We start from the raw sequence: 53,239 nt of genomic DNA, 5'->3' as shown, positions 1-53,239 counted from the left end.
CGCGGGGTCAGCTGCTTGGAGAGATACATCGCCACCTGACGCGGCCGGGCGATGGTGCGCAGCCGCTTCGGGCCGATCATGTCGGAGAGGCGGATGTTGTAATGCTCGGCCACCTTGCGCTGGATCTCCTCGATGGTGACCTTGCGGTCGGAGGCGCGGAGGATGTCGGCGAGGCAGTCCTGCGTCAGGTCGAGGTTGATCTCGCGCCCGACGAGGCTGGCGAAGGCGAAGAGCCGGGTCAGCGCGCCTTCCAGCACGCGGACGTTGGTGGTGATGCGATGGGCGAGGAATTCCAGCACGCCATCGGCCAGCATCAGGCCCTTGTACTGCTGGTGATAATATTCCGCCTTCTGCTGCAGGATGCCCAGACGCAGTTCGTAATCCGTGGGATGCAGGTCGACGACCAGACCGCATTGCAGCCGGCTCTTGATCCGCTCTTCCAGATCCTTGATCTCGCCCGGCGCGCGGTCGGCGGAGATGACGATCTGCTTGTTCTGGTCCACCAGCGCGTTGAAGGTGTGGAAGAACTCTTCCTGTGTCGAATCCTTGCCGGCGATGAACTGCACGTCATCGACCATCAGCACATCGACCGAGCGGAACAGCTCCTTGAAGCCCATGATCTCGCGCTCGCGCAGGGCCTGGACGAAGCGGTACATGAACTGCTCGGCCGAGAGGTAGAGCACCCGCAGGTCGGGCTGGCGCATCTGCAGCTCGTGGGCGATGGCATGCATCAGGTGGGTCTTGCCGAGCCCGACGCCGCCGTAGAGGAACAGCGGGTTGAAGGTCACGGGGCCACCCTCGGCCACGCGGCGGGCGGCGGCATGGGCCAGCTCGTTCGGCTTGCCGACCACGAAGCTGTCGAAGGTGAAACGCGCGTCCAGCGGGGCCCCGCGCAGGTCCTCCTCGATGACCGGCTTGGGCTTGCTGGCCTTCACCGGCGCGGGGGCCGGGGCTGCCGTTGCGGCCGGCGTGGCGGGCTGGTTGGCGGCGGGGCGCGGCGTGGCGCAGACGGCGAATTCCAGACGCTCCACTGCGGCGCCGCCCTCGGCGAGGTGCAGGCGGATGTGGTCGCCGAAGTTGCGCGACACCCAATCGCCGAAGAAGACGGTCGGCACCTCGAAGCGCGCCACGCCCTCGCCCACGCCGGCGAGCTTCAGCGGTTCGATCCAGGTGACAAAGTTGTTGCGGCCCACCCGTTGCTGCAGACCGTCACGCATTTGCACCCAAGTGTCATTCGTCATTCTTCAGCCCGTCCGTCGCTCTTTGCCTTGGCTTTGCCCGGGGCGTCATGCTCCGGGCTGCCATATTTTCGTTCGCGACTGCACCGCGCCCCCGTGCCGGATCGACACGCGGAAACGGGCCGGTCCCGCAGACAGCAGGAGCCGGTGAACAGGGTCAAAGCAGGCCGGAGCCACCGAACCGAGTCGGAGGACCTGAACCTGCAGACTGAGTGCTTAAGGCAGCACAGACTTCATAACCCATGACCGTACGTCACTCGTCATCCGGTCGCGGCAGCGCGACAACAGGCAGCGATGGTGAACGACGCACGATCAGCCATGTCCCCCCAAGGACGTAGTGAATCGCCTCCAGAAGCTAGCAACTGGGGTGGAGCCTCTGCAACCGAACTTCACTGTTGACGCACAGATTGCCAAAGCGAATCCCGGGCGGCGGGCAAAACGGCAACGCCTGTGCAAAACGCGCCTCCAGACATGCAAAAAGCGCGCCTGAAAGGCGCGCTTCTGCAATGCGGTCTTGCGGTAGGGATCAGGCTGCGGCTGCAGCGCCGAGGGTCTTCACCCGCGAGGAGAGGCGCGACATCTTGCGCGCAACGGTGTTCTTGTGCAGCACGCCCTTGGTGACGCCGCGCGCCATTTCGGGCTGGGCGGTTTTCAGAGCGGCAGCGGCAGCAGCCTGGTCGCCGGAGGCAAGAGCCTCCTCAACCTTGCGAAGGAAGGTGCGGATCCGCGAACGGCGCGCCTTGTTCACGGCATAGCGAGCCTCGGACTGGCGGGCGCGCTTCTTGGACTGGGGCGAATTGGCCATGTATCGAGTTTCCGGTTCTTCGGTTCGTGTCTATCTTGAAGCCGCGTCTTTACGGGCGACTCGGGCTCGAGTCAACCGGGTAAGGGCGGTTTTTCACCTATCTGTCACGAAACTGGGCGGTGCGCTTCTCGAGGAAGGCGGCCATCCCCTCCTTCTGGTCCTCGGTGGCGAACATCGCGTGGAACAGCCGGCGCTCGAACAGGATGCCTTCGCGCAGCGTGGTCTCGTAGCTGCGGTTCACCGCCTCCTTCACCGCCATGGCGGTGAGCGCCGATTTCTCGGCGATGCGGGCGGCGGCCTTCATCGCCTCCTCCATCAGCGTCTTCACCGGCACCACCCGGCTGACGAGGCCCGAACGCTCGGCCTCGGCGGCATCCATGAAGCGGCCGGTCAGATGCATCTCCATCGCCTTGGACTTGCCGACGAAGCGGGTCAGCCGTTGGGTGCCGCCCAGACCGGCGACGACGCCGAGGTTGATCTCGGGCTGGCCGAACTTGGCGTTGTCGGCGCAGATGATGAAGTCGCACATCATCGCCAGTTCGCAGCCGCCGCCCAGGGCATAGCCCGCCACGGCGGCGATCACCGGCTTGCGGGTCCGCATTATCGCCTCGGAATCCTTCGTGAAGAAATCGCCGCCGAACATGTCGACGAAGCTCTGCTCGGCCATTTCCTTGATGTCGGCCCCGGCGGCGAAGGCCTTCTCCGACCCGGTCAGCACGATGCAGCGCACCTTGTCGTTGCGGTCGGCCTCGCCCAGGGCCTGCGCCAGTTCCGACATCAGCTGGCTGTTCAGCGCGTTCATCGCGTCGGGCCGGTTGAGCCGGATCACCGCGACATAATCCTCGATCTCGACGATCAGCGTCTCGTAGGCCATGGCTGTTCCTTTGCACTCGCAGCGTTGGGCGAAGGTCTAGCAGCCCGGAGCAGGGGATCAAGTCATCTCTGGCAGATCGGGCAATGGAAGGTGGAGCGGCCGGATTGCACGATCCGCCCGACGATGCCGGGGCAGCCGGGGGTGACGCAGGGCTGGCCCTCGCGGTCATACACGCGGAAGGTGTGCTGGAAATAGCCGAGCTCGCCATCCGCCTGCCGGTAGTCGCGCAGCGAGGACCCGCCGGCCTCGATCGCCTCGCCCAGCACCTGCCGGATGATCGGCACCAGCGAGGCGACGGTTTCGGCGGAAAGCGCACCCGCCTTGCGGGTCGGGTCGATGCCCGCGCGGAACAGCGCCTCGCAGACATAGATGTTGCCAAGCCCCGCCACCACGCGCTGATCCAGGAGCGCCGCCTTGATCGGCGTGTTGCGGCCCTTCAGCCGCCCGATCAGGTAGGCCTCGTGGAAGGCGTTGCCCAAGGGCTCCGGCCCGAGCCCCGCCAACAGCGGGTGTTCCGCCGCGTGATCGGTCGGCATCAGATCCATCGAGCCGAAGCGCCGGGCGTCGTTGAAGGTGACCCGCGCGCCGCTGTCCATGGTCAGCACCACATGGTCGTGCTTGGCCGGGGCCGGGTGGTCGTGGTGGAACTCGCCCAGCATCGCGCCGGAAACCAGCATCCGCCCCGACATGCCGAGATGGATCAGCAGGCTTTCGCCGCTGTCGAGATCGGCGAGGATGTATTTCGACCGCCGCCGCAGCGCGAGGATCCGCTGGCCGGTCAGCCGCTCGGCCATGCGTTCCGGGAAGGGCCAGCGCAGGTTGGGGCGGTTCACCAGAGCCTCGGTGATGACATGGCCGGTGAGCACGGGCTCCAGCCCGCGGCGCACGGTTTCGACCTCGGGCAGTTCGGGCATTCTCACTCCGCGACAGATGGCAGCACGGCGGCGCATTGCACGCCCCCGTCTGGCGGCCTATAAAGAGGGGTCAAAGCGAAGGACGGCAAGACCCGATGACCGATGATCAGTCCAACACCACCCATTTCGGCTTCCAGACGGTGCCCGAAGGCGACAAGGCCGGAATGGTTCATGGGGTCTTCACCCGCGTGGCCTCGAAATACGACATCATGAACGACCTCATGTCGATGGGCATCCATCGGCTGTGGAAGGATGCGATGATGGACTGGCTCGCCCCGCGCGCCGGTCAGCGCCTGCTCGACGTGGCTGGCGGCACCGGCGACATCGCCTTCCGCTTCCTCGGCCGCGCGCCGGGGGCGACGGCGGTGGTCTGCGACATGACCGAGAGCATGCTGGTGGCGGGCCGCCAGCGCGCCGAGGCCGACAGCATGTCGGAACGGCTGGATTGGGTGACGGGCGATGCGATGGCCTTGCCCTTCAAGGACAACAGCTTCGACGTCTACACCATCAGCTTCGGCATCCGGAACGTGACCCGGGTGCAGGATGCGCTGAACGAGGCCTTCCGGGTGCTGCGCCCCGGCGGGCGGCTCATGGTGCTGGAGTTCAGCCAGTTGCCCAATGCGGCGATGCAATGGGCCTATGACCGCTATTCCTTCAACGTGATCCCGGTGATGGGCCAGATCGTGGCGAATGACCGCGACAGCTATCAATATCTGGTGGAATCGATCCGCAAATTCCCCGATCAGGAGACCTTCCTGAAGATGATCCAGAAGGCCGGCTTCGGTCAGGCCAAGTATCGCAACCTGTCGATGGGTATCGCTGCGCTGCATTCCGGCTGGAAGCTGTAAGTGCGCGGACCCCACAACATCTGGCGGTTGATCCGCACGCTTGCCACAATGGAGCGGACGGGGGCGATCGGGGTCGTGCTGGCGGCGCTGGACGCGCCGCCGCGGATCCGGCTGGTGGCGCGCGTGCTCGGCTGGCCTTTCGCCTGGGTCGGGCTGAAGGGCGACGAGACGCTGCCGCCGGCGACCCGCGCGCTGACCGCGCTCGGCCCGGCCTATATCAAGTTCGGCCAGATCCTTTCGACCCGGCCCGACGTGGTCGGCCCGGAGATGGCGCTGCAACTGCAATATCTGCAGGACAAGCTGCCGCCCTTCCCGGTGGACGTGGCGAAAGCCATGGTCGAGGCCGAGCTGAACCGGCCGGTGAGCGAGATCTTCTCGGAGTTCTCCGAACCCGTCGCCGCCGCCTCCATCGCCCAGGTGCATCGGGCGCGGCTGGCCGACACCGGGGTGCAGGTGGCGGTGAAGGTGCTGCGCCCGGGGATCGAGCGGTCGTTCCGCACCGATATCGACGCCTTCTACCTTGCGGCGCGGATCATCGAGATGCTGTCGCCGGCCTCGCGCCGGCTGCGGCCGACCGATGTGATCACGCATTTCGAGGGCGTGGTGAACGGCGAGCTGGACCTGCGGCTGGAATCGGCGGCGGCGGGCGAATTCGCCGCCAACACCGAGAATGACGTCGGTTTCCAGGTGCCGAAGCCGATCTGGAACCTCTCCGGGCGCCAGGTGATGACGCTGGGCTGGGCCGAGGGGCTGAGCCTCGCCGACAATGCGGCGCTGGATGCGGCCGGGCACAACCGCGAGGTGCTGGGCACGCGGGTGCTGCAGCTGTTCCTCAGCCACGCGCTGCGCGACGGGTTCTTCCACGCCGACATGCATCAGGGCAACCTGAAGGTGGCGGCGAACGGCGACATCATCGCCTATGATTTCGGCATCATGGGGCGGCTCGACGAATATACCCGCCGGGTCTATGCCGAGATCCTGTTCGGCTTCATCCGCCGCGACTACCGCCGGGTGGCCGAGGTGCATTTCGAGGCCGGCTACGTGCCCGCCGACCGCGACATCGACGAATTCGCCCGGGCGCTGCGGGTGGTGGGCGAGCCGATCTTCGGCATGGACGCCACCTATATCTCGATGGCGAAGCTCTTGGCCTATCTCTTCGAGGTGACCGAACGCTTCGGCATGGAGACGCGGACCGAGCTGATCCTCTTGCAGCGCACCATGGTGGTGGTCGAGGGCGTGGCGCGAAGCCTCGATCCGCGGATCAACATCTGGCAGGTGGCCCGGCCGATCGTCGAGGATTACATCAAGGAAAACGTCGGTCCCAAGGCGATCCTGCGCGACCTGACGCGGACGGCCAGGGTGGTCGGCCGCTTCGGCCCCCGCCTGCCGCGGCTGGTCGAGGACCTGCTGATCCGGCAGGGCCAGACGGTGATCGTGGTGCCGCCGCGGCGCAGGCTGCACCCGGCGCTGTGGATGCTGGCCGGTTCAGGCATGACCGCGCTGGGAGTCTGGCTGGGCGCGCTGCTGTGATCACGGGGCGGCGCGCAGGCCGGTGACCCGGCTGGCCGCCACCTCCACCCCGCCGCGCAGCACCAGGAGCGTGCCGGCGTCGCTGCCGCGCGCCTCGATCACCGTGCCATAGGCCTCGACATCGGCGGTCTCCAGCAGCTTCTCGCCGAAGTAGCTTTCCAGCGACAGGCTGTAGACCCCCTCCGGCAGCGCCGCCCCGCTGGCGTCGCGCCCCTCCCATTGCATCATCCCGCCGGCGATCGACACATCCTCGCGCAGGACCAGCTCGCCGTCGGCATCCTTCACCACCAGCACCGCGCGATCCGCCCGAAGGCCGGCTCGGGCGAGATCGTCACCGGCGTGCCATCCACCCAGACCGGCGCGGCCACCCGCGCCTCGTTGCCGATCCAGCCGGCCAGCTGCGCCATGCTGACCATGCCGAAGGCTGTGTTCAGCGACGCCAGCAGTTGGTTGGTCTTCGTCTGCTGCTCCACGCCCGAGAAAGTGGCGAGCTGGACGGCGAAATCCGAGGCCTCCATCGGGTTCAGCGGATCCTGATGGCGCAGCTGGGTGGTCAGCATGTTCAGGAAGGTCTGGTAATCCGAGGCGGGCGCGGCGCTGCTGGCGGTGCGCCGCGTGGTGGCGGTGGTTTCGGTCGCGGAAACGATGGTCATGCGGGCCTCCTACATCCTGAGGTCGAGCCCGCCGCCCTGCGGCGGCAGGCTCGGCGTGGTCCGGGAAAACGGGGCTGCGAACAGGCGCTCCCTCTCCGGCGGCGGAGCCGCCGGTTGCCGCTGCGCGCCCGGGTCCGCGGAGCCGCCGCGGTCGGTGAAGCTGAAGCTGGAGCCGGCGAAACCGGCGGTCTTCAATTCCTGCTGCAACTGGTCGGCGTTGCGCCGCAGCAGATCGAGCGTGTCCGGCCGGTCGGCGCTGACGGTGACCCGCAGCCCGGCCCCCTCCTGCTCCATCCGCAGGGTGACGCTGCCGAGCTCCGCCGGCGACAGGGCCACCTCCACCCCGCCGCCGCTGCCCTTGGCCAGATCGACCAGCGCCGGCGCCACTTCCGGGGGCAGCGGACGCGGTGGGGCAGATTGATCCGCCGGCCCCGATCTTGTGGGGCCGGTCATGTCGCGAGGGACCGGCAGAGGCATCTCCCGCTCCGTCGCGCCCGGCAGGACGGGAGCGGGCCGGGTCGCGGCCTCGGCGGAAGGTTCCACTGCCGGAGCCAGCGGATCCTCCGCTTCGCCGTCCGACAGGTCCGCGCCCTGCGCCGCCGCGGGGGGGAGGACGGTGGCGGTTGGGACAGTCGCCGGTTCCGGCGCCCTTCCGGCAGATGGTTCCGCCCTGACGTCCGGCGAGAGCCGGAGGTCGAAGCGAGGCCGCGTTGGAGCGGCGGGGGCCGGAGCCAAGCCGGTCGGCGACTGTCGTGCAACCTCGGCCTGCGCCGGGGGCGGCGCCTGTAAGGGCGCGTCCCGTGGCTGATGCTGCGGCGCCTGCCGAAGGGAGGGTCCAAAGGCTGCGGTTGGATCCCCCAGCTCCTGGCCTCCGATGGCCTGGCTCGCCGGCGCCGGCTCTCCCGGCGCCTCGGCAGTGATGGCCCGGGCGACGCTCTCCCGGCGATCCGGATTCGGCTGGGTTTGCCCAGAGATTGCAGCGTCCGGGGCGATATGCCTGAACGGCCTGCCTGCCGTCTCGGCCCGCGGCGAGACCCCGAAACTGGATCGAAAACCTGCATCCGACCGTTGATCGGGCGCCTGTGGACCATCTTGCGCCTCCCCGACAGACAGCGGAACGACCGCGGCCGGTGCTTCGGAGGTGTGTTTCGGTGGCGTCCAAGTGATGGTGACAGTTGCGGGCCGCTGTGGCTCTGGACCCACCGTGCCGACCAGCGGGGGGGCTTTCGGCGCAATGAGGGCTGCGGCTGCGGCCGGGATGGCGGCAGGGAGGGCGGAGGACTCACGGACTTGTTGAGACGCCATGCCCGTTTCAGGCGGTCGTCCACCGCCGGTCCCGCCGCGGATCCTGGCGGACGCATGTTGCGGGGCCATGCCAGCGGCGGAAGTATCATCGCTTTTCGGTGCCCTATCCACCGGTTCCGGCAGGAGTGAGCCTTTGTTCAGGGAGAAGTGGAGGGTATCAATCGGAGCCGAGGATGCCGGCGAGCCTCCCGGTGCGATGGGTGCTGCGAAGGCCGCGGGCTTCTGGAGCTGTTGGCCTACAGGGAGGCCGGGATTCGGGGCGCCTGCAGCCTGCGAAGCGGCCGCCCCCTGTGATAGATGGGCTGCATCCGGCGCTCCGCCGGCCGCCAATGCGATACCCGGCTGCTCTGTATTCTGCGCCGAAGGGCGCATCAGCGGGTCAACCGCCGCGGGGGTGGAGAGCAATGTCTCGTCCGTTCCGGAAGGCGATACTGTCGACGGGGCTTCCTGCTGCGGCAAAACATCGGAGGGCGAGGTCAGACTTTTCGCGTGCGAAATGGTCGCCGGATGATTCGCATCATCCCCACCCGACGAGTGCAAGGCAACACGCGCAGCTGCCGGCTCTGCCGACACCATCATGTGTTGGAAGGTGGCGGAGACAAGCACAACCTCATGCACCTCATTTGCTTGTGCCGGCTGGGGCCTTTCCTCAGCCCGAGCCAGTGCTGGCGGCCTTGGCTGGGCGTCCAGGAAGAGGGGCGTTTGATCGGGCTCCACCCTGTCGGCCTCGGCGCTGTGGAGCTCCCCCTGTCGAGGCGAGCTCGATATTTCTTGCCTTCCTCCAGTCCCGGCGGGCTCGGGCGAAGAAAGTGAAGGCGCTGGGCTGTCAGGCGTTGGCGATTCGCTTTCGGGAAACCCATCGACAATCGGAAGCAAGGCGGAGACCGGCTCAGTTAACCCGGCAGCCGCCAGAGCGGTCATGGCCACCTCCTGCAGGTCAGAGCGCCCTTCCGGCGGCGGCTCGGGACTCTCCTCGGCAGGGCATTCATCCGGCTCCCCGGCATCTTCCGGAGACGGCGCTTCTGCCGCCGGTTCGGTATCGACCCGCCGTGCAGCGCCGAAGGGGAAAGCCGCGGGCTGCAGGGCCGCGCGTTCTGCCGGAGCAGTGGCGGTAGCCTCGAAGATAGCCTCGAACGCAGCCATGGGCTCTGCCGCCGGTAGGAGAGTGGCAGCAGTTGGGCCTGAGGCCGGTGGGGAAAGAAGGAGCGGTGCGATCATCTTTGACCTGCGACGTTCTGCCGAATGCGCCTTTATTCCGTGGAAGCGATTACCAGCTGTTTACCCGCGGCGCGCATAATCCCGAAAATCCGAAGAAATGGAGGTCGGCATGATGGCTCTGGTTCAGGCGGCGTCGCCCGCGGCGCGACAGGATCTGCTGCACAGGAGGGCGGCCGAGCTCGAGGCGGCTTTCCTGTCGGAAATGCTCGCCCACGCCGGTTTTGATGTTGCGGCGGGCAGTTTCGGCGGAGGCATCGGTGAGCAGCAGCTTGCCTCGCTGCTGCGCGGCGAGCAGGCGGCGGCAATGGTACGGGCGGGCGGCCTCGGCCTGGCTGAAAGCCTGTTTCGCGCGATGGACAGGGGGGCGGCGCATGACTTCTGACGAGGCGACGCGGCTGGCCGAGCTGCTGGACAAGATGCGGGCGGCGATTCTCGCCGGCAACCTCGGGGCGCTGACCCCGCTGGGCCAAGCTGCGGAGCAGTTGCTTGCCGAGCCGGTGCCGATGACCCAGGCGGAGGCCATGGCGCTGCGCGAGAAGGCGGCGCAGAACCTTGCCTGCCTCGTCGCCGCTGGCCGCGGCGTCCGGGCGGCGCAGCGACGCCTGGTCGAGGTCCGAGAGGCGGTGATGGGCGTGATGTCGGTCTATGACGCCCATGGGCAACGCGCCGCCTGCGCTGCCGCCAACTCGCTGATCCAGCGAATGTGAGATGCGGAGGATTTGGATCAAATGCGCGCCAGCAACAGGGGCGGCATCAAGGGGCCGTTAAGACTTCCGCGGCATCAATCGACCTGCGTCCCGGGGTGGGATGGCGCGACGGGGAGACCTGGCGCATGGGCTAGAATGCCTGTTTCGCCATTCGCAGCGATGGCTTTCCGGCTGCGCAAAGCGCAAGCCTTCAAAAGGAAACGCAATGTCTTCCATCCTCACGAATACCGGCGCCATGGTGGCGCTGCAGACCCTGAAGGGCATCAACACCAACCTTGCGAAAACGCAGGACCAGATTTCGACGGGCAAATCCGTCAACGCCGCAAAGGACAACGCGGCGGTCTGGGCGATCTCTAAGGTGATGGAGTCGGATGTCACCGGCTTCAAGGCGATCAGCGACAGCCTCGCGCTGGGCAAATCGACGGTCTCGCTGTCGTCGAAGGCAGCCGAGTCGGTCGCCAGCCTGCTGACCGAGATGAAGGGCAAGATCGTCGCCGCGCAGGAGGCGAGCGCCGACAAGACCAAGATCCAGACCGATATCGCAGCCCTGACCAAGCAGATCGACTCGGTGGTCAGCGCCGCCCAGTTCAACGGCCTCAGCCTGCTGAGCAACCGCGACTCGGCGACCACCTATGCTCTGATCAAGACCACAGTCACCGGCACTGGCAGCGTCAACGTGCTGTCCTCGCTGGATCGCTCTGCCACCGGCGTGGCCTCTGCTTCCATCGCCGTCGCCAAGCAGGATCTCGGTACCCAGGCGGCTGCCGCCGGTGGCCTGACCCTTGCCGCGGCGGCCTTCACCGCGGCCGGCACGGCCACTGCCAACGGGGCGGCGCTGGCCACCTATACGGTCGCCGGCGAAACCGCGACTGCGGGCCGCAACGCCGCGGTTATGGCGGGTGACGGCTATTCCTTCGATCTCACGAAGTTCGTCGGCACCAACGCGACGGCGACGGGCACCGCCCTCTACGTGGCGCGCGATGGCGACACCACCACCGACATCGCGAAAAACCTCGCCGATACAATCAACTTCGAGCTGAAGAAGCAGGGGCTGAGCACCGACTTCACCATCACCGCCAGCGGAGCCACCTTCACGGTGCAGAACAACACCGCAACCGCGCTGGCGGCGGCTGCGGCGGGCGACGCGACCCTGACTGCAGGAGGCAAAGCGGGGGGAGGGCTCGCTCTCGTGGCAAAGATCGACGTGTCGACCACCAACGGGGCCAAGGCGGCGCTGTCGGCGATCGAAGGGTTGATCCAGACCTCGATCAAGGCCTCCTCGTCCTTCGGTTCGGCGGAGGGGCGGATCATGATCCAGACGAAATTCGTCGGTGACCTGATGGATTCGATGAAGGCAGGTATCGGCTCGATGGTCGACGCCGATATGGAAGAAGCCTCGGCCCGGCTGCAGGCTTTGCAGGTGCAGCAGCAGTTGGGCATTCAGGCGCTTTCGATCGCCAACCAGGCCCCGCAGAACATCCTTTCGCTCTTCAGGTGATGGTTGACGAGCCGGGCAGCGGCTCGCCCGGCTCGCTCCGCAGCTTGTGAACCCTTGGAAAGGATGATCCATGTCCACCGCCCAGATGGCCCGCCTCGCCTACTCCCGGCCCGAGGCCCCCGCCCGCACCGCGCGTGGCGTGGAATACGACTTGCTCGCCCGAATCACGCAGAAGCTCTCGCAGTCCGACCAGCAGCGATCCGAGGATTACGTCGTCTTCGCCGCTGCGCTTCAGGACAATCTAAGGCTTTGGGCGACCTTTGCCGCAGATGTGGCCGATAATGACAACGGCCTGCCGAGGAAGCTTCGCGCGCAGTTGTTCAATCTGTACCGTTTCATCGACCAGCACAGCCTGAAGGTGCTGGAGGAGGGCGGTTCCATCGCCGTGCTGATCGACATCAACACGGCGGTGATGCGGGGCCTGCGCGGCGATGGGGGGCGGGGATGACCGGCCTCGTGCTGAAGCTCGGTCCGCATGAGCGGGTGCTCATCAATGGCGCGGTGATCGAGAATGGCGAACGGCGCTCCAAGCTGGCGGTCATGACGCCGAACGCCAACATCCTGAGGTTGCGCGACGCGATTCATCCGGGCGAGGTGACGACCCCGGTGCGGCGCGTCTGCTATATCGCCCAGCTGGTGCTGTCGGGGGATGTCGATGCGGCGAAGGCGCGGTTGCAACTGCTGCGCGGGATAGAACAGCTCAGTCAGGTGCTGACCGATCAGGACAGTCGGGTGCAGCTTGCGCTGGCGACGACGGCGGTGATGGAGGATCAGTATTATCAGGCGCTGAAGGCCCTGCGCAGCCTGCTGCCCCGGGAGGAGCGGCTGCTTGCCGCGCGGCCGGAATGAGCTTCGCCCCCGTCGTCCCTTCCGGCGGCATTACAGGCTGGATCTTCCTGAAGCGGACGATGCCAGCGCAACAGGCAGCGCAAAACGCGCTGCCTTCGTCCCGGCGCGACGAGGCTTATTTCCGGGAGAAGATCGGCAAGGTCACTTCGGCGGAAGACCTGATCGCCGACCGACGGTTGCTGTCGGTGTCGCTCGGCGCCTTCGGGCTCGAGGCGGATATCAACAACAAGTACTTCATCCGTAAAGTGCTGGAGGGAGGGACGCTGGATGCGGCCTCGCTCGCCAACAAGCTTGCGGACAAGCAGTATCTGAAACTTGCGGCGGCCTTCGGCTTTGACCTCGGGGTGCCCAACACCCAGCTCTCGGGGTTCGCCGACAGTATCCTGTCGCAATACGCGACACGTCGGTTCGAGACGGCGGTCGGCGCGCAACGCGACGACATGCGCCTGGCGCTGAATGCCGAGCGGGAGCTGAAGACGCTCGCCGGCTCGACCTCCAGTGACAGGACGAAGTGGTATGGTGTGCTGGGGTCTGCCCCGCTGCGCAAGGTGTTCGAGACGGCTCTTGGGCTGCCTGCCGCCTTCGCTTCCATCAATCTGGATCAGCAGGTGACCGTGATGAAGGCCAAGACTGATGCGCTTTTCGGCGAGGAGAGCTTGGCGCAGTTTGCCGATCCGGCGAAGACGGAGCTGCTGATCCGCCGGTTCCTGATGCGCTCCGACGCTGCGGGCCCGGCGACCTCGCCGGCGCTGCAACTGCTGCAGGCCTCGGGCAGGGGCTCCGGCCTGCTGTCGCTGCTGCGCTGATCAGGCATTGCCAAGACAGGCCGCAAGACGGCGGAAGCTGCCGACGATGCCGTCCGGCGCATCCTCGGCGAGGAAGGCATCCAGCGCGGGCCAGACCCGGATCGCCGCATCGACCTGCGGATCACTCCCCTTGGCGTAGAGCCCCGCCTGGATCATCAGCTCGGCCCGGTCATAGGCGCCAAGCAGACGCCGGGCAGCCACAATCTGCAGGTTCTCGGCGGGGGAGGCCGCTTCCGGCAAGCTGCGGGAGACCGAGCGCAGCAGATCGATGGCGGGAAACCGGCCGCGCTCCGCGATCTTGCGGTCCATCACCACATGCCCGTCCAGCACGCCGCGCAGGATATCGGCTACCGGCTCCTCCATATCCGAGCCCGCCACCAGAACGGTGAAGACCGCCGTGATGTCGCCCGACCCTTCAGGACCGGGCCCGGCGCGCTCGGCCAGCGACATGATCGTGTGGGCGGTCGAGGGCGGGAAGCCGCGCATGTTGCCCTGCTCGCCTCCAGCCAAGGCAACCTCGCGATGCGCCTCGGCAAAGCGGGTGATCGAATCGATCAGCAGCAGCACATGCAGACCCTGATCGCGAAAATGCTCGGCAACCGCCATCGCCGCCCAAGCGCAGCGCCGCCGGATCAAGGGTGACTGGTCCGAGGTCGCGGTGACGACGCAGGCCCGAGACATCCCATCAGGACCGAGAATCTTCTCGGTGAAGTCGCGCAGCTCGCGGCCGCGTTCGCCGACCAAGCCGATCACCACCACATCGGCGCTCACGCCGCGGGCGAACTTCGCAAGCAGAGAGGATTTCCCGACTCCGGAGCCGGCGAAAAGCCCGATCCGCTGGCCTTGGACCAGCGGCAGCAAGGTGTTGAACACGGCGACGCCGGTTTCGAGACGCGGCCCGAGACTGCGGCGACTTGCGGCCGCAGGCGCGGAGCGGCGCAGCGGTTGCGCCGCCGGGCCGCGAAACAGTGGCCTGCCGTCGAGTGGATGGCCGAACGGGTCGACGATCCGGCCGATCCAGCTGGAGTCCGGCGCGATTCCGGCGCAGCCCAGCAGCCGTACAGCGTCGCCGATCGCCAGCCCTTCCGACAGCCCGTCCGGCAGCACGGTAAGCCCGTCCCGCGCCAGCCGCAGGACCTCGCCGCCAAGCGCCTGGCCCTGCCTGAGAATTTCTACCCGATCACCAAGGCCCGCTCGGTCTGAGAGGCCGGTGACCCGAACGGCGCCCTGCGCCACCTCGGCTACACGGCCGATGCGGTGCAGCCAGGGGATGCCGGCGATTTCCGAACGAAGCGTGACAAATACTTCCGACATTCGATTCCCCCTTCGTTCTCCGATCACCGTTTCTAAAGGAATCGCCCTTAAGTCTTGGTGAAGCAGCTCGAGGGAGAAGCCCCGGTGTTTCAGAAGCCAGATATCCTGAAGATGGCCGATGCCATGGCCGCCCATGCGGGGGCGCGGATGGGGGTTATCGCCGCCAATGTCGCCAATGCCGATACGCCCGGCTACAGGGCGCAGGACCTGCCGGAGTTCGCCTCCGCCTATGACGAGGCAGGTCGCTTGCGCGTGACGCGCCCGGGTCACCGGACGTCCGCGCAGGACCCGTCGCTGCCCATGGCTGTCACATCGGGCGGCGCCGAAGCGCCCAACGGCAATTCCGTCTCGCTCGAGGCGGAGATGGTCAGGGCGGTGGATGTGAGGCAGCAGCACGACATGGCGCTGGCGATCTACCAGAGCGCGTCGCGCCTGCTGCGCACCAGCCTGGGACGGGGCAGCTGATGGGCGACCTGTTCACCTCCCTCTCGCTGGCCGCCTCCGGCATGCGCTCGCAGGCGATCCGGCTGCGCCATGTTTCGGAGAACATCGCCAATGCCGATACCCCCGGCTACCACCGCAAGACGGTGGCCTTCACGCCGGATCCGGACAGCGGCGTGGTCTCCGCCGGACCGGTACAGCTGGATCGGAGCGAGCTGACCAGGATCTACGATCCCGGCCATCCGATGGCCGACGAGACCGGCCATTACGACGGTTCGAATGTCGATCTGGTGATCGAAATCGCCGACGCGCGCGAGGCGCAGCGCAGCTACGAGGCGAATCTCAGGATGTTCGACCAGGCGAGGCAGATGACGACCGGCCTGTTCGAGCTTTTGCGCAGATAGGGGAGTTCCAGAATGGACATCAGAACTTCGATTGCCGCCGAGACCTATGCAAGGGCCCGCACGGCCGCGGCGCCCGAGCCGCAGCCAGCTGGGCCAGGCCTGGCACAGATTGCGGCGAGCTTTGCCGATGCCCTGGCGCAGGGCGAACAGACCGCGATCGCCGCGATGAGCGGCCGGGCCGACCCGCATGCGCTGGTGCAGGCGCTCGCCGCCTCGCAGATGGCGATCGAAACCGCCGTGACGGTGCGCGACAAGGTGGTGGAGGCCTATCAGGAGATCCTGAGGATGCCGGTATGATGACCGAGGCGCAGCTTTACGACACTCTGCGGCAGGCGCTCTGGACCGCGGTGCTGCTCTCGACCCCGCTGTTGACGGTGGCGCTGGTGGCGGGCGTCAGCATCGGCCTGTTCCAGGCCCTGACCTCGGTGCAGGAGATGACGCTGACCTTCGTGCCGAAGGTGGCGGCGATGCTGATCGTGTTCTGGGTGTCGATGAGCTTCATGACCTCGACTTTGGTCGCCTTCTTCACCGAGCGGATCGTGCCGCTGATTTCGGGGGGCTGAGATGGACGCTGCAAGCTATGCCACCCTTACCCGCCAATCCGGCCTGATGCGCGAGATGCAGGTGGTGGCCAACAACATCGCAAATCTCTCCACCAGCGGCTTCCGCCGGGAAGGGGTGGTGTTCAGCGAATTTGTGAAGCGGCTGGAGAGCGACCCGTCGCTCTCCATGGCCAGCGCCAGCGCGCGCGAGATCGACTTGAGGCAGGCCGGAATCAGCCGGACCGGCGCGGCCTTCGACTTCGCGATCCAGGGGCAGGGGTTCTTCCGGATCGAGACGCCGGGCGGCCAGCGGCTCACCCGGTCGGGCAGCTTCACCCCCTCCGCCGAGGGGGAGCTGGTCGATGCCTCCGGCAACCGCCTGCTCGACCAGGGCGGCGCGCCGATCTTCGTGCCGCCCGATGCCGGAGACCTCTCGATGGCCGAGGATGGCACGCTTTCGGCGGCAGGTGCGCCGCTCGGTCGGGTGGGGCTCTGGCAGCCCGCCGACCCGCTCGACCTGCGGCACGAGGGCGGCACGCTGTTCCGCGCCGAGGGCGGGCTGGAGCCGGTGGAGGGCGCGGTGCTGCTGCAGGGCGCGCTGGAGGACTCGAATGTGGAGCCTGTCGTCGAAGTCGCCCGGATGATCGAGGTGCAGCGCGCCTATGAGGCGGGGCAGGCCTTTCTTGATCGCGAAGACGAGCGGATGCGCGCGGTGGTGCGCATCCTTGGCCAGTAGGAGGCAGCGATGAAAGCCCTGCAGATCGCGGCAAGCGGGATGAGCGCGCAGCAGACGCGCGTCGACGTGATCGCGAACAACCTCGCCAACATGTCGACCACCGGCTATAATGCCCGCCGCGCCGACTTCGCCGACCTGCATTATCAACAACTTGCCCGTCCAGGCACGGTGACCGCCGAGGATGGCCGCATGCTGCCGACCGGCATCCAGCTCGGGCTGGGGGTGCGGCCCTCCTCGGTTTCGGTGGTGCTGGCGCAGGGGTCGCTGGCGCAGACCAACGGCGATCTCGACGTCGCGATCGAGGGGCGCGGCTATCTCGAGGCGACGCTGCCCTCCGGCGCCGCCGCCTTCACCCGCGACGGCGCGCTGAAGCGCAGCGCAGAAGGGCTGATCGTCACCTCCGACGGGCATGAGGTGGCCCCGGGCATCACCATTCCCGGCGATGCCAGCAGCCTGGCGATCAACGCCGCCGGCGAGGTATACGCTTATTTCGGCGATCAGCTGCAGCCGCAGCTGTTGGGCCAACTCTCGCTCAGTTCCTTCGCCAATGAGAAGGGGCTGGAGGCGATCGGGTCCAACCTGTTCATCGAGTCGCCGGCTTCCGGCCCGCCCGTCGCCGGAACCGCCGGGCTGGACGGGCTGGGTACCTTCCGGCAGGGCTACCTCGAGGAAAGCTCGGTGGATTCGGTCCGCGAAGTGACCGAGCTGATCAAGGCGCAGCGCGGCTACGAGCTGAACGCCAAGGTGATCACCGCGGTCGACCAGATGCTGGCCGCCACCACGCAGGTGAAATGATGCGACTGCTCCTGCTGTTCCTGCTGCTGCCCTGTGTCGCCGGCGCCGACAGCCTGGTCGCCACCCGGACGCTCCGGCCGCAGAGCATCCTCGGCCCCACCGATATCGCGGTGACGAAGGACAGCCTGCCCGGCGTGCTGGCCGATCCGGCGGAGGCGCTGGGGCGCGAGGTCCGGGTGGCGCTCTATGCCGGTCGGCCGATCCGGGCCGCCGACCTTGGACCGCCGGCCATCATCGACCGCAATCAGCGCGTCGCCTTGTCCTATGTCGAAGGCGGCCTCGCCATCACCGCCGAGGGCCGGGCGCTGGGCCGGGGCGGTGTCGGCGATGTCATCCGCGTGATGAATCTCTCCTCGCGCGCCACCGTCTCCGGCCGCATCGACCCGGACGGGGTGGTGCGCGTCGGCCCCTCCCGCTGAAGGACGCGAGCATGCGCCGCCTCATCCTGACCCTGCTGCTGCTGCCTGCCTGCACCCGGCTGGAGGAGGTCGGCAAGGCTCCCGGCTTCTCGCCGCTGGAGGGCAGCTACCAGCACCATGCCATGTACTCCCGGCCGCTGCCCCAAAGCACCATTCTCTCCGGGCCGACCGACGCCTCCTCGCTCTGGACGGGAGGCACGACCTCGCTGCTCGGCGACCGGCGGGCCGGGCAGCGAGGGGATATTCTCACCGTGGTGATCGAGATCGACGACAAGGCGGAGATTTCCAATTCCAGCGGCCGCAGCCGCTCGGGGACCGAGACGATGGGCATTCCCTCGCTGCTCGGCATTCCGCAGCGGCTCGACCGGCGGCTGCCGGAGGGGGCGACCATGGCCGAGGCGGTGGATACCAGCTCCAGCTCGGACTTTTCCGGCGACGGTTCGGTGAAGCGCAAGGAGAAGCTGACGCTGCGGGTGGCGGCGACGGTGGTCGAGGAACTTCCGAACGGCGTGCTGCGGATCGAAGGGCAACAGGAGGTGCGGGTGAATTTCGAGCTGCGCGAGCTGATCGTGACCGGCTATGTCCGCCCCACCGACATCTCGCGGCAGAACGAGATCACCTATGACAAGATCGCCGGGGCGCGGGTCTCCTATGGCGGGCGCGGCCAGATCACCGATATGCAGCAACCCCGGCTCGGCCAGCAGGTCGCCGACATCCTGCTGCCGTTCTGACCATGGGCAAGATCCTTCCCCTCCTGCTGGTGCTTCTTGGGCTTGGCGCCGGCGCCGGGGCCGGCCTGATGCTGCGCCCGGCCCCCGACCCCGCCGAAGCCCATGCCGAGGGCGAGGCTCCTCCGGAAAAGGTCGAGCTGCCGCCGGAGCAGCAGCCGGATTACGTCAAGCTGAACAACCAGTTCATCGTGCCGGTGGTGGAGGAGGGCCGCGTCGCCTCGATGGTGATCCTGTCGCTCAGCCTTGAGGTGACGACGGGTGGCTCGGAAAAGGTCTACGCGGTCGAGCCGAAACTGCGCGATTCGATGCTGCAGGTGCTGTTCGACCATGCCAACAACGGCGGCTTCCGCGGCTCCTTCACCGATGGATCCAACCTCGTGCTGCTGCGCAAGGCCTTGCTGGAGGTGGGGCAGTCGGTTCTGGGCGAGATGGTCTCGGACGTGCTGATCGTCGACATCATGCGGCAGGACAGCTGAGGCTCAGCGCAGCCGGTTGCGCAGCAACCGCAAGGCCTCGGTCTTGCCGAAGGCCTGCCGCGCCGCGGCCTGCGCCTTCATCCAGTCCACGGTCTGCCGGGCGAGCAGCAGGTCGATCTCGGCGCGCCGCGCCTCGGCCCAGCGTTGATAGCGCAGCTCGGTCTGCGCTGCCGTCACCGGATCGAGGTCTTCCGCCGGGCGCATCGCCAAGGCTTCGAGCTGTTCCAGGCTGCGCCGCCGCGCCTCGGCGGCGCGGTGCAGCTCGGCGAGCTTCACCTCCAGCAGCAGCTTCCCGATCTCTTCCAGCCGGGCGATCCGGGCGCGAGAGGTCATCGGTCGCGCCGGCGCTTGCGCCGCATCGCCTCGGCGAAGCGGATCGCCGCGGCGACGGCGCGGTAATGCTCGGGCAGGATCTCCTGGCCGAGCTTCACCGAGGCATGGAGCGCCCGGGCCGTCGCCGGATCATGGTGCAGCGGCACCCCCGCCTCGGCCGCGGCTTCGCGGATGCGCAGCGCGATCTCGTCGACGCCCTTGGCGAGGCAGACCGGCGCCCGCCGCTGGCCTCGCGTCCATTTCAGCGCCACGGCGTAATGGGTCGGGTTCACCACGACCACATCGGCCTGGGCGACCTGGGTCAGCATCCGGTTGGTGGCGATGTCGTAGCCGCGACGGCGGCACTGCGCCTTCATCTGCGGGTCGCCCTCGGCGCCCTTCATTTCCTCCATCAGGTCCTGGCGCGACATGCGGTTGCGGCGCAGATGCTCCAGCGCCTGCCAGAGGTAATCGATCCCGCCGATCACCGCCGAGAGGATCACGATGACCAGCATGAATTGCAGCAGCATCCGCATCAGCGCGGCCATGGCGAGACCGGGGTCGAGATAGAGCGTGCCGAGGATCTCGTCGCCATGCCGGGCCAGGTGGAGGCCGAGCAGGCCCGAGATCAGCAGGAGCTTCACGAAGGTCTTGCCGAACTCGAACAACCCCTGCCGCCCGAACCGCCCCTTCAGCCCCTCGACCGGCGAGAGCCGGGACAGCTTCGGCAGGAGGTTCTCGCCGGTGAAAAGCAGCGCATTCTGCGCGAAAAGCGCCGCGAACGCGGCCAGCGCCGGCAGCAGGAACAGCGGCGCCACGGCCGCGGCATAAGTCAGCAGCACCCCGGAGAGCGCCGCTGCCCCGCCCGCTCCGAAGTTCGGGGCCAGCCGGTCGGCTTGGGAAAGCAGGGTCATGCCTGCCTCGCCCGCCTGCCGCAGGGAACTGGCGCCGAAGGCCGAGGCGGCGAGCAGCAGCCCGGCATAACCGGCTGCAGCCGCGAGATCGGGCGAGCGGGCAATCTGGCCCTTGTTGCGCGCATCTTCCAGCCGCTTCTGCGAGGGATCGTGCTGCTTCTCGCCCGCCGCCTCCTCGGTCATTGGAACGGCGCGGCGAGGAAGGCGTTCAACGCCTCGATCCAGATCGCGAGGCCGAGCGGGGTGACCACCGCCAGCAGGGCGAGCCCGCCGAGGGTCAGGGCGGGGGCCCCGACGAAGGCGACCATCAGCTGCGGCATGGCGCGGTTGATCACGCCGAGTGCGATGTTGAAGATCAGCGAGGCCGCCACGAAGGGTGCAGCGAGGCTGAAGGCGAGCGAGAAGGCCCGGGTCACCTGATGCAGGCCCCAATCAGCGAGGTCGGCCGTGCCCGGCAGCACGCCCAGCGGCAGCATGTCATAGGAGAGGATGAGAAGTTCCGCGACGCGGACATGCAACCCGGCGATCACGGCGAGGGCGAGACCGGCGGAGATCAGCAGGTTGCCGATGGCCGGCTGCGGCTCCGGCGCGGCTCCGGCGAAGAGTTGCGACAGCGAGCTCGCCTGCGCCGCCACGGCGCCGGCCATCTGCAGGGCGATCACGAAAAGCCGCAGCCCGATGCCGAGCGAGAGGCCGATCACGACTTCGGCGGCGAGCGGCAGCAGGCCCTGTGCCGGCGGCGGGGCAGCGACGGCGGGGGCGACGATCAGGGTGAAGCCGAGCGCCAGCACGAGGCGGATCCGCTGCGGCACGGACTGCTCGCCGAAGGCCGGCAGCAGGCTCATCACTGCCCCTATCCGCAGGAAGACCAGCAGGCTGGCCCAGAACAGCTGCTCGGTCAGGCCGGTCAGCGGGGCAAGGACCGCCGGAGTCATGCCGGGACCAGCCCGACCATCGAGGGCCGCGCCTCGGTGCCGATCTCCTCGTAGGACAGCACCGGGGCGGGCAGGTTGCGCGCTGTCATCACGGTGCGCAGGAAGCGGCGGCGCAGGGTCGAGGTGACCAGCGCCGGATAGGCGCCGGCTTCGGCGGCGCGGTTCAGCCGTTCGGCGATGGCATTGGCGAGACGACTGAAGGCCTCGGGCGGCAGCGCGACATCGCGCAGCCCGCGGTCGCCATCGATCTGATGCGCCGCGAAGGTCTTCTCCCATTCCGGCGCCAGCTGGATCAGCGGGATGGTGCCATCCTCTCGCTTCAACTCGGCGACGAGTTGGAAGCCGAGCCGCTGGCGCACATGCTCGCAGACCAGTTCCGCAGCGCCGAGCCCGCGCGATTCTGCGATCGCCTCGAGGATCAGTGGCAGGTTGCGGATCGAGACCCGCTCATCGAGCAGCAGGCGCAGCACGGTCAGCAGCAGGTCGATCGGCACCTTGTCGGGCACCAGCTCGTCCAGCAGGCGGCGGTTGCTTTCCGCCCGGGCGCGGTCGGTTAGGTTGGTGAATTCATCCAGCAGCCGCCGCAGCCCTTTCAGCGTCAGCAGCCGCGCCAGATTGGATTTCATCACTTCGAGAAGATGCGTGGCGAGCACCTCGGCGGGCGACACCACTGTGAGCCCGGCCAGCGCGGCATCCTCCTGATGGTCGGGCAGGATCCAGCGGGCCGGCGCGCCATAGACCGGCTCGCGCACGTCGATGCCGGGCGGGGCAGCGACTCCCTCGGTCAGCAGCACCAGCACCCGTTCCGGCATCAACCGGTCCCGCACCCGCTCCACCCCCTGCAGGCGGATCCGATAGGTGCCGGGCGGCAGCATCACCTCGTCGGTCAACCGGATCTCCGGCAGGATCAGGCCGTAGGCGCTGGCGACATGGGTACGCATGTTGGAAATGCGCGAATCGAGCCCGGTGGCGGGATCGAGCACCATGGCGACGAGGTTCGGCGCGAATTCGATATGGATGTCATCGAAATCCAGCACGTCGCCCAAGGGGCGCTGGCGCGGCAGCTCCGGCGTCGCCGGTTGCGCCGGCGAGGGTGCGGGGGTGCGGTAGCCGGCAATCGCGAGGCCGCCGAGCGTGACCGCGGCGAGGATAAAGGGCAGGAAGGGCATGCCCGGCACCAGGGCAAAGGCCGACATCAGCGCGGCGACGGTGGCGAGCGCGCCGGGGTAGGCGCCGAGTTGGTGGAAGAAGGAGATGTCCGCCGCCCCGGTCGCCCCGCCCCGCGCCAGCAGGAGGGCGGCGGCGATGGAAATGATCACCGCGGGAATTTGGCTGACCAGGCCGTCACCCACGGTGAGGATGGCGTAGGTCTCGAAGGCGGCGCCGACCGGCATGCCGTGCAGCGTCACCCCGACGATCAGGCCGACGAGGATGTTCAGCCCGGTGATGAGCAGGCCGGCGATCGCGTCGCCCTTCACGAATTTCGACACCCCGTCGAGCGAGCCGAAGAAATTGGTCTCCGCCAGTTCGCGCTCGCGTCGTCGCTTGGCCTCGGCATGGTCGATCGCCCCGGCCGCCATGTCGCTGTCGATCGCCAGCTGCTTGCCCGGCATGCCGTCCAGCGCGAAGCGGGCCCCGACCTCCGCCATCCGGCCCGCACCCTTGGTGATCACCAGGAAGTTCACGATCAGCAGGACGCAGAAGATCACCACGCCCAGGAGCACGCTGCCATTCATGATGAAGCTGGCGAACCCCTCGATCACATGGCCGGCTGCCTGGGTGCCGGTGTGCCCCTGACCGATGATCAGCTTGGTGGAGGAGATGTTCAACGACAGCCGCAGCATCAGCGAGGCCAGCAGGATCATCGGGAAGGCCGAAAAATCCAGCGGGCGCTCGATGAACAGCGTGACGGTGAAGACCAGGATCGCCAAGGCGAAGGATAGCGCCAGGCCCAGGTCGAGCACCCAAGCCGGAACCGGCAGCACCATCATCACGATGATCGCCATCAGGGCGAGGGCGAGGAGCACCGTCGGCTGGAACAGCCCGTCGCGGCTGAAGGGGCTTCCCGCCATATCAATACCCGATCAAAGGCAGCGACGCACCGTGAGCCACCGGCACCACCGACCCGCCGGAGCCCGTTGCGCCGGGCTGGAGCAAGGGGAAACCGGTGCTGGCCGGCAGGTGCGAGGATGGAGTTCCTTTACCGAGATCGGCCAGGATCCTGTCGAACCGCGCACGGTAGGTTTCGGCCCGATCTGCGACGGCCGAATGATAGGCTCCCGCCGCTCGACTCCAATCCTCCGCCCCGGCGTCGAGGGTCTGGAGAAACCGGGCGGCGTAGAGCGCGTTCGCATCGGGATCAAACATCTCGCGGAGGGAGCTGAAATGCTCCCCATGCCAGCGGTAATTGATCTGGAAACAGCCGACGTCGAAGCTGTCCTGCCCGGATAGCAACGTCTCCGAGGCAAAATGTTCGGCCTCGGCGCGGGTGGCGAACCAGTGTCCCTCACCCGCGACATTGATTGTCCAGGGCCAGGGCCGCAGCTCCGGCCCCAGGGATCGCCCGGTTTCTGTCAGGGCGAGGGAGTGCAGCACGGCGACTGGCACCTCCGTCTGCCGCGCGGCGCGGAACGCCGCGGCTTCGCAGAGGCCGGGGGGATCCGCCGAGCGCGCCATCGCCGACACGGCGGTGGCGAGCATCAGAAGGAAGAGCGCCAGCCGGAACCGGCTCGTACATGTCTTTTCCAGGACGATCATCCGGGATTCTCCCTCCTCCGGTTTCCGACCGGCTGCGTCAGTCTACAGTCGGGACCTTTCCAAGCCGTAAGCGCGATCAGGGAGCTGCGGCCGGGACCTGCTGTAGCAGCGCTGCCAGCGCCTCGCGCGCTGCGGCGCTCCCGGCCAGCACGGCGCGCCCACGCGCCAGGGGACCTGCGGGCTCCGTCGTCCCGGCGGCTGCGTCGGGAGAGGCCACGGGCAGAGCCGGATCCTGCTCCGGGGCCAGAAGCCCGGCTGCGGCCTTCCAGGCTTCATCGTCGGTCCGCGCGATCGCAAGCCAGTCTTCGGCGCGGCGCGACGCCCGGAGTTGCCCGAGCGAATCGCCGGCCTCGCCGAAGGCGGTAGCTGCGGTTGCCATGTCGCCCAATTGCAGCGCCGCCTGACCACGCAGAGCCGCGGCCTCGGCTGAACCGAGATCGCCAAGCGATTGCAGCGCCGCCTGCCCGTCCTTCTGCTTCAGGGCCACCCGTGCGGCCAGCAACTGGTCGGCCTCGCTCCCGGCGGGTCCAAGCCATCGCGCTGCCGCTGGGGCCAAGCCGAGGTCGGACAGACGCGTCGCGATCTTCCGGCGCACCGCGACCGGCAGGTCGGGCAGTGCTGCGTCCTCCGGCAGGACTGCCAGGCTCAGCAGGCTTCCGTCGCCGCCTCTGTCGGCCAGCATCTGCCAAAGCAGGGCGTCTTCAGCTCCGGGGGCCAGCAAGGCAAAGGCGGCGTCGATCTCGCCGGAGGCCGCCAAGGCTCGCCGATGCGCACTTTCGATGCGGCGCTCATCCGCAGCGCCGCGGTTTTCCTTCAGCAGCGCCGCGAGAGCGGTGACCGTCTGCGGCGAGACCTCGGCGCCTGCCGAGATCTGCTGCTCGGCCATGGCAAGAAGCGCCTCGGGGCCGGCGGGTCCGGCTTCGGCGGCGAGGATGGTCAGCGCTTGCTCCCCTGCTTCGGCATCGCCTTCCGCGATCTCCAGCTTGGCCTGCATGATGGCGACCTGAGGGCCCGGCGCGCCGGGGGCACGGGCGATCGCGTCCCGCAGGCCGCGCGCGGTGGCGATATCGCCGCTGTCGAGGAAGATCTGCGCCAGACGCGGACCGAGATGTCGCCGCAGATGCGGTGGCAGGGCCGAGAAGGCGCGCTGAATCGCGGCGACCTGCGGCGGATCGCCGGAGGCCGGATTCGCCAGGACCGCCCAGAGCGCCGCCGCCGTATCGCAGGTCGCCATGCCGCGCAGCACCTCGGGCGCTCCGGCCTCCCCGTCGAGAATGGCGGCGAGCGCTTCCCAGAGCGGTCTTTCGGCATCCTCGACCGCGAAACTGCGAAGGATCTGCTGCGCCTCGGCCCCGAAGCCGAGATGGAGGGCGTAGCGCACCGCACGCCGCACCGCTTCGGGATCGGGACGGTCGAACTCGCCGGTCAGCCCGCCGGTCACGGTCGAGATTGATTCCGCGACTGAACTGTCGGTCCCCCAGCTGCCGAGATCCAGCCTGTCGTCGGCGATGCAATCGACTCCGCTGCCGGTCAACTGATCAGGCGGACGCTCGCTGGTCTGCGGCGCAAAGCCGGGGGTCTCGCCGATGCGGACCTGGGGCAGCGACCCGGGTGTTTCAATGGAATCGGCTTCGGGAGGCGGAACCGATGGGGCGATCTCGACGGCACCGGCGGCGGCTCCTCTGCTGAGCTGTTCCAGCAGCGACTGGCGCATCAGGCTGAGCGCCGGATCCTCGAGCGGAAGCTCGGCAGCGGGCGCGGGCGGCTTCGGCTCGCGCCAGTTGTAGTCATAGACGGGCGGCGGAACTGGAGGCTGCGGCGCCGGTGTGACATCGGCCACCGCCGGAACAGGGTCGGGCTGATACGCGATTTCGAAAGGCGAATCGGCGGGAGGAGGACCATCGGTCAGGTCGATCACCAGGACGCCGGGCCGGATCTCCTGCGCGCGGGCGTGGCAGCGACAGCCCAGCCGCAGGTTCAGGTTGCCTGTCTCCGGGTCCGGCGAGATCGCCGCCAGCCGATTGCGGCGGATCTTGTCATAGATCCTGCGCAGATCGAAGCGGACGTCGCCGGGCGTGATCCGCAGTATATAGCCATCGGCGCTGCGGCGCAGTTGCCACTGCTCCAGGCCCGGGTCCTCGACCACGACGCGGGTGAAGCCGGAATGTTCGCCGCTGCGCAGGGCCGCGTCGCGGGCCGCCGCGGGCGAGGCGAGCAGCAGCAGGAGCGCGAGCCACCTCATGCTGCCTCCTGCTTCAGCGCGCGCAGCGCCTCTTCGAGGTCGGTGAAGCTGGGCCGGACGTTGTGCGGTGTGTTCTGCCGCCCCACCTCGATGCACATGTTGGCCGGGTGGTTGTGCAGGTTGGCCACCAGCACCTCGCGGATGAGGTTGTAGAAATGCGCGTCCTCCTCGACCACCGCCTTCACCCGCGTCGCGAAGGGGCCGACGATGCCATAGGCGAGGAAGACGCCGAGGAAGGTGCCGACTAGCGCGCCGCCGATCATCTTGCCGAGGATCTCCGGCGGCTGGTCGATCGAGCCCATGGTCTTGATCACCCCGAGCACGGCGGCGACGATGCCGAGGGCGGGGAGCGCATCGGCCATGCTCTGTAGCGCGTGGCTGGAATGCAGCGCGTGGGTCTGGGCCTTGTCGACCCGCTTGTCGAGCACCTCCTCGACCTGATGCGGATCGTCGTAGTTCATCGAGGCGGCCCGCAGCGTGTCGCAGATCAGCTCGATCGCCTCGTGGTCGTGCTTGATCTTCTGGTAGCGGGCAAAGACCGAGGATTCCTCGGGGTTCTCGATGTGCTCCTCCAGCCCCACCGGGTTGACGCGGGCGATGCGGATCAGCTCGAACAGCAGGCAGAGCAGGTCGCGGTAGTCGGCGGGCTTCCATTGCGGCCCCTTGAAGACCTTGCCGACATCCTTCAGCGCCTGCTTGACCGAGGCCCCGTCGTTGGACAGCAGGAAGGCCCCGACCGCCGCGCCGCCGATCATGATCATCTCGAAGGGCAGCGCCTTCATGATGATGCCGAGCTTGCCGCCGGCCAGCACGTAGCCGCCGAACACCATGATGAAGATCACGGCAATCCCGATTATCCCGATCATCTTCGTCTCCTGCGGCGCCCTGCCGGGGCACAGCATCGCCGCGCCGGGTTAAGAAACCTGCTCATTCCTTGGGGACCAGCGCATTGCGGCCGGCGAGCAGCACGCTGATGCTGTAGGCGGCCTCCGCGCTCATGCCGGAGAGCACGGCGGCGGCGGAGTCAGGCCGCATCCGACCGATGAATCCGGCGGCGAATTCCGGGGCCATGGCCTCGAACAGCGCAGCGGCGTCCTTGGGTTTCATGGTCTCGTAAACCGATGTCAGCCGGGTCAGGTCGCCCTCGGAGGCACCATCGGCCCGGGCTAGGGTCTCCGACAGGGCGGCCTCGGCCGCGGCCAGTTCGGCCAGCTTGGCGTCGATGGCCTGGCCCGCCAGCGCCAACGCCGCCTTGCGTTCTTCCAGCGCCGCCTCCTCGGCCGCCAGCTGCTCTTCACGCTGGCGGAGCGCCTCCGCCAGGGCGGCGGGCGGCTCCGGGCAGTCCGGCCCAGTGCTGGGGGCCGGCGCGTCGGGTGCGCGGGCGAGGGCGACGCCGACCTCGGCCCCGATGCGCAGCGCGCCGGAGGAGGCGAGCAGCAGGGCGAGGATCGCGACCGCGCCGCGTCGTCTCATGGCTCGGCCTCCGCCACCTCGCGCCGCCGTCGCACAAAGCGCAGCCGCCGCTCCGCCTCGTCCTCGGGGCGGGGGGCCGGGCGCGATTCGGGGAGGTCGTGCAGCGAGGCCAGCATCAGCTCCAGCCGCGCCGACGCCGCCTCGGCCCGCAGGGTCAGCGCCTCCAGCGTCGTGGCGGAGCCGGTCGCGGCCCCGCGCGCCCGATCCAGCGCCTTGGTCATGTCGTCGACCTGGGCCGAGAGCACCGCTATGGCCCCGCCCATGCCGCCCTCCAGCGTCGAGAAGCGTCGCAGCCGCTGCCCCAGCACATAGCAGTAGATCGAGGCGCTGAAGGCCCCGGCGGCCATGAGGATATCGGCGATCAGTTCCATGCGCAGCTCCTAGTTCAGCACGAATTCGGTGATCAGCAGGTCGCGCACCCGCCCTTCGCCGGTCACGATCTGGATCCGGCGCAGCATCTGGGCGCGCAGGCTGACCAGCGCCGCCGGATCCTCCAGCCGGGCGACCTCGACCGCGCGGAGATAGCCGTTCAGCACGTCGAGGATGCGCGGCAGCAGCAGCGTCACCTCGGCGACATGCGGTTTCTCGACCTCCAGCTGCGCGGTGAAGCGCAGGTGCGACATCGCGGAGCCGCTGCCGAGGCTGATCACCAGTGGATCGATCGGCACGAAGGACAGGTCGGGCAATGGCGAGACCTCGGGCTCGGCGGCATGATCCTCGGCCGGCGCCAGAATCAGCCCCGACCAGGTGGCGTAGAAGCCGCCGGCGCCCAGCAGCAGCGCCAGCACCGCGCCGATGATCAGCGGCAGCTTCGACCGCTTTTTCGGGGCTTCGTCCTGCGCATTGTCGACGGCGTCCATGATCGTCTCCAGCTCTGCCGTCCGATCTATAGACCCGTTCCTCCTAACCGATTCTTAAGCCCGATCCGGCATTTCTGGGGAGAGCCGGGGCAGAAGCCCCCCGTTCGGAGAGGCCGCGTGCAAAATCTGCTTTCGCTCTGGAATGCCATGGACGCCCGGCGGCGCGTGATCGTGCTCGGGGCGACTCTGGCGATGTTCCTGGCGGTTCTCGGCCTGTCGCGCATGGCGAGTGCGCCGTCGATGGCGCTGCTCTACGCCGGTCTCGACAGCGCGGCGGCGGGGGAGGTGGTGACGGCGCTGGAACAGCAGCAGGTGCCGTTCGAGATTCGGGGCAACGCGATCTACGTCGATGGCGCGCGGCGCGACGAGCTGCGGATGACGCTGGCGGGGCAGGGGCTGCCGGCGGCGGGCGCGGCGGGATACGAGCTTCTGGACGGGCTTTCGGGCTTCGGCACCACCTCGCAGATGTTCGATGCGGCCTATCTGCGCGCCAAGGAGGGGGAGCTTGCCCGGACGATCCTCGCCAGCCCGCAGATCCGGGCGGCGCGGGTGCATATCGCCCAGGCCCCGTCGCAGCCCTTCCGCCGCGACGAACGGCCGACGGCCAGCGTGACCGTCACCAGCGCCGGCGGCAGCGTGAGCCAGGCGCAGGCCCGGGCCTTCAAGCATCTGGTGGCGGCGGCGGTCTCGGGAATGCTGCCGGCGGATGTGGCGGTGGTCGACAGCGTCGGTGGCCTCGTACGGCTCGGCGAGGAGGTGGAGCCGGGCGGCGACGTCCCGGACCGGGCGGAGGCGCTGCGCCGCAATGTCGAGCGGTTGCTGGCGGCGCGGGTCGGGCCCGGCCGCGCCGTGGTCGAGGTCAGCCTCGACGTGGAGACCGAGCGCGAATCGATCGTCGAGCAGACCTACGACCCGCAGGGCCGGGTGCCGATTTCGTCGGAGACGCAGGAGCGCAGCAGTTCGGCCACCCAGCCGGCTCCCGGCGTCACGGTCGCCTCGAACCTGCCGCAGGGCGATGCGGCGGCGGGGGGCGAGGGCAAGAGCAGCAGCAGCGAGACGCGCGAGACGGTGAATTTCGAGGTGTCGCAGACCCAGCGCGAGGTGCTGCGCCAGCCGGGGGCGATCCGCCGGCTCAGCGTCGCGGTGCTGGTCGACGGGGTGAAGACGACGGCGGAGGACGGCACGGTCAGCTGGGCGCCGCGCCCGGAGGAGGAGCTTGCCGTGCTGCGCGATCTGGTCGCCTCGGCGGTGGGGCTGGACGAGGAGCGGGGCGACAAGCTGACACTGCGCTCGCTCGCCTTCGAACCGCTGCCGGAGGAGGGCACCGCGGCAAGCCCGGGGCTGCTCGACGCCATGGGGGGCATCAACCTGATGTCGGTGCTGCAACTTGCGGTGCTGGCGCTGGTCGCGCTGATCCTCGGGCTCTTCGTGCTGCGCCCGCTGCTGACCGGCGCGGCGCGGGGGGCATCCGACCTGCCGGCGCTGCCGCCGCCCTCCGGGGCGGGCTTCGCGGACGGGGAGGGCGACTCCGGGCGGGTGCTGACCGGCGAGATCGACGACGAGCCGGACCTGCCGGCCTTCCCGATGATGTCGGGCGGCGGGATGGAGATGGAGGATGACAACGATCCGGTGGCGCGGCTGCGGCGGCTGATCGAGGAGCGCCAGACGGAATCGGTGGAGATCCTGCGCGGCTGGATGGAACTGGAACGGGAGAAATAGATGGCGGCGCTGCAACTCGAGGTGTTCGAGACCGGGGATCCGCGGGCGGAGGCCGCGCCGGTTGATGCCGCCGCGGAGGAGACGCGGCTGGCCGCCTATGAGCAGGGCTACGGCGCGGGCTGGGAAGACGCGATGGCGGCGCAGGCGGCGGATCAGGCGCGGCTGAAGGCGGATCTGGGGCGCAACCTGCAGGCGCTGGGCTTCACCTTCCACGAGGCGCGGGTGCATGTGCTGCGGGCGGTGGAGCCGCTGCTGGTCGAGGTCGCGACCCATCTGCTGCCGGCGCTGGCCCGCGAGGCCTTGGCCCCGCTGGTGCTCGAGGTGCTGATGCCGCTGGCGGAGGAGATGGCGGAGCGGCCGCTGACCCTCGTCCTCAACCCGGCGGCGCGGCCGGCCGTCGAGGCGCTGCTGGGCGAGGCGACCGGCCTGCCGCTGACCCTCGTCGAGGAGCCGACGCTGGGCGAGGGCCAGGTGCATCTGCGGATCGGCGACACCGAAACGCGGATCGACCTCGACCGCGCCATTGCCGACATCGCCGCCGCCCTGCGCGGCTTCTTCGATCCGACCGAACTGGAGCGTCGCCATGGATGACACCGACCCCAATCCCTTCAGCCAGGTGCCGATCGAGATCACCATCTCGGTCGGCAAGGCCCGGCCGCAGGTCCGCGACCTGTTGCGGCTGCAGCGCGACGCGGTGCTGGCGCTGGACCGGCGGGTCGACGACCCGGTGGAGCTCTTCGTCGGCGACCGGTTGATCGCCCGGGGCGAGCTGACCGAGCTGGAGGGCGATCAGGCCGGGCAACTGGCGGTGCGGCTGACCGAGGTGGCCAATCTGCGGGGCGGGCTGTGATGCGCCGGCTGCTGCTGGCCCTGGTGCTTTTCGGCCTCGCCGGCCCGGCGCTGGCTCAGGGTCTGCCCTTCGATTTCGGCGACGACGGCTCGCTCACTACCCGAAGCCTGCAGCTTCTGGTGCTGATCACCCTGCTCAGCCTCGTGCCGGGCCTTGCGGTCACCGTCACCTGCTTTCCCTTCATCGTCACCGTGCTGTCGATCCTGCGCCAGGCCATCGGCCTGCAGCAGTCGCCGCCGAACATGCTGATCGTCAGCCTGGCGCTGTTCCTCACCTGGTACGTGATGGACCCGGTGTTCACCGAGGCCTGGACCCGCGGGGTGGCGCCGCTCGGCCGCAACGAGCTGGAGTTCGAGGCGGCGCTGCCGCTGATCCTCGGGCCGTTCCGCGGCTTCATGGCTGGGCGGATCGACCTCGACACCTTCGCGACGCTGCAGGCGCTGCGACCGGGTGAGACCGGGCCGCCGCTGCAGGCACCGCTGTCGCTGCTGGTGCCCTCCTTCCTGCTGTCGGAGATCCAGCGCGCCTTCGAGATCGGCTTCCTGGTCTTCCTGCCCTTCCTCATCATCGACCTGGTGGTCGCCGCGGTGCTGATGTCGATGGGGATGATGATGGTGCCGCCGGCCATCGTCTCGATGCCGTTCAAGCTGGCCTTTTTCGTGGTGGCCGATGGCTGGAGCCTGATCTCGGGCGCACTGGTGCGCGGCTATCTGTGACAGTTGTGCGGGGGCAAGCCATGCGTTCGCCGCATTGCGGCATTCCCGCATCGTCTGATGAAACGAGGCGGTTTACCGCCTATTTTCAGGGAGCAAAAGAAGTTCAGCCAGAGAAAGATGAAGACCATGGCCTATGCCAATTCGCTCCCGCTCCGCCCGTTCAGCCTGTTCGAGGCGATCCGCGCGGCCTTCGCCATCGACCCGCAGGTCGCCCGCCGCAACAGCGCCTACCGTCAGGTCTGCAACGAGCTGAACGCCCTGTCCGACCGTGATCTCGCCGACATCGGCATCTGCCGCGGCCAGATCGAAGACATCGCCGCCGAAGCCGCCGCGCGCGCCTGATCCTTCTGCCGCAGTGAGGCCGGTTACAATCCGGCCTCTGCGGCAATCTCGGCGCGCGACTTGCGCGACCGTTCCGTCGCCGACTTCAGCTGACCGCAGGCCGCCATGATGTCTTCCCCGCGCGGCGTCCGGATCGGCGAGGCATAACCCGCCTTGTAGATGATGTCGGCAAAGGCGGCGATCCGCTCCGGCTCCGAGCGCTGATAGGGCGCCCCCGGCCACTCGTTGAACGGGATCAGGTTGATCTTCGCCGGAATTCCCGCGATCAGCTTGACCAGCCGCTTCGCATCCGCGTCGCTGTCGTTCACCCCGCGCAGCATCACATATTCGAAGGTGATCCGCTCGGAGTTCGACAGCCGCGGATAGTCGCGCAGCGCATCCAGCAACGTCTTGATATTCCACCGCTTGTTGATCGGCACCAGCCGGTCGCGCACCTCGTCGGTCGTGGCGTGGAACGACACGGCCAGAAGGCAGCCGATCTCTTCGGCGGTGCGCGCGATCTCCGGCACCACGCCCGAGGTCGACAGCGTGATCCGGCGGCGCGACAGGGTCAGCCCCTCACCGTCCATCACCACCTTCATCGCGTCGCGCACATTCTCGAAATTGTAGAGCGGCTCGCCCATGCCCATCAGCACGAGGTTCGACACCAGCCGCGTCTCGTCCTTTGGTGCGCCGCGTTCCGGCCATTCGCCCAGATCGTCGCGCGCCAGCATCAGCTGGCCGACGATCTCGCCCGCGGTCAGGTTGCGCACCAGCTTCTGCGTGCCGGTATGGCAGAAGGAGCAGGTCAGCGTGCAGCCGACCTGGCTCGAGACGCAGAGCGTGCCGCGGCCTTCCTCGGGGATGTAGACCGTCTCGACCTCATGCCCGCCGGCGATTCGCACCAGATATTTGCGGGTGCCATCGGCGCTGATCTGGCGGGTGACCACCTCGGGCAGCTCGATGGTGAAATGCTCGGCCAGGAAGGCGCGGTAGTCCTTGGCGAGATTGGTCATCCCGGCGAAATCGCGCAGCCCCCAGTGGTAGACCCACTGCCAGACCTGCCCGACGCGCATCTTGGCCTGCCGTTCCTCGGTGCCCGCCGCGATCAGCGCCGCGTGCAGCTGGTCGCGGGTGAGACCGACGATATTGATCTTCCCGCCCGTGGGCAGCTTGCGCGGCAGGGTCAGCACGTCTTGCGTGATTGGGGCGGTAACGGTCATGGCGTCCTCGGGATGGGCAAGGCGATGTATATAAGGGAGTAGCGGCCGAAACGGAACCGTCAAGCGCGACGGAAATGCAAAACGCCCCGGCAGAGGCCGGGGCGGGAAGGCTGCGCGGCGCCGCGGCTTACTTGCAGCGCGCCTCGGCGTCGGTCATCGCGGCGGTGAAACCGGCGAGCGAGAAGGTGTCCTTGGTCTGGGTGCCGCGGCTGGAGCGCGCGGTCAGCACGGCGGTGGAGCCGCGCTTCATCGCCGCCAGCATCGCTCCATCGTCGCCGGTGCTCGACGGCCAGGCCCATTCGCCATCGGTGATCATCTCGAAACTGGTGCCGTCGATCGCCACGCTGACGGTCGAGCCGGGGGCGAAGGGATAGCCGCCGGTGAAGGAGATCTCGCCCTTGGCCCCGGTGCCGGGACGGAAGGTGACGAACAGCAGGATGTCGCCGCGGCGCGCGTCGACCGGCTGGCCGTCGCGGGTGTTCGCCGTCTGCTTCGGGCTCGACACGCCCCAGCATTCCTTCGGCGACGCCTCGGTGAACACGCTCCAGTCGGTCTTGGTGGCGACGCGGTTGGTCGATTCCTGCGCCAGCGCGACATTGACCGAGCCAACCCCGGCCAGTGCGGTCATTGCGCCGGCGAGGACGCGCCCTTTCCAGGTGTTCATGTCGTTACAGCCTCCAGCTGTCAGATGCCTCTGCCCGATCTACGTCGCTTTAAAAAGCGAGCTTTTCCTGTAGCGCAGGCCGTTTCAACTCGATAACCCTCTTTAACGCAAAGAACGTCGTTCATGAAAGCCCCATGGGCAGAAAATCGCGCATCCGTGAGGGGGTCGTCATGTCAGGTCCGGTTCCAATGGTCGAGCTTTGGCGCGGGGGGATGCTGGAAAGCAGCCACCTCGGCCATGCGGTGATCTGCAACGCCGCGGGCGAGATCGTCGTGGCCTGGGGCGAGCCGGAGCAACTGATCTTCCCGCGCTCCTCCTGCAAGATGCTGCAGGCGCTGCCGCTTCTGGAAAGCGGCGCCGGGGCGGGACTGAGCGAGGCGCAGCTGGCGCTGGCCTGCGCCAGCCATCAGGGCGCCGCGCTGCATACCGGCCTCGTCGGTCGTTGGCTGGCCGATCTGGGCCTCGCCGAGCCGGACCTGCGCTGCGGCAGCCATGGGCCGGGCGATGTCGAGGAGCGTGACCGGCTGATCCGCGGCCAGGAGCAGCCCTGCCAGATCCACAACAACTGCTCGGGCAAACACACCGGCTTCCTGATGCTGAACCGCCACCTGAAGGGCGGGCCCGACTACATCGAGCCCGACCACCCGGTGCAGCGCGCGGTGCGCGCCGCCTTCGAGGAGGTCACCGCCGAATCCAGCCCCGGCTATGGCATCGACGGCTGCTCGGCGCCGAACTTCGCCACCACGGTGCATGGTCTGGCGCGGGCGATGGCCTTCTTCGCCGCGGCGGAGGAGGGCGGCGACGCCCGGCAGCAGGCGGCCTTCCGGCTGACCCGGGCGATGGCGGCCTTCCCGGAGCTGGTCGCCGGCGAGGGCCGGGCCTGCACCGAGCTGATGCGGGCGATGCGCGGCAAGGTGACGATCAAGACCGGGGCCGAGGCGGTCTTCGTGGCGATCCTGCCCGAGCAGAAGCTCGGGATCGCGCTGAAGATCGTCGACGGCGGCACCCGCGCCTCCGAGGCGGCGATCGCGGCGCTGCTGGTGCGGCTCGGCGTGCTCGACCCGAACCACCCGGCGACGCTGAAGCGGCTGAACGCGGTGCAAAGCAGCTGGCGCGGCTTCGAGACCGGCATCCTGAAGGCCGCCGAGGGTTTCCCCGGCTAGACCCCCGCCGCCTCGGGACTGCGGCAGGGGCTTTGAACGGGCCGGCAGGGAAGCGGCCGGTGGGGGCCGGACCGCGCCGCTGCCGGCGGGGCACTCGCTACGCGCCCCGTCAGGGGGCGATGGCGGCGCGGGTAGGGTGGCCTCGCGGTCATTCGGCGGCGGGATTGCGGCGGGAGCCGGGCTTGCTTTGCGGTCCGAACCCGGTAAGCTCGACCCATGACCGTTCAGCCCCCGATCCCCTTCGCCCCGCAGATCCCGGAACAGGTCAGCTTCGATCGACGCGAACTCGGGATGATCCTGTCGCTTTATGGCCGGATGGTGGCCTGCGGCGAATGGCGCGACTATGGCCTGTCCTGCCTGCGCGAGATCGCCGTCTTCTCGGTGTTCCGCCGCACCGCCGAACATCCGCTCTACCGGATCGAGAAGCGGCCGCGGCTGCGCGGCAAGCAGGGCATGTATGCGGTCGTCGGCATGGATGGCCAGATCCTGCGCCGCGGCCATGAACTGGACGTGGTGCTGCGGGTGCTGGAGCGCAAGCTGATCCGCCCGGTGGACTGAGCCAGCTCAGCCCTGCCGCAGGAAGACCGGGCGATCCGGCTCCGACAGCTCCGGCTCATGGGCATAGCCGCCGGCGGTGAAGCCGTGGATCTGCTCCGGCTCGGTCAGCCGGTTCTCGGCGATGAAGCGCGCCATGGCCCCGCGCGCCTTCTTCGCCCAGAAGCTGACGATCTTCCGCTCTCCGCCGCGGTCCTCGAGGAAGGTCGGCGTCACCACCCGGAGCTTCAGCGCAGCGCGATCGGCGGCGGTGAAATATTCCACCGAGGCGCAGTTGATCAGCACCGTGCTGCCGGTCTCCGCCGCCGTGGCGTTCAGCGCCTCGGCCACCCGGTCGCCCCAGAAATCGTAGAGCGTCGCGCCGCGCGGATTGGCCAGCCGGCTGCCCATCTCCAGCCGGTAGGGCCGGATCGCGTCGAGCGGGCGCAAGAGACCGTAGAGCCCCGACAGGATGCGCAGGTGACCCTGCGCCCAACGCAGCGCGTCGGCGTCCAGCGTCTTGGCCTCCAGCCCGGCATAGGTGTCGCCGTCGAACAACGCCACCGCCGGGGCCTCCGGCGTGTCGGCCGCGTCGAAAGCGGCGAAACGGTCGCGGTTCAGCTCGGCCAGCGGTTCCGAGATATGCATCAGCTTGCGCAGCCCGGCCACCGTCAGGCCGCGGGCCACTTCGGCCAGTTCGGCCGCCTCGGCGGTGAAGGCGGGGCGGGTCGGGGCGAGGCCCTCGGGCAGGGCCAGCGGCGGCTCGGCGAGCCGCTTGGCGGGGGAAAGCACGGTCAGCAGGGTCAGGACTCCCGGAGCACGGCGAGGAAAGCCTCGCCAAAGCGTTCGATCTTCTGCGGCCCGAGGTCGGCGACCCGGTCCAGTTCCGACAGCGACGAGGGCCGCGCCTCGGCGATCTTGCGCAGCGCGGATTGCGGCAGGCTGAGGGGCTTGCCGGTGCCATCCTCGCCGCGCATCAGATCCACCTGCACCTCGGCCAGCCGGTCGAAGACCGCGCCCGCATCGCGCCCGGCCAGCCGGCGGCGCTGCGGATGCATCGCCTCGGCCTCGCCGGTGATGACGGCGAGGAAGGCCTGGCCGTAGCTTTCCAGCTTCTTCGCCCCGACCCCGGTGATATGCGCCATCTCGTCCAGCGAGCGCGGCCGCCGCTCGGCCATCTCGATCAGGGTGCGGTCGGTGAAGATCACATAGGCCGGCACGCCGCCGGCCTCGGCCAGCGCCCGCCGCTTGGCTTTCAGCGCCGACATCAGCGGCGCGTCCTCCTCGCTGACCATCGATTTCACCACCGGGCGCGAGCCCGCCGACTGGATCGTGTCGCGGCGCAGGGTGATCGCCGCCTCGCCGCGCAGGATCGGCCGCGCGGCCTCGGTCATTCGCAGCGCGCCATAGCGTTCCGGGTCGGGCCGCACCAGATCGCGGCCCATCATCTGCCGGAACACCGCGCCCCAGGCCGGTTTCGACAGATCGCGGCCCACTGCGAAGGTCGGCAGCTGGTCATGCCCCCGCTCGCGCACCTTGGCCGTCGAGGTGCCGGTCAGGATGTCGATCAGATGACCCGAGCCGAAATACTCGCCGGTGCGCAGGATGGCCGACAGCGCCTTGCGCACCGCCTCGGTCGCGTCGAAAAGCTCCGCCGGCCGGTCGCAGAGGTCGCAATTGCCGCAGGGCTGCGCCGTCTCGCCGAAATACCCCAGAAGCACCTGCCGTCGGCAGGCCGCGGCCTCGGCCAGCCCCAGCAGGGCGTTCAGCCGCGCGTGATCTGCCTCCTTGCGGTCCATCGGCGCCGCGCCCTCGTCGATCTGGCTGCGGCGCAGGCGGATGTCGTCGGGACCGTAGAGCGTCAGCGTCTCCGCCGCCGCCCCGTCGCGCCCGGCGCGGCCGATCTCCTGATAATAGCCCTCGATCGATTTCGGCAGGTCGGCATGCGCCACCCAGCGGATGTCCGGCTTGTCGATCCCCATGCCGAAGGCGATGGTCGCCACCACGATCAGCCCGTCTTCCTGCTGGAACCGCACCTCCACCCGCCGCCGGTCCTCGGCCTCCATCCCGCCGTGATAGTGGCAGGCCGAATGCCCCGCCTCGCGCAGCGCCTGCGCCAGCGTCTCGGTCTTGGCGCGGGTCGCGCAATAGACGATCCCCGACTGGCCCTTGCGCGAAGCGGCAAAGCTCAAGATCTGGTCGCGCGGCTTGTCCTTCACCGCGAAGGCGAGGTGGATGTTGGGCCGGTCGAAGCCACGCAGGAAGCTTTCGGGCGCCACACCGTCGAACAGCCGGGTGACGATCTCGCCCCGGGTCTCCTCATCCGCCGTGGCGGTGAAGGCGGCCAGCGGCACGCCCAGCGTGCGGCGCAGCTCGCCGATGCGCAGGTAATCCGGGCGGAAGTCGTGGCCCCACTGGCTGACGCAATGCGCCTCGTCCACCGCGATCAGCGTGACATTGATCCGGCGCAGCAGCGGCGCCGCCGAGGCCAGCCGCTCCGGCGCCATGTAAAGGAGCTTGATCCGCCCCTCGTCCAGCGCCTGGAACACGCCCTCGGTCTCTTCCTCGGTATTGCCCGAGGTCAGCGCCCCGGCCTCCACCCCCACCTCGCGCAGCGCCCGCACCTGATCCCGCATCAGCGCGATCAGGGGCGAGATCACCACGGTGACCCCGTCGCGGCACAGCGCGGGCAGCTGGAAGCACAGCGACTTGCCGCCCCCGGTCGGCATGATCGCCAGCACGTTGCGCCCCGCCAGCACCGCATCGACGATCTCCTCCTGCCCCGGGCGGAAGGCGGAAAAACCGAAGACGGTGGCGAGCAGATCCTTGGGAGCGGGCATCAGGGTCAGTAGAAGGCCGCCGCGTTGTTGATCAGCACGATGCGCAGCGCATAGACCGCCAGCAGCACCACCAGCGGCGCGAGGTCGAGCCCGCCCATGTTCGGCAGAATGGAACGGATGCGCGAATACATCGGCTCCAGCAGACGGTTCAGCCCGTCCCACAGCTGTGCGACCAGAGGCTGCCGCAGGTTCAGCACCTGGAAGTTGATCAGCCAGCTCATGATGATATGCGCAAAGATGATGAACTGGACGACACTGAGGATCAGAAGCAGGATCTGCAGCAGGGATTGCATGTCGGAGGGTCCTTCACGATGGGTTGCGCCACAGGTATAGGCGGCCCCGGCAAAGGGCAACCATTTCCGCAGCGTCCGGCCTTGACGCCGCAGCCGAGACATAGCAGCCGGGCAGTTAAGGAGAAATTGATGTATCCCTACGCCCGCCTCGCCTGGCAGATGTGGAAGGCGCGCCATGCGCCCAAGCTCGGCCTGCTCGATCCGCATCTGTCGCAGCACCTCTGCCTGCCCTGGGATCTCGACCCCTGGATCGAGCTGAACAACGGCCGCACGCTGACGCTTTACGATCTCGGCCGGGTGCCGATGGCGCGGCGCATGGGGCTCGACCTGGTGGCAAAGGCGAACGGCTGGGGCATGACCGTGGCGGGCAACTCGCTGCGCTACCGCAAGCGCGTCGTGCTCTTCGACCGGCTCGACATGGTGAGCCGCTGCATCGGCTGGGACGCGCGCTTCTTCTACATGGAACAGAGCATGTGGCGCGGGCAGGACTGCACCAGCCACATGCTCCTGCGCTCGGCAGTGATCTCCAAGGCCGGGATGGTGCCGCCGGCAGAGGTGGTGGCCGCGATGGGCCAGCCTGCCGAAAGCCCCGCCCTGCCCGACTGGGTGCAGCGCTGGATCGAGGCCGACGCGACCCGCCTCTGGCCGCCCCAGCGCTGACCCTTGGGCTGAGCCCTGCTTGCGCGGCGGACCGATTTCGGGCTTTCTGCGCGGCAGAACCTGCGGGGGGACCCATGGCAAGCGCGCGACAACGGATCTGGGGCTGGTTCTTCTTCGACTGGGCCAGCCAACCCTACAGCACCCTCCTGTTGACCTTCATCTTCGGCCCCTATTTCGCGCAGGTCGCGACGCAGCATTACATGGCCCTCGGCGCCACGCCCGAGGCCGCAGGGGCCGCCGCGCAATCCTACTGGGGGCTGACGCTCGGCGTCTCCGGCCTGCTCGTCGCCCTCCTCGCCCCGCTTCTGGGCGCGGTGGCCGACAGCACCGGGCGGCGGATGGTCTGGATCTGGGCCTTCTCGGCGGTCTATGTGCTCGGCGCGCTCGGGCTCTGGTGGGTGATGCCCGGCGGTGGCCTCCTCTGGGGCGCCGCCTGTTTCGGGCTCGGCTTCATCGGCATGGAATTCGCCACCATCTTCACCAACGCGCTCCTGCCCGCGCTCGGCGCCCACGACGAGATCGGCGCGATCTCCGGTTCGGGCTTCGCCTTCGGCTATCTCGGCGGCGTGGTGGCGCTGGCCGTCATGCTCCTCCTCTTCGCGGAAAGCGCCGAGACCGGCAAGACGCTGATCGGCCTCGATCCCGCGCTCGGCCTCGACGCCGCGGCGCGCGAGGGCACCCGCGCCGTTGGTCCCTTCACCGCGCTCTGGTATGCGGTCTTCATGGTCCCCTTCTTCCTCTGGGTGAGAGAGCCGCGCGCCACCCACCGCAAGCTCAGCCTGCGCCCCGCCATCGCCAGCCTGACCACCCTCGTGAAAAGCCTGCGCCACCGCCAAAGCCTCGCCGCCTATCTCGCCGCCTCGCTGTTCTACCGCGACGCGCTGAACGGGCTCTACGGCTTCGGCGGGGTCTATGCCTCGGGCGTGCTCGGCTGGAGCATCGTCGAGATCGGCAGCTTCGGCGTGCTCAGCGCCCTCACCGCCATGGTGGCCAGCTGGCTCGGCGGCCGCGCCGACAAGCGCTGGGGTCCGAAGCCGGTGATCGCCGTCTGCATCCTCCTGCTGGTCGCGGTCTGCATCACCGTCGTCGGCATGACCCGCGAACAACTCTTCGGCATGCCCCTGCCCGAAGGCTCCGCCCTGCCGGACCAAATCTTCTTCGCCTGCGGCGCGCTGATCGGCGCGGCGGGCGGGGCGCTGCAATCGGCCAGCCGCACGATGATGGTGCGCCACACCACACCGGACCGCGCGACCGAGGCCTTCGGGCTCTACGCGCTCTCGGGCAAGGTGACGAGTTTCCTCGCCCCCTCCCTGATCGCGCTGGTCACCTGGATCAGCGGATCGCAACGTCTCGGCATCTCGCCGCTGATCGCGTTGTTTCTTCTCGGGCTGGTTCTGCTACTCTGGGTCAAACCGAATGGTGAACAACAGGCAGGCCGATGATCCGCATACTCACGCTACTCCTCGGGCTGACGCTCGCACAGGGCGCCCAGGCGCAGCAACTGGCCAACCGGCTGTTCGGCGCGCAGGATGCGCCCTCGCGGCAGCAACCGATGCCGGTCGGCAGCTACGCAAGGGGCTGCGCCGCCGGGCTGGTGCAACTGCCGGAAAGCGGGCCGACCTGGCAGGCGATGCGGCTCTCGCGCGACCGCAACTACGGCCACCCCGAGCTGATCGGCTTCCTGCAGGCGCTGTCGGTCGCCGCGACCCAGGTCGGCTGGAAGGGGCTCTACATCGGCGACATCAGCCAGCCGCGCGGCGGGCCGATGACCTCGGGCCATGCCAGCCACCAGATCGGCCTCGACGCCGATGTCTGGATGCTGCCGCCGCCCCGGCTGAACCTGACGGTGCGCGAGCGCGAGACCATCAGCTCGATCCCGGTGCGCTCGGCCGACCAGCGCAGCGTCACCCGCAACTGGACGCCATCGCATCACGCGCTGCTGCGCGCCGCCGCCTCGGACGACCGGGTGGACCGGATCTTCGTCGCCGCCGCGGTGAAGATCGAGATGTGCAAGACCGCCCGCCGCAGCGACCGCGCCTGGCTGCAGAAGATCCGCCCCGTCGCCGGGCATGACACGCACTTCCACCTGCGGCTGAAATGCCCGCGTGGGGCGCGCTTCTGCCAGACCCAGACCCCCTCGGTGGCCGAGCTGTCCAAGGGCGGCGACGGTTGCGACGAGACGCTGAACTGGTGGGTCACCGACTACCTGAACCCGCCGAAGCCCAGCGGAAAACCGTCGAAGCCCGCGCCGCGCGCCAAGACCCCGCGCGAGTTCACCATGGCCGATCTGCCCGCCCAATGCGTCGACGTCCTGAACGCGCGCTGATCGCGGGTCTGGGACTGCTGCTTGCCACGGGCTGCCTCGCCGGAGAGCCGGCGCAGCTGCTCGGCAGCCATGTCCTGACCCGGCCGGGCGACCCGCTGTTCGGCGGCCTCTCCGGCATCGAGGTGTCCGAGGCGGGCGACACGATCACCTTGCTTTCCGACCGCGGCAGCTGGACCCGGGGCAGGCTGCAACGCGATGCCGAGGGCCGGATCGTCGCCGTCGACCTCGCGCCGATGCAGCCCCTGAAGGGCAGGGGCGAGGCCCCGCTGGAGCGCAGCCGCAGCGACAGCGAGGGGCTGGCCATCGCAGCCGACGGCGCGGCCTATGTCTCCTTCGAGGGCGCGGCGCGGGTGCTGCGATACCGCGATCTCGGCGGCTCGGCGGAAAACCTTCCGGTCGCGCCCGAGTTCCGCCGGATGCAGGGCAACGGCGCGCTGGAGGCGCTGGCGGTGGATGCCGAGGGCACGCTCTACACCCTGCCCGAACGCTCCGGCGGCACGACCCGGCCCTTCCCGGTCTACCGCTTCCGCGATGGCGAATGGGACCAGCCCTTCAGCCTGCCGCGCGAGGATTCCTTCCTGCCTGTCGGCACCGACATCGGCCCCGACGGCCGGTTCTACCTGTTGGAGCGCCAGTTCCGCGGCCTCCTGGGCTTCGCCAGCCGCGTCCGGCGCTTCGCCATCGACGGCGACAGCCTCTCGCCGGGCGAGACGCTGCTGCAGACCTCCGCCGGCACGCATGACAATCTCGAAGGCATCTCGGTCTGGCGCGACGCGGCGGGGCGGCTGACGCTGAGCCTCGTCGCCGATGACAACTTCGCCTTCTTCCAGAGCACCCAGATCGTCGAATACCGCATCGCCGATTGACAGCGGCGCGGCGCGGGTCTACGCCGCGCCGTCTCATCTGCCCCCTCGATAGGGGCCAAGTCTCCGCGACCTTGTCAAAACGGAACCCGAAATGACCCGCTCCTACACCTTTGGCGTTCTCGCCATGGCCATCGTCGTGGTGGCCTCCAACATCCTCGTGCAGTTCCTCTTCGGCCAGTGGCTGACCTGGGGCGCCTTCACCTATCCCTTCGCCTTCCTCGTCACCGACGTGATGAACCGCGTCCACGGCGTGCAGGCCGCGCGCCGGGTGGTCTGGGCGGGTTTCGCCACCGGCCTCCTCTGCTCGCTCGTCGGCACGCAGATCATGGGCGAGTTCGGCCCCCTCGTCTCGCTGCGCGTGGCGCTCGCCTCCGGCACCGCCTTCCTCGTCAGCCAGATGCTCGACATCACCCTGTTCGACCGGCTGCGCGGCGGCAAATGGTGGCGTGCGCCGCTGGTCTCCAGCCTCGCGGGCTCCTTCCTCGACACGGTGATCTTCTTCGGCATCGCCTTCTCCGCCAGCCTCGCCTTCATCGAACCGGGCAACGACGTGTCCTGGGCGAACGAGGCGCTGCCGCTCCTGGGCTCCGGTCCGCTGGCCCCGCTCTGGGTCTCGCTCGCCACCGCCGACTGGGGTGTCAAACTTCTGCTCGCTTTGGTGGCACTTTTGCCCTTCCGCATCATCGTGCGGCGCATGACCGCACGGCTTGCGTAAAAAACCTTGACGCACACAAAATCTGTGCCACCTTTCCCTTATCGGCAACCATTTGAAAGGAGGTGATCCAGTGTCTAGAGTGATATTGGAGAGACGCGTCGGGACAGTCAGTGGGGGTGTTTGCTGAAGGCAGACCTTCGGTCGACAGACCGCTGATTGGATGATGTTCCTAACTGGCTCATCTCCTTGAACTCGGAAAGGGTCGCCAGCCGTGGCGACCCTTTCTCCGTTTCCGACCCTGCCCTGCGCCAACGAGTGACCTTCATGCTGCGGATCAACGACACCATCACTCTCGCCGACTGGGAGCTGACCGAGAATTTCTCGCGCTCCTCCGGTCCCGGCGGGCAGAACGTGAACAAGGTGGAAACCGCGGTGGAGCTGCGCTTCGAGGCGGAACGCTCGCCGCATCTCTCCGGCCCGGTGAAGACCCGGCTGAAACGCCTCGCCGGTCGGCGCTGGACGCTGGACGGCGCCATCGTCATCCGCGCTGAGGAGACCCGCAGCCAGATCCGCAACCGCGAACTGGCCCGCGAACGTCTGGTGGAGATGATCCAGGCCGCGCTCGTCGCCCCCAAGCGCCGCATCGCCACCAAGCCGACGCTGGGCAGCCAGCGCCGCCGCCTTGCCGCCAAGGCGGTGCGCGGCGAGGTGAAGGCCGGCCGCGGCCGCGTCGCGGAAGAAGACTAGACCAGCACCTCGACCGGCTTCTGCGCGCCGACGCCGAACACCCGCTTGTAGCGCTCGATCTCCGAGGCCGGGCCCATCGCCTTGTTGGGATTGTCCGACAGTTTCACCGTGGGCCGCCCGTTGGCCGCAATCGCCTTGCAGACGAGGCTGAACGGCGCCAGCGCATCGTCCTGCACCAGCCCGCGGAAATCGTTGGTCAGCATCGTGCCCCAGCCGAAAGACACCTTCACCCGGCCGAAGAACTGCCGGTGCAGCTCCTCGATCTTCTCCACGTCCAGCCCGTCCGAGAAGATCACCAGCTTGCGCCGCGGGTCTTCGCCGCGACTCTTCCACCACTCGATCGCGGTCTCGGCCCCCTTGGCCGGATCGCCGCTGTCGATGCGGATGCCGGTCCAGGTCGACAGCCAGTCGGGCGCGCGCTGCAGGAAACCTTCGGTGCCGTAGGTATCGGGCAGGATGATCCGCAGGTTGCCGTCATGCTCCTCGTGCCAGTCGGCCAGCACCTGATAGGGCGCCTGCGCCAGCTCGGCATCGCTGTCGGCCAGCGCGGAATAGACCATCGGCAGCTCATGCGCATTGGTGCCGATGGCCTCGACCTCGCGCCGCATGGCGATCAGGCAGTTCGAGGTGCCGGTGAAGGCATCCTCCAGCCCCTCCTGCATCGCCTGCACGCACCAGTCCTGCCAGAGGAAGGAATGCCGCCGCCGCGTGCCGAAATCGGCGATCTTCAGCCGCTCGATCTTCTTCAGCCGCTCGATCTTCTCCCAGAGCTTGGTCATCGCCCGGGCATAGAGCACCTGGATCTCGAACCGGCCCATCTTCTCCAGCACGGCGCGGCTGCGCAGCTCCATCAGCACGGCCAGCGCCGGGATCTCCCACAGCATGACCTCGTGCCACTTGCCCTCGAAGGTCAGCTCGTACTGCCCGTCGCGCTTTTCCAGATGGTAGGGCGGCAGCTGCATGCCCTCGAACCATTCCATGAAGTCGTGCCGGAACATCTGCCGCTTGCCGTAGAAGGTGTTGCCGCGCAGGAAGGTGCTCTCGCCCCGGCTGAGCCGCAAGGTGCGGATATGGTCCAGCTGCTCGCGCAGTTCGCCCTCGTCCACCAGCTCGGCCAGACGGATGCTCTTCGTGCGGTTGATCAGGCTGAAGGTGACGGTGGTCTCCGGCTTGTTGCGGAACACCGACTGGCACATCAGAAGCTTGTAGAAATCGGTATCGATCAGCGAGCGGACGATCGGATCGATCTTCCATTTGTGATTGTGAACCCGGGTCGCGATATCGGCCATCTCAGTGCTCCAGAGCCACGCCGGCGGCCCGCATCTCTGCGCGCGCCTCGGCCAGCGAGCCGTTCAGGTCTATCCCGGCGCAAGCGCCCTCCAGCACGGTCACGGCAAAGCCGAGCCGCGCCGCGTCCAGCGCCGAATAGGCGACGCAGAAATCCGTGGCGATGCCCACCAGCGTCAGCGCCGTGACGCCCCGCGTCCGCAGATAGCCCTCCAGCCCCGTGGGCGTGCTGCGGTCATTCTCGAAGAAGGCCGAATAGCTGTCGATCCCGGCCCGGAACCCCTTGCGGATCACCAGATCCCCCGGATCGGTCGCGAGCGCGGGATGGAACGCCGCCCCCGCCGTCCCCTGCACGCAATGGGTGGGCCAGAGCACCTGCGGTCCGTAGGCCATCTCGGTCATCGAAAACGCCTCGGCCCCGTGGTTCGCCGCGAAGGAGGAATGATCCGCCGGATGCCAGTCCTGCGTCAGCACCTTCACCGGAAACTCTCCCAGCAGGCCGTTGATCCGCGGGATGATCGCATCGCCCCCGGCCACGGCCAGAGCACCGCCGGGGCAGAAATCGTTCTGCACGTCGATGACGATCAGGGCTTCGGTCGCTGGCCGCATCGGCGCCTCCTCGCACAGCATTAACGCTTTGGGTAAGTGCGCATCCCCCATACGTCAATGGCAGGGCTTGCATTTTCAGGCCCCGAGGGCCAATCAGCCGCGCATGATCACCGTCGCCGCGCTCTATCATTTCACCCGCCTCGCCGATCCCGCGGCGCTGATCCCGCCGCTGCGCGCGCTGGCCGAGGCGGAAGGCGTGCGCGGCACCCTGCTGCTCGCCCCCGAAGGCGTGAACGGCACCATCGCCGGCAGCCGCGCAGGCATCGACGCCGTGCTCGCCCATCTCCAGACCCTCTGCCCCGGCCTCGAATGGACGGAAAGCCACGCCGAGACGCTTCCCTTCAAGCGCCTCAAGGTCCGGCTGAAGCGCGAGATCGTCACCATGGGCCAGCCCGACGTCGACCCGCTGGCCCGCGTCGGCCATTACGTGGCGCCGCAGGACTGGAACGCGCTGATCTCCGACCCCGACGTGGCGGTGATCGACACCCGCAATGCCTACGAGACCGCCATCGGCACCTTCCAGGGCGCGATCGACCCCGGCACCGCCAGCTTCCGCGACTTCCCGGCGTGGTGGCAGCAGAACCGCGAGCGCTTTACAGGCAAGCGCATCGCCATGTTCTGCACCGGCGGCATCCGCTGCGAGAAATCCACCAACTACCTGCTCGGTCAGGGCGTGCCCGAGGTCTTCCACCTGAAGGGCGGCATCCTGAAATACCTCGAGGAGGTGCCCGAGGCCGAAAGCCGCTGGCAGGGCGAATGCTTCGTCTTCGACGAGCGCGTCTCGGTCGGCCACGGCCTCGTTCCCGGCGGCCACACCACCTGCCACGCCTGCGGCGACCCGCTGGCCGGGGCCGACAGGGCGAGCCCCGCCTACGAGCCCGGCGTCTCCTGCCCGCGCTGCATCGACCGCTATTCCGAGGCCGACAGGGCCCGCTTTCGCGAGCGTCAGCGCCAGATGAGCGAAGCCGCCGATCGGGGATAGGCCGCCGCACGCGGGTCTTGACGCATCGCCGACAATGCAAGACACCAAGGCGGCAACCCGCGCCAAAAAATCTTGAGAAAGATTTTTGCAAGAATTTTTCAAAAATTCTTGCGCGCCCAGATCGAAGGCCTCGCATGACCGACGACCCGAGCTTCCCAGACCTCCGCAACGCCTCCGTCTTCATCACCGGCGGCGGCTCCGGCATCGGCGCCAGCCTCACCGAAGGCTTCCTGCGCCAGGGCGCGAAGGTCGCCTTCGTGCAGCGCTCCGACGCCTCGGCCTTCTGCGACGAGATGGAGCAGGCCACCGGCAACCGCCCGCTGTTCATCCCCTGCGACATCACCGATATCGCCGCGCTGCAGGCGGCCATCGCCAAGGCGGCCGAGGCGCATGGCCCGGTCACCGTGCTGGTCAACAACGCCGCCAACGACAAGCGGCACGAGACGCTGGAGGTCACCGAAGACTTCTGGGACTGGTCGATCTCGATCAACCTGAAAGCCTATTTCTTCGCGGCGCAGGCCGTGCTGCCCGGGATGAAGGCGGCAGGCGGCGGGTCGATCATCAACTTCTCGTCGATCTCCTACATGATGGGCAACGCGGGCTACCCGATCTACACCACCGCCAATTCCGGCATCAACGGCCTGACCCGCAGCCTCGCGCGCGAATTCGGCCCCGACCGGATCCGGGTCAACGCGCTGGCGCCGGGCTGGGTGCTGACCCAGAAGCAGAAGGATCTCTGGGTGACCGAAGAGGGGCTGCAGGCCCATGTCGACCGGCAATGCCTGAAGGACACGCTGGAGCCTGCCGATATCGTCGGCGGCGTGCTGTTCCTCGCCTCGAAGGTGTCGAAGATGATGACCGGCCAGTCGCTGGTGATCGACGGCGGGGTCGTGGTGACCGGATGACGGCTGTTCCCGCCGACTGGATCGCGGTCGACTGGGGCACCACCCATCTGCGCGCCTATGCGATGGGCGCGGCGGGCAAGCTGGCGGAGGCCTCCTCGACCGAGGGCATGGGCAGCCTCGGCCGCGACCAGTTCGAACCCGCGCTCCTGCGGCTGATCGAGCCGTGGCTCGGCCCCGGGACCACCCGCGTCATCGCCTGCGGCATGGTCGGCAGCCGTCAGGGCTGGGTCGAGGCGCCCTATCGCAGCACGCCCTGCCTGCCGGTCGATCCCGCGGCGCTGCTGCGTATCGAGACGCGAGACCCGCGTCTCGCCGTCCACATCGTCCCCGGTCTCAGCCAGTCGCAGCCTGCCGACGTTATGCGCGGCGAGGAAACCCAGATCGCCGGCGCGCTGGCCTGGATGCGCAATTTCGACGGCGTGCTCTGCCTGCCCGGCACCCATTCCAAATGGGTGCAGGTCTCGGCGGGCGAGGTCGTCAGCTTCCAGACCTGCATGACCGGCGAGCTTTTCGCGCTGCTCTCCACCCAGTCGGTCCTGCGCCACGGCATCGGCGAGGGCTGGGACGAGGCCGCCTTCCAGACCGCGCTCTCCGACACGCTCTCCCGCCCGGAGCGTCTGGCCTCGCGCCTGTTCTCGCTCCGCGCCGAAGGGCTGCTGGCAGGCCTGCCGCCTGCCACCGCCCGCGCGCGGCTCTCGGGCCTGCTGATCGGCATGGAACTGGCGGCGACCAAGCCCTACTGGCTCGGCCAGCCCGTCGCGCTGATCGGGGCCGAGGCCTTGTCGCAGACCTATGGAAGCGCGCTGCAGACCCAGGGCATCACGGCCAGGATCCTCCCCGCCACCGAATGCACCCTCGCCGGCCTCGCCGCCGCACAGGAGGTCAAATGACCCGCCCGCTGATTGCCATCCTGCGCGGCATCACCCCGCCCGAGGCGCTCTCCGCCGCCGCGGCGCTGATCGAGGCCGGGATCACCACGCTGGAAGTGCCGCTGAACTCGCCCGACGCCTTCGCCAGCATCGAGGCGATGATCGGCGCTTTCGGCACTGACGCCACCATCGGCGCAGGCACCGTCCTGACGCCCGAGGAGGTGACCCGCCTTGCCGGGATCGGCGGCCAACTGGTCGTCTCGCCGAACTGCGACCCCGAGGTGATCGCCGCCACCAAGGCCGCAGGCCTGCAAAGCTGGCCCGGCGTCTTCACCCCGACCGAATGCTTCGCCGCGCTGAAGGCCGGGGCCGACGGGCTGAAGCTCTTCCCCGCCAGCCTGATCGGCCCCGAGGGGCTGAAGGCGATCCGCGCCGTGCTGCCCCCCGCGACGAAAGTCTACGCCGTCGGCGGCGCCAGCCCCGCCAATTTCGCCACATGGCGCAAGGCGGGGGCCGACGGCTTCGGCATCGGCACCGCGCTCTACACCCCCGGCCTCTCTGCCGGCGAAATATCCACCCGCGCCCGCGCTCTCGTCGCGGCCAGTGACGAGGCGATGGCATGATCTTCGACACCCGCCCCTGCACCCTTGGCGAAGGCCCGCTCTGGCACCCCGAGCGCCAGCAGCTGTTCTGGTTCGACATCATCGGCAAGCGGCTGATGACCCGCTCAGACGCTGAACCGGGGGCTGGCCCTGAGGAGTGGCAATTCGCCGAACACTGCTCCGCCGCCGGCTGGATCGACCGCGACCGGCTGCTGATCGCCTCCGAAACCGCGCTCTTCCGCTTCAACCTCGCCACCGGCATGCGCCACGACCTCTGCGCGCTGGAGGCGGACAAACCCGGCAACCGTTCCAACGACGGCCGCGCCGATCCTCAAGGCGGGTTCTGGATCGGCACCATGGGCAAAGCGGCGGAAAAGGGCGCCGGCGCCGTCTACCGCTACCACGGCGGCGCCCTGCGGCGGCTCTACACCGGCGTCACCATCCCCAACGCCATCTGCTTCACCCCCGACGGTCGCCACGCCCATTTCGCCGACACCGATCTCGGCAAGGTCTGGCGCGTGGCGCTCGATGCCGAGGGCTGGCCCGCCTCCGAGCCCGAGCCCTTCCTCGACCTCGCCGCCGAGGGGCTGAACCCCGACGGCGCGGTGGTCGATGCCGAGGGGCTGTTCTGGAACGCGCAATGGGGCGCAGGCCGCGTCGCCGCCTATGCGCCCGACGGCAGCCTCGTGCGCTCCGTCAGCTTCGACGCGCCGCACACCTCCTGCCCGGCCTTCGGCGGGCCGGGGATGACGACGCTGCATTGCACCACCGCACAGCAGGGGATGGACGCCGCCGCCCGCGCCGCGCATCCTTTCGCGGGGATGACCTTCGCCGCGCGCGAGATCGCGCGCGGTCAGGCCGAGCCCCGCGTCGCCCTCAGCCGGTGACGCGGCAATAGCCGAAGCCGTTCGGCCCCAGCCGCAACGCCTCGCCCTCCAGCACGGCAGCCTGTGACGGACCGTCGAGCCTGACCGCCCCCGGCACCGTCACCGAAACCGGCGCGCGGCCGAGGTTGAACACGCAGGCCAGCGCCTCCCCGTCCAGTTCCCGCACAAACCCCAGCACCGGCTCCGGCAGGTCGAGGAACCGGCTCCGCCCCGCCACCAGCACCCGGTTCGCCTTCCGGAACGCCAAGAGTTCCCGGTAGGTCTCCAGCACCGACCCCGCGACCCCCTCCTGCGCCGCCACGTTCCGCGCCAGCTGCGGCGGCTTCACCGGCAGCCAGGGCTTGCCTTCGGTGAACCCGCCATTCGCCGACGCGTCCCAGGCCATCGGCGTCCGGCAACCGTCGCGGCCCTTGTAATCCGGCCAGAAGGTGAAGGCCGGCGGGTCGGTCAGCTCGTCATAGAGCACATCCGTCTCGGTCTGCCCCAGCTCCTCGCCCTGATAAAGGCACACCGACCCTTCGAACGACAGCAGCATCCCCGCCGCCAGCCGCGCCAGATCGTCCTGCGCGCCATGTTCGGCCCAACGCGTCACATGCCGGATCACGTCATGGTTGGAGAACGCCCAGCAGGGCCAGCCCTCCGGCGCCGCATCGTAGAAGCTCTCGATCTGGTGGCGGAAATGCGCGGCGGTGAAATGCTTCTTCAGCATCTCGAACGTATAGGCCATGTGCAGCCGCTCGGGCCCGCTGGTGTATTCGGCCATGATCTCCAGCCCGCGAAGATCCTCGCCGACCTCGCCCACCATGGTCCGCCCCTCGTATTCATCCAGGAGCGCCCGCATCCGCAGCAGGAAGCCGATGTTCTCGCCTTGCGTCTTCGAGAACCGGTGGTCCTGCATCTCGTAGGGGTTCACGGCGGGCCGCAGCGCATTGGCCGGGTTCGGCGGGTTCGACCGCAGCTCCGCATCGTGGAAATAGAAGTTAACCGTGTCCAGCCTGAACCCGTCCACCCCGCGCTCCAGCCAGAAGCGCATCTGCTCCAGGAGCCAGTCCTGCACCTCGGGATTGTGGAAGTTGAAATCCGGCTGGCTCACCAGGAAATTGTGCAGGTAATACTGCCGCCGATGCGCGTTCCACTCCCAGGCCGAGCCGCCGAAGACCGACAGCCAGTTGTTCGGCGGGCTGCCATCCGGGTTCGGGTCGGCCCAGACATACCAGTCGGCCTTGGGGTTGTCGCGGCTCGACCGGCTCTCCTTGAAGAACGGATGTTCCGAGGAGGAATGGCTCAGCACCTGATCGATGATGACCTTCAGCCCCAGCCCATGCGCCCGCTGCAACAGCGCGTCGAAATCCGCCAGCGTGCCGAACAGCGGGTCGATCGCCGTGTAATCCGACACGTCATAGCCCATGTCGTCCATCGGCGAGGGGAAGATCGGCGACAGCCAGATCGCATCCACCCCCAGCCCTGCGATATGGTCGAGCCGCCGGGTGATCCCGGCAAGATCGCCGATCCCGTCGCCGTCGCTGTCCTGAAACGACCTCGGGTAGACCTGATAGGTCACCGATCCGCGCCACCAATCCTGCATGAAGACCTCGCATTCCGTTCCGTTCGCAGAAGACCTAAGTCCCCGAGGCAGGATTGAAACCGCCCCCCGCCGGTTTTCGTGCAGCCTGGGCTTCCGACCGCCGCCACGCATCACGGATCGCAAACCCTCGCATCACGAAATAGATATTGACCCTGACCCAGCGTCACCGCACCTTCGCCGCCTGCCCCCGGAGCGCGCCATGACCAAAGCCCCCCTCTTCACCCCCGTGCTGATCGCCGGATGTGTCATCCTGATGCTCAGCTTCGCGATCCGCGCCAGTTTCGGCGTCTTCCAGATCCCGATCGCCGAGGAATTCGGCTGGATGCGCTCGGACTTCTCGATGGCCATCGCCATCCAGAACCTCGCTTGGGGCATCGGCCAGCCGATCTTCGGCATGCTGGCCGAACGCTTCGGCGACCGGAAGGCGATCATCGCCGGCGCGGTGCTCTATGCCGCGGGGCTCGTCCTTTCCAGCTTCGCCGTCACCCCGGGCCAGCACCAGTTCCTCGAGATCCTCGTCGGCTTCGGCATCGCCGGCACCGGCTTCGGCGTCATCCTCGCCGTGGTCGGCCGCGCCGCCTCGCCCGAGCATCGTTCGCTCACCTTGGGCATCGCCACCGCCGCCGGATCGGCGGGGCAGGTCTTCGGTGCGCCGGTGGCCGAGATCCTGCTCGGCTTCTACAGCTGGCAGGTGGTCTTCATCATCTTCGCCGCGGTGATCCTCGCCGCCCTGATGGCTCTGCCCTTCATGCGCGCCCCGATCACCGCCACCAAGGCCGAGCTCGAGGAATCGCTCGGCACGGTCATGCTGCGCGCTTTCCGCGACCCGTCCTTCACGTTGATCTTCGTCGGCTTCTTCTCCTGCGGCTATCAGCTGGCCTTCATCACCGCCCATTTCCCCGCCTTCGTGACCGAGATGTGCGGCGCCATCGACCCCACCGGCCCCTTGGCGGCTCTCGGCATCACCACCACCTCGGCCTTGGGGGCGGTGTCGATCTCGCTGATCGGGCTGGCGAATATCGCGGGCACCATCACGGCGGGCTGGCTCGGCAAGAAATACTCCAAGAAATACCTGCTCGCGGCGATCTACACCGGGCGCACCATCGCCTCGGCGCTGTTCATCATGCTGCCGATGACGCCCGCGACGGTGCTGCTGTTCTCGCTCAGCATGGGCGCGCTCTGGCTGGCCACGGTGCCGCTGACCAGCGGGCTCGTCGCGCATCTCTACGGCATGCGCTACATGGGCACGCTCTATGGCTTCGTCTTCCTCAGCCACCAGATCGGGTCCTTCATGGGAGTCTGGCTCGGCGGCAAGCTCTACGACCTGCACGGCGACTACA

62 protein-coding genes (1 of these 62 cut by a window edge) are annotated in these 53,239 nt (G+C 68.4%); 36 read left to right on the top strand and 26 right to left on the bottom strand.

What is annotated here, in order from left to right; genetic code table 11:
* The 4 genes from dnaA to mutM all read right to left on the bottom strand — a co-directional run.
* Window positions 1-1,241 carry the 5' portion of a chromosomal replication initiator protein DnaA gene (dnaA, locus tag C5F48_RS04655; protein ID WP_107662739.1) on the bottom strand. The gene continues 145 nt to the left of window position 1, outside the view, so 1,241 of the gene's 1,386 nt are visible here — the first part of the coding sequence; it begins with the start codon at window positions 1,239-1,241; its stop codon lies beyond the left edge, outside the window.
* Window positions 1,242-1,764: 523 nt separating this feature from the next.
* Window positions 1,765-2,043: a 30S ribosomal protein S20 gene (rpsT, locus tag C5F48_RS04650; RefSeq protein ID WP_107662738.1), complete on the bottom strand. Its 279-nt coding sequence runs from the start codon at window positions 2,041-2,043 to the stop codon at window positions 1,765-1,767.
* A 97-nt stretch (window positions 2,044-2,140) separates the two neighbouring features.
* Window positions 2,141-2,917: an enoyl-CoA hydratase gene (locus C5F48_RS04645; protein WP_107662737.1), complete on the bottom strand. Its 777-nt coding sequence runs from the start codon at window positions 2,915-2,917 to the stop codon at window positions 2,141-2,143.
* A 62-nt stretch (window positions 2,918-2,979) separates the two neighbouring features.
* Window positions 2,980-3,831 (bottom strand): bifunctional DNA-formamidopyrimidine glycosylase/DNA-(apurinic or apyrimidinic site) lyase, encoded by an 852-nt coding sequence (gene mutM, locus C5F48_RS04640; protein WP_107662736.1) that lies wholly within the window; start codon window positions 3,829-3,831, stop codon window positions 2,980-2,982.
* A 95-nt stretch (window positions 3,832-3,926) separates the two neighbouring features.
* On the opposite strand from mutM, the gene ubiE reads away from it, so the two are divergent.
* Entirely contained in the window at window positions 3,927-4,679 is a 753-nt protein-coding gene (gene ubiE, locus C5F48_RS04635; protein ID WP_107662735.1) for a bifunctional demethylmenaquinone methyltransferase/2-methoxy-6-polyprenyl-1,4-benzoquinol methylase UbiE, read from the top strand.
* Window positions 4,680-6,209, top strand: coding sequence for a 2-polyprenylphenol 6-hydroxylase (ubiB, locus tag C5F48_RS04630; RefSeq protein WP_107662734.1), 1,530 nt, complete (start codon window positions 4,680-4,682; stop codon window positions 6,207-6,209).
* On the opposite strand, the gene C5F48_RS25975 is transcribed toward ubiB, so the two are convergent.
* From C5F48_RS25975 to C5F48_RS25055, 3 genes are read right to left on the bottom strand one after another with little or no spacing between them, the layout of a single operon-like run.
* A complete protein-coding gene (locus tag C5F48_RS25975; RefSeq protein ID WP_258186484.1) occupies window positions 6,210-6,503 on the bottom strand; it encodes a FlgD immunoglobulin-like domain containing protein in 294 nt (97 codons plus the stop codon). It abuts the gene before it with no gap.
* The gene (locus tag C5F48_RS25970) at window positions 6,491-6,862 is read right to left on the bottom strand and encodes a flagellar hook capping FlgD N-terminal domain-containing protein (RefSeq protein WP_258186483.1); all 372 of its coding nucleotides are present in this window, start codon (window positions 6,860-6,862) and stop codon (window positions 6,491-6,493) included. The genes C5F48_RS25975 and C5F48_RS25970 overlap by 13 nt, the downstream gene beginning before the upstream one ends.
* 9 nt (window positions 6,863-6,871) lie before the next feature.
* Window positions 6,872-7,339: a flagellar hook-length control protein FliK gene (locus tag C5F48_RS25055; protein ID WP_107662733.1), complete on the bottom strand. Its 468-nt coding sequence runs from the start codon at window positions 7,337-7,339 to the stop codon at window positions 6,872-6,874.
* A 2,155-nt stretch (window positions 7,340-9,494) separates the two neighbouring features.
* Between C5F48_RS25055 and C5F48_RS04615 the strand changes: the two genes are divergently transcribed.
* The 6 genes from C5F48_RS04615 (at window position 9,495) to C5F48_RS04590 (ending at window position 13,245) form a co-directional block, all read left to right on the top strand.
* Entirely contained in the window at window positions 9,495-9,767 is a 273-nt protein-coding gene (locus C5F48_RS04615) for a rod-binding protein (protein WP_107662752.1), read from the top strand.
* Window positions 9,757-10,092 (top strand): hypothetical protein, encoded by a 336-nt coding sequence (locus C5F48_RS04610; RefSeq protein ID WP_107662732.1) that lies wholly within the window; start codon window positions 9,757-9,759, stop codon window positions 10,090-10,092. Before C5F48_RS04615 ends, C5F48_RS04610 begins: the two co-directional genes overlap by 11 nt.
* Window positions 10,093-10,297: 205 nt before the next feature.
* Entirely contained in the window at window positions 10,298-11,590 is a 1,293-nt protein-coding gene (locus tag C5F48_RS04605) for a flagellin N-terminal helical domain-containing protein (RefSeq protein ID WP_107662731.1), read from the top strand.
* A gap of 70 nt (window positions 11,591-11,660) precedes the next feature.
* The gene (gene flaF / locus C5F48_RS04600; protein ID WP_107662730.1) at window positions 11,661-12,038 is read left to right on the top strand and encodes a flagellar biosynthesis regulator FlaF; all 378 of its coding nucleotides are present in this window, start codon (window positions 11,661-11,663) and stop codon (window positions 12,036-12,038) included.
* The gene (gene flbT, locus C5F48_RS04595; protein ID WP_107662729.1) at window positions 12,035-12,439 is read left to right on the top strand and encodes a flagellar biosynthesis repressor FlbT; all 405 of its coding nucleotides are present in this window, start codon (window positions 12,035-12,037) and stop codon (window positions 12,437-12,439) included. Before flaF ends, flbT begins: the two co-directional genes overlap by 4 nt.
* Entirely contained in the window at window positions 12,436-13,245 is an 810-nt protein-coding gene (locus C5F48_RS04590) for a DUF1217 domain-containing protein (protein ID WP_107662728.1), read from the top strand. Before flbT ends, C5F48_RS04590 begins: the two co-directional genes overlap by 4 nt.
* On the opposite strand, the gene C5F48_RS04585 is transcribed toward C5F48_RS04590, so the two are convergent.
* Entirely contained in the window at window positions 13,246-14,559 is a 1,314-nt protein-coding gene (locus C5F48_RS04585) for a FliI/YscN family ATPase (RefSeq protein WP_107662727.1), read from the bottom strand. It lies immediately after the preceding gene.
* A gap of 84 nt (window positions 14,560-14,643) precedes the next feature.
* Between C5F48_RS04585 and C5F48_RS04580 the strand changes: the two genes are divergently transcribed.
* The 9 genes from C5F48_RS04580 to C5F48_RS04540 are packed head-to-tail and all read left to right on the top strand — an operon-like array spanning window position 14,644 to window position 19,103.
* On the top strand, window positions 14,644-15,024 hold the full coding sequence (locus tag C5F48_RS04580) for a FlgB family protein (RefSeq protein WP_107662751.1): 381 nt from the start codon (window positions 14,644-14,646) through the stop codon (window positions 15,022-15,024).
* Window positions 15,024-15,404, top strand: coding sequence for a flagellar basal body rod protein FlgC (flgC, locus tag C5F48_RS04575; RefSeq protein WP_107662726.1), 381 nt, complete (start codon window positions 15,024-15,026; stop codon window positions 15,402-15,404). The genes C5F48_RS04580 and flgC overlap by 1 nt, the downstream gene beginning before the upstream one ends.
* Window positions 15,405-15,416: 12 nt before the next feature.
* A complete protein-coding gene (fliE, locus tag C5F48_RS04570) occupies window positions 15,417-15,701 on the top strand; it encodes a flagellar hook-basal body complex protein FliE (RefSeq protein ID WP_107662725.1) in 285 nt (94 codons plus the stop codon).
* Window positions 15,701-15,967: a flagellar biosynthetic protein FliQ gene (locus C5F48_RS04565; protein ID WP_107662750.1), complete on the top strand. Its 267-nt coding sequence runs from the start codon at window positions 15,701-15,703 to the stop codon at window positions 15,965-15,967. The genes fliE and C5F48_RS04565 overlap by 1 nt, the downstream gene beginning before the upstream one ends.
* Before the next feature lies 1 nt (window position 15,968).
* Window positions 15,969-16,682 (top strand): flagellar hook-basal body complex protein, encoded by a 714-nt coding sequence (locus C5F48_RS04560; RefSeq protein WP_107662724.1) that lies wholly within the window; start codon window positions 15,969-15,971, stop codon window positions 16,680-16,682.
* Window positions 16,683-16,691: 9 nt separating this feature from the next.
* Window positions 16,692-17,477 (top strand): flagellar basal-body rod protein FlgG, encoded by a 786-nt coding sequence (flgG, locus tag C5F48_RS04555; RefSeq protein WP_107662723.1) that lies wholly within the window; start codon window positions 16,692-16,694, stop codon window positions 17,475-17,477.
* Complete coding sequence (gene flgA, locus C5F48_RS04550; protein ID WP_107662749.1) at window positions 17,477-17,896, top strand: flagellar basal body P-ring formation chaperone FlgA; 420 nt, start codon at window positions 17,477-17,479, stop codon at window positions 17,894-17,896. The genes flgG and flgA overlap by 1 nt, the downstream gene beginning before the upstream one ends.
* Before the next feature lie 11 nt (window positions 17,897-17,907).
* Window positions 17,908-18,627, top strand: coding sequence for a flagellar basal body L-ring protein FlgH (flgH, locus tag C5F48_RS04545; protein ID WP_107662722.1), 720 nt, complete (start codon window positions 17,908-17,910; stop codon window positions 18,625-18,627).
* 2 nt (window positions 18,628-18,629) lie between these two features.
* The gene (locus C5F48_RS04540) at window positions 18,630-19,103 is read left to right on the top strand and encodes a flagellar basal body-associated FliL family protein (protein WP_107662721.1); all 474 of its coding nucleotides are present in this window, start codon (window positions 18,630-18,632) and stop codon (window positions 19,101-19,103) included.
* 3 nt (window positions 19,104-19,106) lie between these two features.
* On the opposite strand, the gene C5F48_RS04535 is transcribed toward C5F48_RS04540, so the two are convergent.
* From C5F48_RS04535 to C5F48_RS04490, 10 genes are all read right to left on the bottom strand, one after another.
* Window positions 19,107-19,436 (bottom strand): hypothetical protein, encoded by a 330-nt coding sequence (locus tag C5F48_RS04535; RefSeq protein ID WP_107662720.1) that lies wholly within the window; start codon window positions 19,434-19,436, stop codon window positions 19,107-19,109.
* On the bottom strand, window positions 19,433-20,512 hold the full coding sequence (locus C5F48_RS04530) for an EscU/YscU/HrcU family type III secretion system export apparatus switch protein (protein WP_107662719.1): 1,080 nt from the start codon (window positions 20,510-20,512) through the stop codon (window positions 19,433-19,435). Before C5F48_RS04530 ends, C5F48_RS04535 begins: the two co-directional genes overlap by 4 nt.
* Window positions 20,509-21,264, bottom strand: a complete 756-nt coding sequence (locus C5F48_RS04525; protein ID WP_107662718.1) for a flagellar biosynthetic protein FliR — start codon at window positions 21,262-21,264, stop codon at window positions 20,509-20,511. The genes C5F48_RS04530 and C5F48_RS04525 overlap by 4 nt, the downstream gene beginning before the upstream one ends.
* Window positions 21,261-23,336, bottom strand: a complete 2,076-nt coding sequence (locus tag C5F48_RS04520; protein WP_107662717.1) for a flagellar biosynthesis protein FlhA — start codon at window positions 23,334-23,336, stop codon at window positions 21,261-21,263. The genes C5F48_RS04525 and C5F48_RS04520 overlap by 4 nt, the downstream gene beginning before the upstream one ends.
* A gap of 1 nt (window position 23,337) precedes the next feature.
* The gene (locus C5F48_RS04515) at window positions 23,338-24,021 is read right to left on the bottom strand and encodes a lysozyme family protein (RefSeq protein ID WP_245941230.1); all 684 of its coding nucleotides are present in this window, start codon (window positions 24,019-24,021) and stop codon (window positions 23,338-23,340) included.
* A gap of 76 nt (window positions 24,022-24,097) precedes the next feature.
* A complete protein-coding gene (locus tag C5F48_RS04510) occupies window positions 24,098-26,263 on the bottom strand; it encodes a hypothetical protein (protein WP_107662716.1) in 2,166 nt (721 codons plus the stop codon).
* Window positions 26,260-27,129: a flagellar motor stator protein MotA gene (gene motA / locus C5F48_RS04505; protein ID WP_107662747.1), complete on the bottom strand. Its 870-nt coding sequence runs from the start codon at window positions 27,127-27,129 to the stop codon at window positions 26,260-26,262. Before motA ends, C5F48_RS04510 begins: the two co-directional genes overlap by 4 nt.
* 61 nt (window positions 27,130-27,190) lie before the next feature.
* The gene (locus C5F48_RS04500; RefSeq protein WP_107662715.1) at window positions 27,191-27,736 is read right to left on the bottom strand and encodes a MotE family protein; all 546 of its coding nucleotides are present in this window, start codon (window positions 27,734-27,736) and stop codon (window positions 27,191-27,193) included.
* Window positions 27,733-28,107 (bottom strand): hypothetical protein, encoded by a 375-nt coding sequence (locus C5F48_RS04495; RefSeq protein WP_107662714.1) that lies wholly within the window; start codon window positions 28,105-28,107, stop codon window positions 27,733-27,735. Before C5F48_RS04495 ends, C5F48_RS04500 begins: the two co-directional genes overlap by 4 nt.
* Before the next feature lie 9 nt (window positions 28,108-28,116).
* Window positions 28,117-28,596: a flagellar basal body-associated FliL family protein gene (locus C5F48_RS04490; RefSeq protein WP_107662713.1), complete on the bottom strand. Its 480-nt coding sequence runs from the start codon at window positions 28,594-28,596 to the stop codon at window positions 28,117-28,119.
* A gap of 117 nt (window positions 28,597-28,713) precedes the next feature.
* Here C5F48_RS04490 and fliF point away from each other — a divergent pair, with 117 nt between their 5' ends.
* The 5 genes from fliF to C5F48_RS04465 all read left to right on the top strand — a co-directional run bounded on the left by fliF (window position 28,714) and on the right by C5F48_RS04465 (window position 32,223).
* A complete protein-coding gene (gene fliF, locus C5F48_RS04485) occupies window positions 28,714-30,315 on the top strand; it encodes a flagellar basal-body MS-ring/collar protein FliF (protein WP_107662712.1) in 1,602 nt (533 codons plus the stop codon).
* Window positions 30,316-30,906 (top strand): FliH/SctL family protein, encoded by a 591-nt coding sequence (locus tag C5F48_RS04480; protein WP_107662711.1) that lies wholly within the window; start codon window positions 30,316-30,318, stop codon window positions 30,904-30,906. It abuts the gene before it with no gap.
* A complete protein-coding gene (locus tag C5F48_RS04475; protein ID WP_107662710.1) occupies window positions 30,899-31,165 on the top strand; it encodes a FliM/FliN family flagellar motor switch protein in 267 nt (88 codons plus the stop codon). The genes C5F48_RS04480 and C5F48_RS04475 overlap by 8 nt, the downstream gene beginning before the upstream one ends.
* The gene (gene fliP, locus C5F48_RS04470) at window positions 31,165-31,881 is read left to right on the top strand and encodes a flagellar type III secretion system pore protein FliP (RefSeq protein WP_107662709.1); all 717 of its coding nucleotides are present in this window, start codon (window positions 31,165-31,167) and stop codon (window positions 31,879-31,881) included. Before C5F48_RS04475 ends, fliP begins: the two co-directional genes overlap by 1 nt.
* Window positions 31,882-32,007: 126 nt before the next feature.
* Window positions 32,008-32,223, top strand: coding sequence for a DUF1127 domain-containing protein (locus tag C5F48_RS04465; RefSeq protein WP_107662746.1), 216 nt, complete (start codon window positions 32,008-32,010; stop codon window positions 32,221-32,223).
* A 23-nt stretch (window positions 32,224-32,246) separates the two neighbouring features.
* On the opposite strand, the gene rlmN is transcribed toward C5F48_RS04465, so the two are convergent.
* Window positions 32,247-33,425, bottom strand: coding sequence for a dual-specificity RNA methyltransferase RlmN (gene rlmN / locus C5F48_RS04460; RefSeq protein WP_107662708.1), 1,179 nt, complete (start codon window positions 33,423-33,425; stop codon window positions 32,247-32,249).
* A 127-nt stretch (window positions 33,426-33,552) separates the two neighbouring features.
* Window positions 33,553-34,089 (bottom strand): invasion associated locus B family protein, encoded by a 537-nt coding sequence (locus C5F48_RS04455; RefSeq protein WP_107662707.1) that lies wholly within the window; start codon window positions 34,087-34,089, stop codon window positions 33,553-33,555.
* A gap of 170 nt (window positions 34,090-34,259) precedes the next feature.
* Here C5F48_RS04455 and C5F48_RS04450 point away from each other — a divergent pair, with 170 nt between their 5' ends.
* A complete protein-coding gene (locus C5F48_RS04450) occupies window positions 34,260-35,252 on the top strand; it encodes an asparaginase (RefSeq protein WP_107662745.1) in 993 nt (330 codons plus the stop codon).
* A 216-nt stretch (window positions 35,253-35,468) separates the two neighbouring features.
* Complete coding sequence (locus C5F48_RS04445; protein ID WP_107662706.1) at window positions 35,469-35,810, top strand: DUF2794 domain-containing protein; 342 nt, start codon at window positions 35,469-35,471, stop codon at window positions 35,808-35,810.
* Window positions 35,811-35,816: 6 nt separating this feature from the next.
* Here the strand turns inward: C5F48_RS04445 and yaaA are convergent, their stop codons facing one another.
* From yaaA to C5F48_RS04430, 3 genes are read right to left on the bottom strand one after another with little or no spacing between them, the layout of a single operon-like run.
* Window positions 35,817-36,587: a peroxide stress protein YaaA gene (yaaA, locus tag C5F48_RS04440; protein ID WP_107662705.1), complete on the bottom strand. Its 771-nt coding sequence runs from the start codon at window positions 36,585-36,587 to the stop codon at window positions 35,817-35,819.
* A 2-nt stretch (window positions 36,588-36,589) separates the two neighbouring features.
* The gene (gene recQ, locus C5F48_RS04435; RefSeq protein ID WP_107662704.1) at window positions 36,590-38,626 is read right to left on the bottom strand and encodes a DNA helicase RecQ; all 2,037 of its coding nucleotides are present in this window, start codon (window positions 38,624-38,626) and stop codon (window positions 36,590-36,592) included.
* Window positions 38,627-38,631: 5 nt separating this feature from the next.
* The gene (locus C5F48_RS04430) at window positions 38,632-39,021 is read right to left on the bottom strand and encodes a YggT family protein (protein WP_502525972.1); all 390 of its coding nucleotides are present in this window, start codon (window positions 39,019-39,021) and stop codon (window positions 38,632-38,634) included.
* Between the two features lie 27 nt (window positions 39,022-39,048).
* Here C5F48_RS04430 and C5F48_RS04425 point away from each other — a divergent pair, with 27 nt between their 5' ends.
* The 6 genes from C5F48_RS04425 to arfB all read left to right on the top strand — a co-directional run bounded on the left by C5F48_RS04425 (window position 39,049) and on the right by arfB (window position 44,173).
* Window positions 39,049-39,579 (top strand): acyl-CoA thioesterase, encoded by a 531-nt coding sequence (locus C5F48_RS04425; RefSeq protein WP_107662702.1) that lies wholly within the window; start codon window positions 39,049-39,051, stop codon window positions 39,577-39,579.
* Between the two features lie 74 nt (window positions 39,580-39,653).
* A complete protein-coding gene (locus C5F48_RS04420; protein ID WP_107662701.1) occupies window positions 39,654-41,021 on the top strand; it encodes an MFS transporter in 1,368 nt (455 codons plus the stop codon).
* Window positions 41,018-41,905 (top strand): penicillin-insensitive murein endopeptidase, encoded by an 888-nt coding sequence (gene mepA, locus C5F48_RS04415; RefSeq protein ID WP_107662700.1) that lies wholly within the window; start codon window positions 41,018-41,020, stop codon window positions 41,903-41,905. Before C5F48_RS04420 ends, mepA begins: the two co-directional genes overlap by 4 nt.
* Entirely contained in the window at window positions 41,878-42,771 is an 894-nt protein-coding gene (locus tag C5F48_RS04410; protein ID WP_107662699.1) for an esterase-like activity of phytase family protein, read from the top strand. Before mepA ends, C5F48_RS04410 begins: the two co-directional genes overlap by 28 nt.
* 91 nt (window positions 42,772-42,862) lie before the next feature.
* Window positions 42,863-43,486: a queuosine precursor transporter gene (locus C5F48_RS04405; RefSeq protein ID WP_107662698.1), complete on the top strand. Its 624-nt coding sequence runs from the start codon at window positions 42,863-42,865 to the stop codon at window positions 43,484-43,486.
* A 264-nt stretch (window positions 43,487-43,750) separates the two neighbouring features.
* Window positions 43,751-44,173, top strand: coding sequence for an alternative ribosome rescue aminoacyl-tRNA hydrolase ArfB (gene arfB / locus C5F48_RS04400; RefSeq protein ID WP_107662697.1), 423 nt, complete (start codon window positions 43,751-43,753; stop codon window positions 44,171-44,173).
* Here arfB and pncB read toward each other — a convergent pair.
* Both pncB and pncA read right to left on the bottom strand, forming a co-directional pair.
* Window positions 44,170-45,462, bottom strand: a complete 1,293-nt coding sequence (gene pncB / locus C5F48_RS04395) for a nicotinate phosphoribosyltransferase (protein ID WP_107662696.1) — start codon at window positions 45,460-45,462, stop codon at window positions 44,170-44,172. The genes arfB and pncB overlap by 4 nt on opposite strands.
* A gap of 1 nt (window position 45,463) precedes the next feature.
* The gene (gene pncA, locus C5F48_RS04390; RefSeq protein WP_107662695.1) at window positions 45,464-46,069 is read right to left on the bottom strand and encodes a bifunctional nicotinamidase/pyrazinamidase; all 606 of its coding nucleotides are present in this window, start codon (window positions 46,067-46,069) and stop codon (window positions 45,464-45,466) included.
* A gap of 103 nt (window positions 46,070-46,172) precedes the next feature.
* On the opposite strand from pncA, the gene trhO reads away from it, so the two are divergent.
* The 5 genes from trhO to C5F48_RS04365 all read left to right on the top strand — a co-directional run bounded on the left by trhO (window position 46,173) and on the right by C5F48_RS04365 (window position 50,314).
* A complete protein-coding gene (trhO, locus tag C5F48_RS04385) occupies window positions 46,173-47,051 on the top strand; it encodes an oxygen-dependent tRNA uridine(34) hydroxylase TrhO (RefSeq protein WP_107662694.1) in 879 nt (292 codons plus the stop codon).
* A gap of 134 nt (window positions 47,052-47,185) precedes the next feature.
* Window positions 47,186-47,956: an SDR family NAD(P)-dependent oxidoreductase gene (locus C5F48_RS04380; protein WP_107662693.1), complete on the top strand. Its 771-nt coding sequence runs from the start codon at window positions 47,186-47,188 to the stop codon at window positions 47,954-47,956.
* Entirely contained in the window at window positions 47,953-48,846 is an 894-nt protein-coding gene (locus C5F48_RS04375) for a 2-dehydro-3-deoxygalactonokinase (protein WP_107662692.1), read from the top strand. The genes C5F48_RS04380 and C5F48_RS04375 overlap by 4 nt, the downstream gene beginning before the upstream one ends.
* Window positions 48,843-49,448, top strand: a complete 606-nt coding sequence (locus C5F48_RS04370; RefSeq protein ID WP_107662691.1) for a 2-dehydro-3-deoxy-6-phosphogalactonate aldolase — start codon at window positions 48,843-48,845, stop codon at window positions 49,446-49,448. Before C5F48_RS04375 ends, C5F48_RS04370 begins: the two co-directional genes overlap by 4 nt.
* Window positions 49,445-50,314 carry an SMP-30/gluconolactonase/LRE family protein gene (locus tag C5F48_RS04365; protein WP_107662690.1) on the top strand — a complete coding sequence of 290 codons (870 nt, stop codon included), beginning with the start codon at window positions 49,445-49,447 and terminating at the stop codon, window positions 50,312-50,314. The genes C5F48_RS04370 and C5F48_RS04365 overlap by 4 nt, the downstream gene beginning before the upstream one ends.
* Here the strand turns inward: C5F48_RS04365 and C5F48_RS04360 are convergent.
* Window positions 50,304-51,899, bottom strand: a complete 1,596-nt coding sequence (locus tag C5F48_RS04360) for an alpha-amylase family glycosyl hydrolase (RefSeq protein WP_107662689.1) — start codon at window positions 51,897-51,899, stop codon at window positions 50,304-50,306. The two genes, C5F48_RS04365 and C5F48_RS04360, sit on opposite strands and share 11 nt — an antisense overlap.
* A 199-nt stretch (window positions 51,900-52,098) precedes the next feature.
* Here C5F48_RS04360 and C5F48_RS04355 point away from each other — a divergent pair.
* A partial coding sequence (locus tag C5F48_RS04355; protein ID WP_107662688.1) for an MFS transporter occupies window positions 52,099-53,239 on the top strand: 1,141 nt, incomplete at its 3' end.

The sequence above is a fragment of the Cereibacter changlensis JA139 genome, assembly GCF_003034985.1.
In the GTDB taxonomy this organism is placed as follows: Bacteria; Pseudomonadota; Alphaproteobacteria; order Rhodobacterales; family Rhodobacteraceae; genus Cereibacter; species Cereibacter changlensis.
This window is presented reverse-complemented; position numbering and strand designations above follow the sequence as displayed.

Bases quoted from the DNA above. Each gene is read 5' to 3' on its own strand.
- fliE (WP_107662725.1), top strand. From the start codon at position 15,417: ATGGACATCAGAACTTCGATTGCCGCCGAGACCTATGCAAGGGCCCGC.
- C5F48_RS04510 (WP_107662716.1), bottom strand. From the start codon at position 26,263: ATGAGGTGGCTCGCGCTCCTGCTGCTGCTCGCCTCGCCCGCGGCGGCC.
- pncB (WP_107662696.1), bottom strand. From the start codon at position 45,462: ATGGCCGATATCGCGACCCGGGTTCACAATCACAAATGGAAGATCGAT.
- C5F48_RS04360 (WP_107662689.1), bottom strand. From the start codon at position 51,899: ATGCAGGATTGGTGGCGCGGATCGGTGACCTATCAGGTCTACCCGAGG.
- ubiE (WP_107662735.1), top strand. From the start codon at position 3,927: ATGACCGATGATCAGTCCAACACCACCCATTTCGGCTTCCAGACGGTG.
- C5F48_RS04450 (WP_107662745.1), top strand. From the start codon at position 34,260: ATGTCAGGTCCGGTTCCAATGGTCGAGCTTTGGCGCGGGGGGATGCTG.
- C5F48_RS04540 (WP_107662721.1), top strand. From the start codon at position 18,630: ATGGGCAAGATCCTTCCCCTCCTGCTGGTGCTTCTTGGGCTTGGCGCC.
- C5F48_RS04455 (WP_107662707.1), bottom strand. From the start codon at position 34,089: ATGAACACCTGGAAAGGGCGCGTCCTCGCCGGCGCAATGACCGCACTG.
- C5F48_RS04365 (WP_107662690.1), top strand. From the start codon at position 49,445: ATGATCTTCGACACCCGCCCCTGCACCCTTGGCGAAGGCCCGCTCTGG.
- rlmN (WP_107662708.1), bottom strand. From the start codon at position 33,425: ATGACCGTTACCGCCCCAATCACGCAAGACGTGCTGACCCTGCCGCGC.
- flgA (WP_107662749.1), top strand. From the start codon at position 17,477: ATGCGACTGCTCCTGCTGTTCCTGCTGCTGCCCTGTGTCGCCGGCGCC.
- recQ (WP_107662704.1), bottom strand. From the start codon at position 38,626: ATGCCCGCTCCCAAGGATCTGCTCGCCACCGTCTTCGGTTTTTCCGCC.
- pncA (WP_107662695.1), bottom strand. From the start codon at position 46,069: ATGCGGCCAGCGACCGAAGCCCTGATCGTCATCGACGTGCAGAACGAT.
- C5F48_RS04480 (WP_107662711.1), top strand. From the start codon at position 30,316: ATGGCGGCGCTGCAACTCGAGGTGTTCGAGACCGGGGATCCGCGGGCG.
- flaF (WP_107662730.1), top strand. From the start codon at position 11,661: ATGTCCACCGCCCAGATGGCCCGCCTCGCCTACTCCCGGCCCGAGGCC.
- C5F48_RS04615 (WP_107662752.1), top strand. From the start codon at position 9,495: ATGATGGCTCTGGTTCAGGCGGCGTCGCCCGCGGCGCGACAGGATCTG.
- C5F48_RS04370 (WP_107662691.1), top strand. From the start codon at position 48,843: ATGACCCGCCCGCTGATTGCCATCCTGCGCGGCATCACCCCGCCCGAG.
- C5F48_RS04375 (WP_107662692.1), top strand. From the start codon at position 47,953: ATGACGGCTGTTCCCGCCGACTGGATCGCGGTCGACTGGGGCACCACC.
- C5F48_RS04560 (WP_107662724.1), top strand. From the start codon at position 15,969: ATGGACGCTGCAAGCTATGCCACCCTTACCCGCCAATCCGGCCTGATG.
- C5F48_RS04495 (WP_107662714.1), bottom strand. From the start codon at position 28,107: ATGGAACTGATCGCCGATATCCTCATGGCCGCCGGGGCCTTCAGCGCC.
- C5F48_RS04410 (WP_107662699.1), top strand. From the start codon at position 41,878: ATGCGTCGACGTCCTGAACGCGCGCTGATCGCGGGTCTGGGACTGCTG.
- rpsT (WP_107662738.1), bottom strand. From the start codon at position 2,043: ATGGCCAATTCGCCCCAGTCCAAGAAGCGCGCCCGCCAGTCCGAGGCT.
- C5F48_RS04585 (WP_107662727.1), bottom strand. From the start codon at position 14,559: ATGTCGGAAGTATTTGTCACGCTTCGTTCGGAAATCGCCGGCATCCCC.
- C5F48_RS25970 (WP_258186483.1), bottom strand. From the start codon at position 6,862: ATGACCATCGTTTCCGCGACCGAAACCACCGCCACCACGCGGCGCACC.
- trhO (WP_107662694.1), top strand. From the start codon at position 46,173: ATGATCACCGTCGCCGCGCTCTATCATTTCACCCGCCTCGCCGATCCC.
- C5F48_RS04645 (WP_107662737.1), bottom strand. From the start codon at position 2,917: ATGGCCTACGAGACGCTGATCGTCGAGATCGAGGATTATGTCGCGGTG.
- flgC (WP_107662726.1), top strand. From the start codon at position 15,024: ATGGGCGACCTGTTCACCTCCCTCTCGCTGGCCGCCTCCGGCATGCGC.
- mepA (WP_107662700.1), top strand. From the start codon at position 41,018: ATGATCCGCATACTCACGCTACTCCTCGGGCTGACGCTCGCACAGGGC.
- C5F48_RS04405 (WP_107662698.1), top strand. From the start codon at position 42,863: ATGACCCGCTCCTACACCTTTGGCGTTCTCGCCATGGCCATCGTCGTG.
- C5F48_RS04425 (WP_107662702.1), top strand. From the start codon at position 39,049: ATGTATCCCTACGCCCGCCTCGCCTGGCAGATGTGGAAGGCGCGCCAT.
- flbT (WP_107662729.1), top strand. From the start codon at position 12,035: ATGACCGGCCTCGTGCTGAAGCTCGGTCCGCATGAGCGGGTGCTCATC.
- C5F48_RS04420 (WP_107662701.1), top strand. From the start codon at position 39,654: ATGGCAAGCGCGCGACAACGGATCTGGGGCTGGTTCTTCTTCGACTGG.
- C5F48_RS04530 (WP_107662719.1), bottom strand. From the start codon at position 20,512: ATGACCGAGGAGGCGGCGGGCGAGAAGCAGCACGATCCCTCGCAGAAG.
- C5F48_RS25055 (WP_107662733.1), bottom strand. From the start codon at position 7,339: ATGCCTCTGCCGGTCCCTCGCGACATGACCGGCCCCACAAGATCGGGG.
- C5F48_RS04535 (WP_107662720.1), bottom strand. From the start codon at position 19,436: ATGACCTCTCGCGCCCGGATCGCCCGGCTGGAAGAGATCGGGAAGCTG.
- C5F48_RS04515 (WP_245941230.1), bottom strand. From the start codon at position 24,021: ATGATCGTCCTGGAAAAGACATGTACGAGCCGGTTCCGGCTGGCGCTC.
- C5F48_RS04465 (WP_107662746.1), top strand. From the start codon at position 32,008: ATGGCCTATGCCAATTCGCTCCCGCTCCGCCCGTTCAGCCTGTTCGAG.
- arfB (WP_107662697.1), top strand. From the start codon at position 43,751: ATGCTGCGGATCAACGACACCATCACTCTCGCCGACTGGGAGCTGACC.
- C5F48_RS04500 (WP_107662715.1), bottom strand. From the start codon at position 27,736: ATGAGACGACGCGGCGCGGTCGCGATCCTCGCCCTGCTGCTCGCCTCC.
- flgG (WP_107662723.1), top strand. From the start codon at position 16,692: ATGAAAGCCCTGCAGATCGCGGCAAGCGGGATGAGCGCGCAGCAGACG.
- C5F48_RS04525 (WP_107662718.1), bottom strand. From the start codon at position 21,264: ATGACTCCGGCGGTCCTTGCCCCGCTGACCGGCCTGACCGAGCAGCTG.
- C5F48_RS04605 (WP_107662731.1), top strand. From the start codon at position 10,298: ATGTCTTCCATCCTCACGAATACCGGCGCCATGGTGGCGCTGCAGACC.
- C5F48_RS04590 (WP_107662728.1), top strand. From the start codon at position 12,436: ATGAGCTTCGCCCCCGTCGTCCCTTCCGGCGGCATTACAGGCTGGATC.
- mutM (WP_107662736.1), bottom strand. From the start codon at position 3,831: ATGCCCGAACTGCCCGAGGTCGAAACCGTGCGCCGCGGGCTGGAGCCC.
- C5F48_RS04610 (WP_107662732.1), top strand. From the start codon at position 9,757: ATGACTTCTGACGAGGCGACGCGGCTGGCCGAGCTGCTGGACAAGATG.
- motA (WP_107662747.1), bottom strand. From the start codon at position 27,129: ATGATCGGGATAATCGGGATTGCCGTGATCTTCATCATGGTGTTCGGC.
- C5F48_RS04565 (WP_107662750.1), top strand. From the start codon at position 15,701: ATGACCGAGGCGCAGCTTTACGACACTCTGCGGCAGGCGCTCTGGACC.
- C5F48_RS04380 (WP_107662693.1), top strand. From the start codon at position 47,186: ATGACCGACGACCCGAGCTTCCCAGACCTCCGCAACGCCTCCGTCTTC.
- C5F48_RS04475 (WP_107662710.1), top strand. From the start codon at position 30,899: ATGGATGACACCGACCCCAATCCCTTCAGCCAGGTGCCGATCGAGATC.
- C5F48_RS04490 (WP_107662713.1), bottom strand. From the start codon at position 28,596: ATGGACGCCGTCGACAATGCGCAGGACGAAGCCCCGAAAAAGCGGTCG.
- C5F48_RS04520 (WP_107662717.1), bottom strand. From the start codon at position 23,336: ATGGCGGGAAGCCCCTTCAGCCGCGACGGGCTGTTCCAGCCGACGGTG.
- C5F48_RS04445 (WP_107662706.1), top strand. From the start codon at position 35,469: ATGACCGTTCAGCCCCCGATCCCCTTCGCCCCGCAGATCCCGGAACAG.
- C5F48_RS04430 (WP_502525972.1), bottom strand. From the start codon at position 39,021: ATGTCTCGGCTGCGGCGTCAAGGCCGGACGCTGCGGAAATGGTTGCCC.
- flgH (WP_107662722.1), top strand. From the start codon at position 17,908: ATGCGCCGCCTCATCCTGACCCTGCTGCTGCTGCCTGCCTGCACCCGG.
- fliP (WP_107662709.1), top strand. From the start codon at position 31,165: ATGCGCCGGCTGCTGCTGGCCCTGGTGCTTTTCGGCCTCGCCGGCCCG.